The sequence below is a fragment of the Kordia sp. genome (assembly GCF_022447245.1).
Lineage (GTDB): Bacteria > Bacteroidota > Bacteroidia > Flavobacteriales > Flavobacteriaceae > Kordia.
In genome coordinates this window covers 1-57,671 of sequence record NZ_JAKVBC010000028.1, presented here as the reverse complement: position 1 = coordinate 57,671, position 57,671 = coordinate 1, and the positions used below count along the sequence as shown (strand labels likewise).

The 57,671-nt window shown below is 32.8% G+C and carries 59 protein-coding genes and 1 riboswitch (1 of these 60 running past the window's edge); of the genes, 27 read left to right on the top strand and 32 right to left on the bottom strand.

Annotated elements, in window-relative coordinates:
• Both MK119_RS17430 and MK119_RS17425 read left to right on the top strand, forming a co-directional pair.
• Positions 1 to 295, top strand: partial view of a hypothetical protein gene (locus MK119_RS17430; protein WP_290681353.1) — the final stretch only. 1,148 nt of this gene lie to the left of the window's left edge; the window shows 295 of its 1,443 coding nt (coding positions 1,149-1,443); its start codon lies beyond the left edge, outside the window; the stop codon is at positions 293 to 295.
• Positions 288 to 1,286, top strand: coding sequence for a hypothetical protein (locus MK119_RS17425; RefSeq protein ID WP_290681351.1), 999 nt, complete (start codon positions 288 to 290; stop codon positions 1,284 to 1,286). Before MK119_RS17430 ends, MK119_RS17425 begins: the two co-directional genes overlap by 8 nt.
• A gap of 304 nt (positions 1,287 to 1,590) precedes the next feature.
• On the opposite strand, the gene MK119_RS17420 is transcribed toward MK119_RS17425, so the two are convergent.
• Positions 1,591 to 2,157, bottom strand: a complete 567-nt coding sequence (locus MK119_RS17420) for a DUF2892 domain-containing protein (protein ID WP_290681348.1) — start codon at positions 2,155 to 2,157, stop codon at positions 1,591 to 1,593.
• A gap of 172 nt (positions 2,158 to 2,329) precedes the next feature.
• On the opposite strand from MK119_RS17420, the gene rpmH reads away from it, so the two are divergent.
• The 4 genes from rpmH (at position 2,330) to MK119_RS17400 (ending at position 8,410) form a co-directional block, all read left to right on the top strand.
• Positions 2,330 to 2,488, top strand: a complete 159-nt coding sequence (rpmH, locus tag MK119_RS17415) for a 50S ribosomal protein L34 (RefSeq protein ID WP_108113866.1) — start codon at positions 2,330 to 2,332, stop codon at positions 2,486 to 2,488.
• Between the two features lie 105 nt (positions 2,489 to 2,593).
• Positions 2,594 to 5,449, top strand: a complete 2,856-nt coding sequence (gene carB, locus MK119_RS17410) for a carbamoyl-phosphate synthase large subunit (RefSeq protein ID WP_290681343.1) — start codon at positions 2,594 to 2,596, stop codon at positions 5,447 to 5,449.
• Positions 5,450 to 5,715: 266 nt separating this feature from the next.
• Positions 5,716 to 6,867: a VWA domain-containing protein gene (locus tag MK119_RS17405; RefSeq protein ID WP_290681382.1), complete on the top strand. Its 1,152-nt coding sequence runs from the start codon at positions 5,716 to 5,718 to the stop codon at positions 6,865 to 6,867.
• A gap of 88 nt (positions 6,868 to 6,955) precedes the next feature.
• Positions 6,956 to 8,410, top strand: a complete 1,455-nt coding sequence (locus MK119_RS17400) for a sigma 54-interacting transcriptional regulator (RefSeq protein ID WP_290681340.1) — start codon at positions 6,956 to 6,958, stop codon at positions 8,408 to 8,410.
• Positions 8,411 to 8,675: 265 nt separating this feature from the next.
• On the opposite strand, the gene MK119_RS17395 is transcribed toward MK119_RS17400, so the two are convergent.
• Positions 8,676 to 8,879 (bottom strand): hypothetical protein, encoded by a 204-nt coding sequence (locus tag MK119_RS17395; protein ID WP_290681337.1) that lies wholly within the window; start codon positions 8,877 to 8,879, stop codon positions 8,676 to 8,678.
• 149 nt (positions 8,880 to 9,028) lie between these two features.
• Here MK119_RS17395 and MK119_RS24400 point away from each other — a divergent pair, with 149 nt between their 5' ends.
• Positions 9,029 to 9,118, top strand: a complete 90-nt coding sequence (locus MK119_RS24400) for a T9SS type A sorting domain-containing protein (protein WP_366512840.1) — start codon at positions 9,029 to 9,031, stop codon at positions 9,116 to 9,118.
• Between the two features lie 111 nt (positions 9,119 to 9,229).
• On the opposite strand, the gene MK119_RS17390 is transcribed toward MK119_RS24400, so the two are convergent.
• Positions 9,230 to 10,513 carry a hypothetical protein gene (locus MK119_RS17390; protein ID WP_290681333.1) on the bottom strand — a complete coding sequence of 428 codons (1,284 nt, stop codon included), beginning with the start codon at positions 10,511 to 10,513 and terminating at the stop codon, positions 9,230 to 9,232.
• A 200-nt stretch (positions 10,514 to 10,713) separates the two neighbouring features.
• Here MK119_RS17390 and MK119_RS17385 point away from each other — a divergent pair, with 200 nt between their 5' ends.
• Positions 10,714 to 11,043, top strand: a complete 330-nt coding sequence (locus MK119_RS17385) for a T9SS type A sorting domain-containing protein (protein ID WP_290681330.1) — start codon at positions 10,714 to 10,716, stop codon at positions 11,041 to 11,043.
• Between the two features lie 41 nt (positions 11,044 to 11,084).
• On the opposite strand, the gene MK119_RS17380 is transcribed toward MK119_RS17385, so the two are convergent.
• From MK119_RS17380 to MK119_RS17370, 3 genes are all read right to left on the bottom strand, one after another.
• Positions 11,085 to 11,633 (bottom strand): acyl-CoA thioesterase, encoded by a 549-nt coding sequence (locus MK119_RS17380; protein ID WP_290681326.1) that lies wholly within the window; start codon positions 11,631 to 11,633, stop codon positions 11,085 to 11,087.
• Positions 11,634 to 11,714: 81 nt separating this feature from the next.
• A complete protein-coding gene (locus MK119_RS17375; RefSeq protein ID WP_290681322.1) occupies positions 11,715 to 13,334 on the bottom strand; it encodes a CotH kinase family protein in 1,620 nt (539 codons plus the stop codon).
• Positions 13,335 to 13,838: 504 nt separating this feature from the next.
• Positions 13,839 to 14,006 (bottom strand): HEAT repeat domain-containing protein, encoded by a 168-nt coding sequence (locus MK119_RS17370; RefSeq protein ID WP_290681291.1) that lies wholly within the window; start codon positions 14,004 to 14,006, stop codon positions 13,839 to 13,841.
• A gap of 504 nt (positions 14,007 to 14,510) precedes the next feature.
• Here MK119_RS17370 and MK119_RS17365 point away from each other — a divergent pair.
• The 4 genes from MK119_RS17365 to MK119_RS17350 all read left to right on the top strand — a co-directional run bounded on the left by MK119_RS17365 (position 14,511) and on the right by MK119_RS17350 (position 18,441).
• Positions 14,511 to 14,732: a hypothetical protein gene (locus tag MK119_RS17365; protein WP_290681288.1), complete on the top strand. Its 222-nt coding sequence runs from the start codon at positions 14,511 to 14,513 to the stop codon at positions 14,730 to 14,732.
• A gap of 120 nt (positions 14,733 to 14,852) precedes the next feature.
• On the top strand, positions 14,853 to 15,098 hold the full coding sequence (locus MK119_RS17360) for a hypothetical protein (RefSeq protein ID WP_290681286.1): 246 nt from the start codon (positions 14,853 to 14,855) through the stop codon (positions 15,096 to 15,098).
• A 171-nt stretch (positions 15,099 to 15,269) separates the two neighbouring features.
• A complete protein-coding gene (locus MK119_RS17355; RefSeq protein WP_290681284.1) occupies positions 15,270 to 17,426 on the top strand; it encodes a VIT and VWA domain-containing protein in 2,157 nt (718 codons plus the stop codon).
• Positions 17,427 to 17,430: 4 nt separating this feature from the next.
• Positions 17,431 to 18,441: a hypothetical protein gene (locus tag MK119_RS17350; RefSeq protein WP_290681281.1), complete on the top strand. Its 1,011-nt coding sequence runs from the start codon at positions 17,431 to 17,433 to the stop codon at positions 18,439 to 18,441.
• A 133-nt stretch (positions 18,442 to 18,574) separates the two neighbouring features.
• Here MK119_RS17350 and MK119_RS17345 read toward each other — a convergent pair whose 3' ends face one another.
• On the bottom strand, positions 18,575 to 20,134 hold the full coding sequence (locus MK119_RS17345) for a T9SS type A sorting domain-containing protein (RefSeq protein ID WP_290681278.1): 1,560 nt from the start codon (positions 20,132 to 20,134) through the stop codon (positions 18,575 to 18,577).
• A 320-nt stretch (positions 20,135 to 20,454) separates the two neighbouring features.
• Between MK119_RS17345 and MK119_RS17340 the strand changes: the two genes are divergently transcribed.
• Positions 20,455 to 21,030 (top strand): hypothetical protein, encoded by a 576-nt coding sequence (locus MK119_RS17340; RefSeq protein WP_290681275.1) that lies wholly within the window; start codon positions 20,455 to 20,457, stop codon positions 21,028 to 21,030.
• A gap of 155 nt (positions 21,031 to 21,185) precedes the next feature.
• On the opposite strand, the gene MK119_RS17335 is transcribed toward MK119_RS17340, so the two are convergent.
• The 8 genes from MK119_RS17335 to MK119_RS17300 all read right to left on the bottom strand — a co-directional run bounded on the left by MK119_RS17335 (position 21,186) and on the right by MK119_RS17300 (position 27,302).
• Positions 21,186 to 22,022, bottom strand: a complete 837-nt coding sequence (locus MK119_RS17335; RefSeq protein ID WP_290681272.1) for an NmrA family NAD(P)-binding protein — start codon at positions 22,020 to 22,022, stop codon at positions 21,186 to 21,188.
• 11 nt (positions 22,023 to 22,033) lie between these two features.
• Positions 22,034 to 22,519, bottom strand: coding sequence for a DUF1772 domain-containing protein (locus MK119_RS17330; protein ID WP_290681269.1), 486 nt, complete (start codon positions 22,517 to 22,519; stop codon positions 22,034 to 22,036).
• Between the two features lie 4 nt (positions 22,520 to 22,523).
• The gene (locus MK119_RS17325; RefSeq protein ID WP_290681266.1) at positions 22,524 to 22,850 is read right to left on the bottom strand and encodes a DUF5367 family protein; all 327 of its coding nucleotides are present in this window, start codon (positions 22,848 to 22,850) and stop codon (positions 22,524 to 22,526) included.
• Positions 22,851 to 22,997: 147 nt separating this feature from the next.
• Positions 22,998 to 23,849 carry an AraC family transcriptional regulator gene (locus tag MK119_RS17320; RefSeq protein ID WP_290681263.1) on the bottom strand — a complete coding sequence of 284 codons (852 nt, stop codon included), beginning with the start codon at positions 23,847 to 23,849 and terminating at the stop codon, positions 22,998 to 23,000.
• Positions 23,850 to 23,974: 125 nt separating this feature from the next.
• On the bottom strand, positions 23,975 to 24,793 hold the full coding sequence (locus tag MK119_RS17315) for an SDR family oxidoreductase (RefSeq protein ID WP_290681260.1): 819 nt from the start codon (positions 24,791 to 24,793) through the stop codon (positions 23,975 to 23,977).
• 19 nt (positions 24,794 to 24,812) lie between these two features.
• Positions 24,813 to 26,243: a DNA recombination protein RmuC gene (gene rmuC / locus MK119_RS17310; RefSeq protein WP_290681258.1), complete on the bottom strand. Its 1,431-nt coding sequence runs from the start codon at positions 26,241 to 26,243 to the stop codon at positions 24,813 to 24,815.
• Between the two features lie 83 nt (positions 26,244 to 26,326).
• Complete coding sequence (locus tag MK119_RS17305; RefSeq protein WP_290681255.1) at positions 26,327 to 26,788, bottom strand: hypothetical protein; 462 nt, start codon at positions 26,786 to 26,788, stop codon at positions 26,327 to 26,329.
• 40 nt (positions 26,789 to 26,828) lie between these two features.
• The gene (locus tag MK119_RS17300) at positions 26,829 to 27,302 is read right to left on the bottom strand and encodes a GNAT family N-acetyltransferase (RefSeq protein WP_290681250.1); all 474 of its coding nucleotides are present in this window, start codon (positions 27,300 to 27,302) and stop codon (positions 26,829 to 26,831) included.
• 199 nt (positions 27,303 to 27,501) lie between these two features.
• Here MK119_RS17300 and MK119_RS17295 point away from each other — a divergent pair, with 199 nt between their 5' ends.
• The 5 genes from MK119_RS17295 (at position 27,502) to MK119_RS17275 (ending at position 31,824) form a co-directional block, all read left to right on the top strand.
• A complete protein-coding gene (locus MK119_RS17295) occupies positions 27,502 to 27,765 on the top strand; it encodes a LytTR family transcriptional regulator DNA-binding domain-containing protein (RefSeq protein WP_290681247.1) in 264 nt (87 codons plus the stop codon).
• A gap of 156 nt (positions 27,766 to 27,921) precedes the next feature.
• The gene (locus MK119_RS17290) at positions 27,922 to 28,119 is read left to right on the top strand and encodes a hypothetical protein (RefSeq protein WP_290681243.1); all 198 of its coding nucleotides are present in this window, start codon (positions 27,922 to 27,924) and stop codon (positions 28,117 to 28,119) included.
• A 22-nt stretch (positions 28,120 to 28,141) separates the two neighbouring features.
• The gene (locus MK119_RS17285) at positions 28,142 to 28,333 is read left to right on the top strand and encodes a hypothetical protein (protein WP_290681240.1); all 192 of its coding nucleotides are present in this window, start codon (positions 28,142 to 28,144) and stop codon (positions 28,331 to 28,333) included.
• A gap of 322 nt (positions 28,334 to 28,655) precedes the next feature.
• On the top strand, positions 28,656 to 31,244 hold the full coding sequence (locus MK119_RS17280) for a LytTR family transcriptional regulator DNA-binding domain-containing protein (RefSeq protein WP_290681237.1): 2,589 nt from the start codon (positions 28,656 to 28,658) through the stop codon (positions 31,242 to 31,244).
• Between the two features lie 406 nt (positions 31,245 to 31,650).
• A complete protein-coding gene (locus MK119_RS17275; RefSeq protein WP_290681235.1) occupies positions 31,651 to 31,824 on the top strand; it encodes a hypothetical protein in 174 nt (57 codons plus the stop codon).
• A gap of 1,114 nt (positions 31,825 to 32,938) precedes the next feature.
• Here the strand turns inward: MK119_RS17275 and MK119_RS17270 are convergent.
• The 3 genes from MK119_RS17270 to MK119_RS17260 form a co-directional block, all read right to left on the bottom strand.
• Complete coding sequence (locus MK119_RS17270; RefSeq protein WP_290681233.1) at positions 32,939 to 33,658, bottom strand: ABC transporter ATP-binding protein; 720 nt, start codon at positions 33,656 to 33,658, stop codon at positions 32,939 to 32,941.
• Positions 33,659 to 34,215: 557 nt separating this feature from the next.
• On the bottom strand, positions 34,216 to 35,247 hold the full coding sequence (locus MK119_RS17265; RefSeq protein WP_290681230.1) for an iron ABC transporter permease: 1,032 nt from the start codon (positions 35,245 to 35,247) through the stop codon (positions 34,216 to 34,218).
• Entirely contained in the window at positions 35,248 to 36,423 is a 1,176-nt protein-coding gene (locus MK119_RS17260) for an ABC transporter substrate-binding protein (RefSeq protein WP_290681227.1), read from the bottom strand.
• A gap of 73 nt (positions 36,424 to 36,496) precedes the next feature.
• Positions 36,497 to 36,735: riboswitch (cobalamin riboswitch) on the top strand.
• Positions 36,736 to 36,800: 65 nt separating this feature from the next.
• Here MK119_RS17260 and MK119_RS17255 point away from each other — a divergent pair.
• The gene (locus MK119_RS17255) at positions 36,801 to 38,663 is read left to right on the top strand and encodes a TonB-dependent receptor (protein WP_290681224.1); all 1,863 of its coding nucleotides are present in this window, start codon (positions 36,801 to 36,803) and stop codon (positions 38,661 to 38,663) included.
• A gap of 77 nt (positions 38,664 to 38,740) precedes the next feature.
• Here MK119_RS17255 and MK119_RS17250 read toward each other — a convergent pair whose 3' ends face one another.
• The 3 genes from MK119_RS17250 to MK119_RS17240 all read right to left on the bottom strand — a co-directional run bounded on the left by MK119_RS17250 (position 38,741) and on the right by MK119_RS17240 (position 41,812).
• Entirely contained in the window at positions 38,741 to 38,989 is a 249-nt protein-coding gene (locus MK119_RS17250; protein ID WP_290681221.1) for a hypothetical protein, read from the bottom strand.
• A 514-nt stretch (positions 38,990 to 39,503) separates the two neighbouring features.
• On the bottom strand, positions 39,504 to 40,058 hold the full coding sequence (locus MK119_RS17245) for a hypothetical protein (RefSeq protein ID WP_290681218.1): 555 nt from the start codon (positions 40,056 to 40,058) through the stop codon (positions 39,504 to 39,506).
• A gap of 257 nt (positions 40,059 to 40,315) precedes the next feature.
• Entirely contained in the window at positions 40,316 to 41,812 is a 1,497-nt protein-coding gene (locus MK119_RS17240) for a S41 family peptidase (RefSeq protein ID WP_290681215.1), read from the bottom strand.
• Positions 41,813 to 41,949: 137 nt separating this feature from the next.
• Here MK119_RS17240 and MK119_RS17235 point away from each other — a divergent pair, with 137 nt between their 5' ends.
• From MK119_RS17235 to MK119_RS17220, 4 genes are all read left to right on the top strand, one after another.
• On the top strand, positions 41,950 to 42,459 hold the full coding sequence (locus MK119_RS17235) for a sigma-70 family RNA polymerase sigma factor (RefSeq protein ID WP_290681213.1): 510 nt from the start codon (positions 41,950 to 41,952) through the stop codon (positions 42,457 to 42,459).
• Entirely contained in the window at positions 42,446 to 42,868 is a 423-nt protein-coding gene (locus MK119_RS17230) for a hypothetical protein (RefSeq protein WP_290681210.1), read from the top strand. The genes MK119_RS17235 and MK119_RS17230 overlap by 14 nt, the downstream gene beginning before the upstream one ends.
• A gap of 7 nt (positions 42,869 to 42,875) precedes the next feature.
• Positions 42,876 to 43,415, top strand: coding sequence for a DUF4252 domain-containing protein (locus MK119_RS17225; protein ID WP_290681207.1), 540 nt, complete (start codon positions 42,876 to 42,878; stop codon positions 43,413 to 43,415).
• A gap of 99 nt (positions 43,416 to 43,514) precedes the next feature.
• Positions 43,515 to 44,054, top strand: coding sequence for a DUF4252 domain-containing protein (locus tag MK119_RS17220; RefSeq protein WP_290681204.1), 540 nt, complete (start codon positions 43,515 to 43,517; stop codon positions 44,052 to 44,054).
• Positions 44,055 to 44,111: 57 nt separating this feature from the next.
• On the opposite strand, the gene MK119_RS17215 is transcribed toward MK119_RS17220, so the two are convergent.
• The 3 genes from MK119_RS17215 to MK119_RS17205 form a co-directional block, all read right to left on the bottom strand.
• Positions 44,112 to 44,609: a hypothetical protein gene (locus MK119_RS17215; RefSeq protein WP_290681201.1), complete on the bottom strand. Its 498-nt coding sequence runs from the start codon at positions 44,607 to 44,609 to the stop codon at positions 44,112 to 44,114.
• A 108-nt stretch (positions 44,610 to 44,717) separates the two neighbouring features.
• Positions 44,718 to 46,061, bottom strand: coding sequence for an adenylosuccinate lyase (gene purB, locus MK119_RS17210; RefSeq protein WP_290681198.1), 1,344 nt, complete (start codon positions 46,059 to 46,061; stop codon positions 44,718 to 44,720).
• Positions 46,062 to 46,136: 75 nt separating this feature from the next.
• Positions 46,137 to 46,703 carry an adenylosuccinate lyase gene (locus tag MK119_RS17205; protein ID WP_290681195.1) on the bottom strand — a complete coding sequence of 189 codons (567 nt, stop codon included), beginning with the start codon at positions 46,701 to 46,703 and terminating at the stop codon, positions 46,137 to 46,139.
• A gap of 35 nt (positions 46,704 to 46,738) precedes the next feature.
• Between MK119_RS17205 and MK119_RS17200 the strand changes: the two genes are divergently transcribed.
• The gene (locus MK119_RS17200) at positions 46,739 to 47,215 is read left to right on the top strand and encodes a heme-binding domain-containing protein (RefSeq protein ID WP_290681192.1); all 477 of its coding nucleotides are present in this window, start codon (positions 46,739 to 46,741) and stop codon (positions 47,213 to 47,215) included.
• 325 nt (positions 47,216 to 47,540) lie between these two features.
• Here the strand turns inward: MK119_RS17200 and MK119_RS17195 are convergent, their stop codons facing one another.
• The 3 genes from MK119_RS17195 to MK119_RS17185 all read right to left on the bottom strand — a co-directional run bounded on the left by MK119_RS17195 (position 47,541) and on the right by MK119_RS17185 (position 49,886).
• The gene (locus tag MK119_RS17195) at positions 47,541 to 47,882 is read right to left on the bottom strand and encodes a hypothetical protein (protein WP_290681189.1); all 342 of its coding nucleotides are present in this window, start codon (positions 47,880 to 47,882) and stop codon (positions 47,541 to 47,543) included.
• Positions 47,883 to 48,018: 136 nt separating this feature from the next.
• Positions 48,019 to 48,711 carry a Sir2 family NAD-dependent protein deacetylase gene (locus tag MK119_RS17190; protein WP_290681186.1) on the bottom strand — a complete coding sequence of 231 codons (693 nt, stop codon included), beginning with the start codon at positions 48,709 to 48,711 and terminating at the stop codon, positions 48,019 to 48,021.
• The gene (locus MK119_RS17185; protein ID WP_290681183.1) at positions 48,693 to 49,886 is read right to left on the bottom strand and encodes a hypothetical protein; all 1,194 of its coding nucleotides are present in this window, start codon (positions 49,884 to 49,886) and stop codon (positions 48,693 to 48,695) included. The genes MK119_RS17190 and MK119_RS17185 overlap by 19 nt, the downstream gene beginning before the upstream one ends.
• Positions 49,887 to 49,999: 113 nt before the next feature.
• Here MK119_RS17185 and MK119_RS17180 point away from each other — a divergent pair, with 113 nt between their 5' ends.
• The 3 genes from MK119_RS17180 to MK119_RS17170 all read left to right on the top strand — a co-directional run bounded on the left by MK119_RS17180 (position 50,000) and on the right by MK119_RS17170 (position 51,594).
• The gene (locus tag MK119_RS17180) at positions 50,000 to 50,656 is read left to right on the top strand and encodes an RNA methyltransferase (protein WP_290681379.1); all 657 of its coding nucleotides are present in this window, start codon (positions 50,000 to 50,002) and stop codon (positions 50,654 to 50,656) included.
• A gap of 225 nt (positions 50,657 to 50,881) precedes the next feature.
• Positions 50,882 to 51,220 carry an SRPBCC family protein gene (locus MK119_RS17175; protein ID WP_290681180.1) on the top strand — a complete coding sequence of 113 codons (339 nt, stop codon included), beginning with the start codon at positions 50,882 to 50,884 and terminating at the stop codon, positions 51,218 to 51,220.
• 122 nt (positions 51,221 to 51,342) lie between these two features.
• A complete protein-coding gene (locus tag MK119_RS17170) occupies positions 51,343 to 51,594 on the top strand; it encodes a hypothetical protein (RefSeq protein ID WP_290681177.1) in 252 nt (83 codons plus the stop codon).
• Between the two features lie 464 nt (positions 51,595 to 52,058).
• On the opposite strand, the gene MK119_RS24395 is transcribed toward MK119_RS17170, so the two are convergent.
• The 5 genes from MK119_RS24395 to MK119_RS17150 form a co-directional block, all read right to left on the bottom strand.
• Positions 52,059 to 52,280, bottom strand: coding sequence for a GNAT family N-acetyltransferase (locus tag MK119_RS24395; RefSeq protein ID WP_366512839.1), 222 nt, complete (start codon positions 52,278 to 52,280; stop codon positions 52,059 to 52,061).
• 82 nt (positions 52,281 to 52,362) lie between these two features.
• Positions 52,363 to 52,554, bottom strand: a complete 192-nt coding sequence (locus tag MK119_RS24390; protein WP_366512838.1) for a hypothetical protein — start codon at positions 52,552 to 52,554, stop codon at positions 52,363 to 52,365.
• Between the two features lie 9 nt (positions 52,555 to 52,563).
• Complete coding sequence (locus MK119_RS17160) at positions 52,564 to 54,204, bottom strand: alpha-amylase family glycosyl hydrolase (RefSeq protein WP_290681175.1); 1,641 nt, start codon at positions 54,202 to 54,204, stop codon at positions 52,564 to 52,566.
• Between the two features lie 626 nt (positions 54,205 to 54,830).
• Positions 54,831 to 55,604: a carboxypeptidase-like regulatory domain-containing protein gene (locus tag MK119_RS17155; protein WP_290681172.1), complete on the bottom strand. Its 774-nt coding sequence runs from the start codon at positions 55,602 to 55,604 to the stop codon at positions 54,831 to 54,833.
• Positions 55,605 to 55,719: 115 nt separating this feature from the next.
• Positions 55,720 to 57,516, bottom strand: a complete 1,797-nt coding sequence (locus MK119_RS17150) for a DEAD/DEAH box helicase (protein WP_290681169.1) — start codon at positions 57,514 to 57,516, stop codon at positions 55,720 to 55,722.
• Between the last annotated feature and the right edge of the window lie 155 nt (positions 57,517 to 57,671).

Sequence of the window (57,671 nt, the reverse complement as noted above, 5' to 3'; positions counted from 1 at the left end):
TAAAAGTGACAACAAACCAACCTCTTGGATGGATTTACCAGAAGAAAATGAATTGTTCTCATTTACAGAAGAAGTAGAAAATAAAGAAAGTGATTTTTATTTTGGAGGAAACGAATTGTCGATACAAAGTAAAATACTCCTTGTAATAATGTTGATATGTTTGTTAATCTATCTTTTCTATCCAATGCTTACAAAACCAGGTATAGGAACCATATTTTTCTTGATGACAATTGCGTTTGTAATCAGGCTTTTATATTTATTAACCAATAAAAACAAAACTATTATAGATGACTAACGAAGCTAAAAGTAAGTTTCACGCAAAGCTAATTTACTTTATTGTCTTTGTGTTATTCTTAAAGTTTATATATCTCATTATTACGTCTATCATTGCAGGCGATTTCCCCAGCTTTTTGGGTGGACTTTTCGTATTAGCCTTGGTTTTCTTTGCGTTGTCACATTTGATAAACAGTTTATTTAGCGGTAGACCTCCAAGAGGTAGTGTAATGGGAGGAACGTCTACTATCGGCGACAATCAATTCAATAGTTTGATGCAGCGTTATGAAAAACTAACCGAAGAATTCATTGCAAAAAAACAATATAAAAAAGCAGCATACATACAACTAAAGCTATTGCGAAATCCTTACAGAGCAGCCAATATTTTAAAAGATGGATATTTCTATAACGAAGCGGCACATATCTATCTAAAAAAATGCTATCGTAAGGAAGATGCCGCAGCATGTTATGAACTAGCACGTTCATATACGAAATCTATCAAGCTCTATGAAGAGTTGGAGATGAACGAAAAAGTAGGAGATATTTACACCAAAATAAAGGATGCAAAAAACGCACATCATCACTATCAAATTGTAGTAGATGACTATGTGAAAAACTATCAATACGTTAAAGCTTCCTTGATGTATCGTAAAAAAATGGACAACATTCCATCTGCGAATGAATTATTATTGAAAGGTTGGACAGACAACAAAGACGCGGTGAATTGTGCCAATAATTACTTTGCAAATTTCGAAGACAAAGCGTCACTGGAAAACGCACTTCATGAATTCAAACAAAAGCGAGTGGAAAAGGCAAATGAACAAAACTTTCTCAAAGCATTAACGTACGAGTATAACAAAGACATTGCTCCGAAAGAAGATGTGCAAAAAATGGCGTATGAATTAATCTCCAAAAACCATCAAAACGATGAAATGATGTCTTTATTAAAGCATTTTGTCAATGATGATACACAATTGACCAAAGATGTTTTGAGACACAGAATGAAACGATAGAAATGTATTTGAGTTCTATGTGAAAAAAGTTGTTTTAGCTGCAGTAATTTGAAAACCAAATACTCGTTAGTTTGGTTTTATAAGACAATCAAGCGGTTTTGATAAAAAACTATGATTCCTCATTGTGATAATTTCAAGAAAATTCGTGGCAATCTGTTCGTTTCAATTACTAATATGAGTTATGAATTAACAGATTCCTTTGTTGCTCCTACATTAGAATGACGTATGAAAGCACTAATCAAATCATTACATTTTAAAATCTTAATAAAAAAAAGCGACTCCTAAAAGTCGCTTTTCAAAAATCTTATCTTCTTCGCATATTCTGACGATTGCCATAATGCTGTTTTGGAGCACTTGCAGCACGTTTCATTTGCTGCTCCATCATTTTAATCTGTTCGGTAAGCATTCCACGTTTATCTAGGTCTTTAGCTTCTTTCATTAAGCTTTTCGCTTCATTCTTACGATTCTTTTGTGCAGCAATACCTGCTAAGGTCATTTTTACCATCGCCATATCGTGAGACATACTTAAGCCTAGCTTTTCAGCTTTGCGTAGATGTTTCTCAGCTTGTGTCAAATTGCTTTGCGAAGCCATAATTCCATGTAGGTAATAGTAATACCCTTGTTGTTTTCTCGTTAAAGCAGTTTCTGGATTCTTAATTCTTCCTAAAATACGTTTCGCACCATCAAAATCTTGTTTGCGTAACTTTAAGAATGACAATAAGATAAATTCATTTTTAAAGTAGAATAGCACAAAAATGGCAGCTAATAAAATTAAAAAGATTCCATTACCAATATAACTTTCGTAAAATTGGTAAATTGCGAAGGCAAAAATTCCTCCTGCTATAATGAGTTTGATATTTTTGTTGAACATAAAAACAGTATATATTTAAAGAGGTTGCAAATGTATAAAAAACAATCGAAAATATTTTTTAAAATCTGTTTGTTAAAGTGAAAACTCTTTGTATATTTGCGCCGCACTTTTAGAAAGGAATCTCGCGTGCAATTATAATTATTTTCAAGAGAAATTAAAGATATATTAAGTAATGAAAAGAACATTTCAACCATCGAAAAGAAAAAGAAGAAACAAGCACGGTTTCAGAGAAAGAATGGCTTCTGTAAACGGTAGAAAAGTGCTAGCTCGTAGAAGAGCAAAAGGAAGAAAAAAATTATCTGTGTCATCTGAATTAAGACACAAGAAATAATGATATTGTAGTAATATAAATTAGGTGTTGTTTTTTTAGAAGCGACACCTTTTTTTGTACCCAAATGTTTTTTTATTTTTACGCAACACAACACACAACAAACTAATGCCAAAAAGAGAAGACTTAAAATCCATTTTAATTATTGGATCAGGACCAATCGTAATTGGTCAAGCCTGTGAGTTTGATTACTCAGGATCACAATCATTACGCTCACTTAGAGAAGATGGAATCGAAACCATCTTAATCAATTCAAATCCAGCAACTATCATGACCGATCCATCTATGGCGGATCATGTATATCTAAAACCCCTAAACACACGTTCCATAATTGAAATATTGAAAGCGCATCCACAAATTGATGCAGTATTACCAACTATGGGAGGACAAACAGCTTTAAACTTATGTATTGAAGCTGACGAAAAAGGAATATGGGAAGATTTTGGAGTAAAACTAATCGGAGTAAATATTGATGCAATCAATATTACAGAAGATCGCGAAAAGTTTAGAGAATTGATGGGGAAAATAGGTGTTGCTATGGCACCACAAGCAACTGCGACTTCTTTCTTAAAAGGAAAAGAAATTGCACAAGAGTTTGGTTTCCCATTAGTAATTAGAGCATCCTACACATTAGGTGGAGCAGGAGCTTCTATCGTATACGATCCAGCAGATTTTGATGAGTTATTACGCCGTGGATTAGAAGTATCGCCAATTCATGAAGTAATGATTGATAAAGCGATGATGGGATGGAAAGAATACGAATTAGAATTATTACGTGACAAAAATGATAACGTAGTAATTATCTGTTCTATTGAAAATATGGACCCAATGGGAATCCATACAGGAGATTCTATCACGGTTGCACCAGCAATGACTTTATCTGATCGTACCTATCAAAAAATGCGTGATATGGCGATCAAAATGATGCGTAGTATCGGAGATTTTGAAGGTGGATGTAACGTACAGTTTGCGGTAAGTCCAGACGATCAAGAAGAAATCATTGCTATTGAAATCAATCCACGTGTATCGCGTTCTTCGGCTTTGGCAAGTAAAGCTACAGGATATCCAATTGCAAAAATTGCTTCAAAATTAGCCATCGGTTATACACTTGACGAATTAGACAACCAAATTACAAAATCAACTTCAGCGTTATTTGAGCCAACATTAGACTATGTAATTGTAAAAATACCACGTTGGAACTTTGATAAGTTTGAAGGTTCAGATCGCGAATTAGGACTTCAAATGAAAGCTGTAGGAGAAGTTATGGGAATTGGACGTTCGTTCCAAGAAGCCTTACACAAAGCCACACAATCATTAGAAATTAAACGTAATGGTTTAGGAGCTGATGGAAAAGGATATAAAAATTACGATCAAATCATTAGCAAACTAAGACATGCATCTTGGGATCGTGTTTTTGTGATTTATGACGCGATTCAGATGGGAATTCCATTAAGCAGAATCTACGAAATCACTAAGATTGACATGTGGTTCTTGAAGCAATACGAAGAATTATACAATCTTGAAAAAGAAATTTCTTCGCACAATAAGATTGATAGTATTTCAAAAGATTTATTATTAGAAGCAAAACAAAAAGGATTTGCTGACCGACAAATTGCACACATGTTAGGTTGTTGGGAAAGTGAAGTCTATAAAAAACGTGAAGAATTAGGAATCAAGCGTGTATACAAGCTAGTAGATACCTGTGCGGCAGAATTTACAGCAAAAACACCGTACTATTATTCTACGTTTGAAGCTGAGATTGAAACAGCAGATGGAAATCGTTATGTACACAATGAAAGTGTGGTTACAGATCGTAAAAAGATTGTAGTACTAGGTTCAGGACCAAACAGAATTGGACAAGGTATTGAGTTTGATTACTGTTGTGTACACGGAGTTTTAGCTGCGGCTGAATGTGGATACGAAACCATTATGATCAACTGTAATCCTGAAACAGTTTCTACAGACTTTGATACAGCTGATAAATTATACTTTGAACCAGTTTTCTGGGAACATATTTACGATATCATTCAGCACGAAAAGCCAGAAGGTGTTATTGTTCAGTTAGGAGGACAAACTGCCTTAAAGCTTGCTGAAAAACTAGATCGTTACGGCGTTAAAATTATAGGAACAACCTTCCAATCACTAGATTTAGCTGAAGACAGAGGAAGTTTCTCAACCTTGTTAAAAGAAAACAACATTCCATATCCAGAGTTTGGTGTAGCTGAAAATGCAGATGAAGCATTAGCTCTAGCGGACGAATTAAACTTCCCAATCTTAGTACGTCCGTCCTACGTTCTTGGAGGACAAGGAATGAAAATTGTGATCAACAAGCAAGAATTGGAAGAAACTGTAGTTGACTTACTTCGTAAAATTCCAAACAACAAACTTTTATTAGATCACTACTTAGATGGTGCGATAGAAGCAGAAGCAGATGCGATTTGTGATGGTGAAAATGTATACATCATTGGAATCATGGAGCATATTGAACCTTGCGGAATTCACTCAGGAGATTCAAATGCAACTTTGCCACCATTCAACTTAGGTGAATTTGTAATGCAACAAATCAAAGATCATACTAAAAAGATTGCCTTAGCATTAAATACTGTCGGATTGATCAATATTCAGTTTGCTATCAAAGATGATATGGTATACATCATTGAAGCCAATCCAAGAGCTTCTCGTACAGTACCTTTCATCGCAAAAGCATACAAAGAACCGTATGTAAACTATGCAACAAAAGTAATGTTAGGAGAGAAGAAAGTAACGGACTTTGATTTCAATCCACAATTAGAAGGATACGCTATCAAACAACCAGTATTCTCATTCAACAAGTTCCCGAATGTAAACAAGCGTTTAGGACCAGAAATGAAGAGTACAGGAGAAAGCATCCTATTTATTGATAGCTTAAAAGATGATGACTTCTACAACTTATACTCTCGTAGAAAAATGTATTTGAGTAAATAAATAATTTACTTGTACTTTATAACACAAAGCAAAAGCCTTCTAAATCTAATTAGAAGGCTTTTTTCATGTAATAAGAAAACATATATGAATGCTTTTTAGAGTGAATTTGAATTAGATATTGAGCAAGCTTTCCAATACCTAAAAAAATTATAAAACTTTTTGAATGAACTTTATCTCCAATCTTTTCCGTATTTTTATAGGAAAAAGAAAACTAGTTGGGTGACTTCTTATTTCAACTAGAAAACCCGAAAGAGAAAGGACAATTCATGAACAGTATGAACTTTAACTATGGAAAAGGCTTTACGTTTAGTAAGCATATTCCAGAAGAAGTATCGCATTTTGAGCGTGTGTTTGATATTTTTAAAGATATTCTAACGCATACATCTGGCGATATTGAAGAAGCTTTTGATTGGTTGGAAACCTTAGATACAGAATACGATATCTTTACAGACGATTATACGATTCAAGATTTTGAAGATGATCTTAAAAAACGAGGTTACATCAAAGAAGAAATTGATCCTGAACAAGGCACGGATGGAAATGGTCCGGGTCCAGGAAAAAAGATGCTGACAGCCAAACTAGAAGCTGCATTACGCTCGTATGCACTTGATCAAATATTTGGAAAACTTAAGAAAAGCGGTTTAGGAAACCATCGAACAACCAAACAAGGTGCTGGAGATGAACGCGTGGGAGATCATAGATCGTTTCAATTTGGAGACGATTTGGCTATGATTAATATGACGGAAAGTATCAAAAATGCACAAGTCAACAATGGAATTGGCGATTTACGCATCACAGAAAATGATCTTATCGTCGAAGAAACCAAACACAAATCACACATGAGCACGGTCTTAATGATCGATATCAGTCATTCCATGATTCTCTATGGAGAAGATCGTATCACACCTGCAAAAAAGGTTGCCATGGCATTGGTGGAATTAATTCACCGTAAATACCCAAAAGACTCTATTGATGTTATTGTCTTTGGAAATGAAGCATGGCCGATCAAAATCAAAGATTTACCGTATTTAAAAGTTGGACCGTATCACACAAATACTGTTGCTGGATTGGAATTAGCAATGGATATTCTACGCCGCAAGCGAAATACCAACAAACAAATCTTTATGATTACAGATGGAAAACCAAGTTGTTTGACTCTGCCCAATGGCGAATTTTACAAAAACAGTTTTGGACTAGATGAACGCATCGTTTCTAAATGCTTAACAAAAGCAGCACAAGCGCGAAAACTCAAAATTCCGATCACGACCTTTATGATTGCTCAAGATCCCTATTTGAGACGTTTTGTAGAAATCTTTACAGAACAAAATAGAGGAAAGGCATTCCTGACAGGTTTGTCAGGTTTGGGGCAAATGATTTTTGAAGATTACGAAAAAAATAGAAAACGAAGAATACAATAAATTGTCAAAACGACATTAATAAAATTATAAATACAGCATTTGTTACAGATTACATAAAAAATGCAAACTGAAAAAGGATAATACACTAATGAAACAAGATATCACATTTAAAGAATTAATAGATTTAGGATACACACATAAAACTATAAACGAAGAAATTCAAGCAAATCTAATTGCAAAAATCAAAGCCGATGAACCGGTTTTTGAAGGCTTGTTAGGCTATGAAGACACGGTAATTCCACAATTAAAAAAAGCCTTAATAGCAGGACATCATATTAACTTATTAGGATTGCGTGGGCAAGCCAAAACTCGCATTGCACGTAGTATGGTAGATTTATTGGATGAATACATGCCCATTGTAAAAGGTTCGGAAATTAACGACAGTCCGTTTGTGCCAATTTCGAAATATGCCAAAGATTTACTAGCAGAACATGAAGACGAAACACCAATTTCTTGGGTACATCGTTCGGAACGCTTCTTAGAAAAACTAGCAACTCCAGATGTAAATGTTTCAGATTTAATTGGTGATATCGATCCGATAAAAGCGGCAACATTAAAATTGCCTTATTCGGATGAACGTGTATTGCATTACGGAATGATTCCACGTGCCAATCGTTCGATATTTGTGATCAATGAATTGCCAGATTTGCAAGCGCGCATTCAAGTATCTTTATTCAATATTTTGCAAGAAGGCGATGTGCAAATACGTGGTTTTCAACTTAGAATGCCGCTTGATATCCAATTCGTATTTACGGCAAATCCAGAAGATTATACAAACAGAGGTAGCATTGTAACGCCATTAAAAGATAGAATTGGTTCGCAGATTTTTACGCATTATCCAAAGTCGATTGCCTTGTCACGTCAAATAACGGAGCAAGAAGCAAATGTTTCTAAAGAAGATAAATCAGCCATAAAAATTCCAAATTTGGCAAAAGACTTGCTAGAAGAAGTAGCATTTGCAGCAAGAAATAGTGAATATGTAGATGCAAAAAGTGGTGTCAGTGCGCGTTTAACGATCAGTGCGATGGAAAACCTAATGGCAGCCGCAAAATTACGTTTAATAGAAACTGGCGATGCAGCTACAACTATTCGTTTGGTAGATTTCATGTCGATCATTCCGTCAATTACAGGGAAAATAGAGTTGGTGTATGAAGGCGAACAAGAAGGAGCCGATGAGGTTGCAAAAATCTTGATTGACAATGCTGTTATGACACAATTTGAAGATATCTTTCCACGTGTGCCAAAACTTGAAAAAGAAGGTGTGAAAACCACTTATACGGACGTTGTAAGTTGGTTTGAAGATAACTTTATCGAATTGAATTATACAGATACAGACGATGAATTTTATACAAGTATCAATTCTGTAAAACCGTTGGATGTTGTTATCAAAGAATATGCTGCTGATTACAGCAAAGAAGATCAAGCTTTTTGTAAAGAATTAGTTTTGTGGGCATTGACCATCAATAACAAACTTGATCGTTCTGAAAACAGTACTGCATTTACCATTGATTCTGCTGGTTTTGGCAAACACTTTTTTAGCTAAACAACTGCTTCTTAAAATAGCATAACATGTTTCTGGGGATTCGTATGATTGCTTAGAAACTTTTTTTTATTGATAATTTTCTAAAAGCTGTTTTGTAATTCTGAGGGACTTAGAACCGTTTGCGCCTTAATAAACAAACTAAAATTTGAAAGCGAATCGAAATTGTATAAATACGCAATTTATTTGTGACTTAATTTTTTAAAAGTTAAGTCTCTTTTAATTTCTGTAAGCAGCTTTTGATGTATATATTTTAAAGGTGTTAGTTCTAATTGTTTTTGGTATACTGAGTTAGTTTTTTAGGAGTAACATTCAAAAAATCTGCATATTCTGTAATAGATATTTTATTTAAATGTATATCAATTAAATTAGAGAATTCACGAATAGTAGTATTTGAAATAGGAGTATTTTTTGAATGTAAATTAACGAATACTTCTTCTAAAGCAAATAAGAAAGTATAAAGTTTGTGCATGATGTGTTGTTCATAGTAGATTGTTTTTTCATCGATGATAGATTGGATATTTTTAAAGTAGTAAAAAAGTCTCATTAGCAAATGTTGAAGTATATAATATGTTAGGAAAACAAATTTTAACGAAGCAGTTAGAGGAATAAAGCACTAATATAGATACTTCACAATGGAATAGTGGAATATACTTAATGAAGGTTACTGCAGGTAATTTTACACAAACCAAGCGTTTTGTAAAAAGTTAAATAGTTGAATACAGTAGTAGTAAAAACCCTAAAATGAAAAAACACTCCCAAAAGGAGTGTTTTTTATGAACAATAAATAAAAATGGTTGGTTAGTCACTATCCTAAATAGTCTAGTGATTCTCTTGCGCGAGTTGCATGGCAGCTGCGTCAATTTTTTGTAAATCAATATTCGCAATTGATTTTACAGCTTGTTCGTATGGTTCTAATACTACTTGATTAGTAGGCTTGTTTTTCTTTAAAATTTCTTTGTAAGCATTAATAAATGCTTCAATATCTAGTAGTGAATAATATGCATTTACGTGCTGTGTGCCTGCTTGTGCTGCAAACCGAACTAAATTTCGTAAATACGCAGCATACTTTCCTAAAGCTAGCGGTAATACCAATCGGATATATCGTAATGTTTTGGATATTTTCTCATCAATTTTGGTATCAAAACTTCCTTCTAAAGTTGTTGAAGGAGAAATTTGTTTATAGCGATTTACAGGAATACCAGCAATATTTTTAGCAGATAATGCATTTAAAGCTGCAACTGTAGCTAACGTACCTGTTAATGTTTCAGCAGGATTAGCATCATTTGGTTGTTTGATGTATTCTTCATAAATCGTAGGAATCTTAGCTAAATCGCCTTTTTCCCATGCATGTGGAACAATATCCAAGGCATTGTGCTGACTTAAATAGTAAATATTTTTAGCTTTAATTTGTTTCTCGTAGTACGAAGCAAATCCTTCATCACCAGGAGTAGGTCCTGCGGTTGGAAATGCACCAACTGAAGCTTTGTTATTTGGATCCCAATCGTTTTTCTTATCTACTAAATATAATGCAAGTGTAGGAGATAAAGCACCACCTAGACTATGACCAGCTACAGCAACTTGTACATTTTGTAAGCTTGGATTGTTATTCAAAAAGTTATTCAAGGCGGTAACTACAGAAATCTCTTCTGAATTGGTCATGTTTAATAAAATGTTAAGCCCAATATGTGTTCCATTAGAAATATTTCCTGAGCTTGGTACACCTGTTACCAATTCCCAAGAAACAGTTTTGTTTACAGAAAAGTCTTCTACTAGCCAGCCATAAGGTGAATTTATATTTGTTCCAGCAATGGCGATTACAATTGTATTTTCAGTTTCGTTGTAGTACATTCCCATAGTATTATCAGCATGAACAGAGGTTGAGGTAGGATCGTTTGCGTATACAATCGGTCCCCAAATTGCCTGCCAATCACCAATAATAGCTGTTGTTTCTGTGAGCACATCATGAGCAACTTTGGTAATATATTTTTGCATTTCAAACATTCCGCTTTTACAATCATCTTGTGCCCAAGATAGGCCAGAAGCAGAATTGACAGAGAAAGACAAACTATATATTTGTTTGAGTAGTTGATTAGATGGATTCATTACTTTTATTCATTGTGTGAGTTAATACTTATTCTTACAAATTAACAGCTAAAAAAAAATTAGTAACAGAAGATTTTTACTCGAATATAGAACCACGTAGTTTTACTGATAAAAATTAAAAAAATGTATATTGAATGTTAAAAAAATGTCATTTATGTAAATAATTATTACATTTGTATAAAGCACCAAATTTTTAACGAGTGAAGCAAAAACTACTTTTATTTATTTTACTACTATCATTTAGCACAGCAACCTTTGCACAAAGCACTGCTAGTCCTCAATTTGCTTCAAATTCTGAAATAGTTTTTAATATATCTCCAAATCCAGGAGTGAATGAATTAAACATCCGACTTTCTCAAAAAACGAATGCAGCTGTAGAAGTGTATAATTTACTTGGTAGAAAAATTTACACAGGCAAATTAACTACAATTTACAATGCGATCGATATTTCTTCATGGAAATCTGGAATTTATTTGGTGAAAGTGATTACGGATAAAAAATCGATCACAAAGCGTTTCGTAAAGAAATAATTCCATTCTAATTAATTGTATATATCTTTCTCGTTCGTTAATTACGGAATCTCTATCTTTATTTTATACTTTTCTATATCAGATACATAGTCAGAAGGAACAAAATCATCTCGATCAAATTCTTCATGACGTTTGCGTTTCATTTCCATACGTTTTAAAGCTTTTAAAAAGCGTTTAATCTCTGTTGTATTTTGTAAAAGTAAACCATCTACTTCCACGCCGTTTCCATCGTCGTCACGTGCAACCATAGTGAAATAGGAAGAATTGCAATGTTTTAGAACACCAGTTTGAATATTTTCAGCTTCTACGCGAATACCAACAACCATTGAAGTACGTCCTACATAATTGATAGAAGCGCGCATCGTAACCAATTCGCCAACTTCAATCGGATTCAAAAAATCTACAGTATCTACCGAAGCCGTAACACAATACGCTCGCGAATGTTTGGAAGCACAAGCAAATGCAATCTGATCTAACAACGATAGAATATAACCACCATGAATTTTTCCACTAAAATTAGAATGTGATGGCAACATCAACTCAGAAATGACAACTCTGGAATCTTCGGCAGATTTATACTGTATGCTCATAGTAATACTTTAAATAGTTACTATAAAGTTACAGTATCTTTTTCTAAAATGACAGTATGTCTAAGTTAGATTTAATAAAAACTAACGCTGAACTTTTAAATCTTTTACCATTTGATCCATAAACTCCAAGCGTTCTTTTATTTTGTTGCGAATAGTTTCAGGAGAAAAACGTTTCTTTTGAAAATCAGGATATACTGACCAACGAATGCTATCTTTTTTATAAATCTCTCCAGATCGTAAAATTGCAATTAATTCATCGGTTCTTCTTAAAATATTGGCGTCAGACAAAACAGGTTTTTTTCCGTTTGTACCATTTCTCCAATCATAGTAACGGTTTTTATACATATTCACATTTTGAACAGATTTCATATAATCTTCCATCAATAAAAAGCGGTTATATCCTAGTTGATTTTTATATTTTGGATTTCCATACATGAGTTCCATATTAGCAGAGTACCCATTTCTGACCCAGAGAGAACAATACATTTCAGTACAGTATTGCGCTCCAATAGGAGAATAAATATAGCACCAAGGATTGTTACCATAACACACATAATACGGCGTACCAAAAGCCCAAATAAAGTCCCAAATCACAGGTTCTAACTTATTATCTAGATTCAAAAAATAAAACACATTTTTTCCATTAAAATAACTATCGGGATTTGCAAAAACATCTGCCATGATGAAATAATCTATTTCGGCTTCTTCAGCAACACTCTTTTCCCATTCCATTCCATTCAATACTTCGTTTTCGTAGGAATTAATAGTGTTTTGAATGTGAGTCTTTTGTTCAGGTATAGCGTCTTCATTGTCTGGATATTCATATTGAAATGTTCTTCCTGTAACCGTTGTAAAATCAGGTAAATTGTCCACCTCTTTTACAATAAATCCACCATCACTTTTCTTGTAAGTATTTACATGATTTTTTCCTTGTTGTATTTTTTCTCCGTACGTATATAATCCCCAATATTCCCCGTTTAAAAATACTTGTACATGTCTACTTTGTGGGCCGTAATTTCCCATTTCAGCATAGGTGTCGTAGGAAACCTTATTGCATAACTGAGACGTGTCAACCCAATTGGCAATCATTACCCATTTGTGACTTGATGGCATGCCCATAATAGACATTGCATTCTCTTTTCCAAAGTTGAGCGAAAAGCTTTTCTTTGGAAACGCCATACTTCCTTGTCCTCTGGCATGAATGGTTCCTGAAGTAGCTTGATATGATCCATTCAAACTATACCAGCCATCTTTCATGGGAACATCATAAAACGTAAAATCAGCTTCTAATCGATCTCTGTTTACAGGAAAAGCTCCAGTTTTCGTTTGTATTACTACATACGGAATTGGAGAAGTAGCATCAAATAGGTAATCAATATCACGTTTAATAGTTTTACGAATACCATCTCCAACAAGCGTTACATTCAGTTCAACATCTTGATTTGAATACTTTTTGAGTTTGGCTAATTTTTTTAAATCTATCGAAAACTTTTTGGAAAGTTGAAGTATATCGTTTGTATAAATTGTTCCATCTTCATTACTCAATGAATAGGTATATTTAGAGTATGCATGCGTATCATTCAAAGAAACTGTTAGCAGCGCATTTTCATCGTCGACAATCGTAATAGAATCTTGGACTGTACTATATGCAGTTTGAAAAAGTACAATAGGTTCAATATTGGTTTTGCAGGATATATGCAAACATAAACTTGTGATAAAAAGATATAAAAAGGAACGTTTCATGGCTATATAATTAAAGGTTAGTAGTTATTTTCTTTGAATTAAATATAGCAGAAAAATCAGTTGAAAAACAGAAAATAGATTGTAATTCACTGTAAATCAGGTATAATTACGTGTAGGAACATGTGGTTTAACGTGGTGTTTTTTTAACATAGACCAGTCTTTTTTATTTTTTACTTTCAAGATTAAACCGTGTAATGAGATAAATTATTGATTGGAACTTAATCTGTTTATTGTACCTTGAAGTAATTTTATGAGATCATTACTTCTGTTCTTGTGTTTCTCAATTTGGAGTTCTATATGCGGGATAAAACTTTTGACATTTAAATTTTCAATTGCATTTAAGATAAGGAGACCTTGTCCGTCGATCTTTTGAAGTTCTTTGAGTAGTATAGCTTTTATATTTTCTTTTTTTCATTCAGACAAAGCCAAAATCGCCGTATGTCTTACCTCTTTATTTTTGTCTTAGACGCTGTTCCAAAGTGCTTTGCTAATTTTTACATTCGTTGATTCTGTAAGATTTCCTAATTTAGATACTGCTGTTTCTCGTACTCCAGAATTTTTGTCTTTTGAAAATTCAATCAAGACATCAATAACTTTTTCATCGTCAATCCAAGAAAAGGCGTCTATCAAACTTAACTTTACGACATCTCTGTAGGTTTTAAACTTACACAGGAATTCAATTTGCTGCTTGCTAAAATTCTTATTTACATCATCTAAGGCATTTAGTATAAGGTATGTTCATAAGTATTAGGATCTTCATTTTTGTCTGAACAACTACAGAAAATAAAATAATCTTGGGTTTGGCACATATTTTACATTTGAATTAGAGTTCAGTAAAAATACAGTTATAACTTTTAAAATATAGAACAATTTAGGGAATTGTAGCTTATCATTTTATTATTTAGTTAATGTATTAACTTTGAATTCATCAAAAACAGCTATTATGAGAACATTTAATTTATTGATAGTATTTGGTGTATTTTTTTGTTGATGTGAGGGTAATTTGAAGAAGCAAAAGCCAAACAAATAGCTATTAAAAGTGAGCATATAACGGAGGATTATTTATTTAAAGATTTTGGAATAGTAGCCCATAAAGATGGTGAATTAATAGGAAGTTGAACTTATAATATAAAAATGACTCCAGCTGTTATTGGTAAAGATTCTCTATGGCTGATTACTGAAATAGACGATTTGATTAGTAAAGTAGGAGGCTATTATCTTTATGCAACTCCTTTTGTATTAAAATATACTAAAAATGACGATGGTTACGCCATTGAATTAGAGTTAGAAGCACAGTTAGCTGAAGTTGATAGTCAAGTGACTAAAATAGATGGAGATGTTATCAGTTTTTTGTGAGTATATGATGCTTTACGAAGTAATATTGAAAGTGTTCCTGTAGTTGAGTCGTTAACATTCAAAGATGATGGATTTACGTGTTTAGCAGGAAATCATATTCGTCTCAAAAAAAAGATATACATGACACAACAAGGGAATACAATAGATATTAAAAAAGAAGTATTACACATAATTCCATCAAAAGGATTTAAAGATGCGAAACGCTACGATTTTCTTACTTTCGATGAATTTCCTGAAGTACTGACATATGATAAATTTAGAGGAAGAAAACCTCTTTATGAATCTTTTAAAGGAGCTAATGGCAAGCAAATAAAAAGAGTATCTAAATATGATAATACTGGAGTATTTGATGGTGCAATACAATAATTCACGTTTAATAATGAGCATTCATAAAGTAAAATATTAGTATAACGAATCAGACAATACAAACGAATTCTAAATAATGCACAACGAATTCTAGAACGACTCAAATTTTACACAGTTTCCATAGGATATTTGATACATCAAACAAATAGAAACTATCAAAATCACAATCCTATGAAACATATTTGTATCTTCCTAATCGCACTGATGTCCAGTTTTGGATTTGCACAAAAAACAGAAAGTCCATATCTAGAAGTCCTTACGCCAAATGCAGTCATCCCTTTAAAATCTACGAAAGCAGATGTGAAAATTTCTGGAAATATTGCACATGTACATATTGCACAGACTTATCAAAACACAGGCAGTATTCCCATTGAAGCAAAATATGTATTTCCATTATCTACACAAGCAGCTGTACATAAAATGCAAATGACCATTGGCGATCGTACCATCAATGCAAAAATCTTTGAAAAACAAGAAGCACAGCGCGTATACGATAAAGCCTTAAAAGAAGGAAAAAGAGCTGCAAAACTCGATCAACATCGTCCAAATGTATTTCAAATGAACGTTGGAAATATAGTTCAAAACGATATCGTAACCATTGATATTTATTATACAGAAATGTTAGTGCCTTTAGCAGGAACGTATGAATTTGTATTTCCAGGCGTTGTCGGACCACGATTTACAGGAGAAAATGCGTCAGGAGAAACTGTGTTCAATCAACCATATACTAAAAAAGGTGTTCCAGATACATTTGAGTATGATTTAAATGTACAAATCAATGCTGGAATTCCTATTGCTGATGTTACATCAAATACACATAAAATCAAGGTAAATTACCCAAATACAAGGAAAGCAGAAGTTGCATTGACAAGCGAAAATAAAAATCCTTCCAATCGCGATTTTATCCTAAAATACGGAATGCGCGGAAATGAAATTCAATCTGGATTATTACTATATGAAGAAGATGGAGAAAAATTCTTCGCCTATATGATGGAGCCACCAAAAGCTTCTGTACAAATAAAACCGACTGCAAAAGAATACTTATTCGTAGTTGATGTTTCAGGTTCTATGAACGGTTATCCGATGGAAGTATCTAAAAAACTATTACGCAACTTATTGGTAAATCTTCCAGAAACAGATCGTTATAACATTTTATTATTTGCCGGAGGATCACGTGTATTATCACCAGAACCGTTAACATGTACTCCAGAAAACATTCAACAAGGATTCAACTTCTTAACTAATGTTCGTGGCGGTGGCGGAACAAATCTGCTTAATGCTTTAAAAACAGCGTATGCATTGCCAAGAAAGGACAAAACTAGTGCACGATCAATGGTCGTTATTACGGATGGTTATGTAAGTATAGAACGTCAGGCTTTTGAGATGATAGAGAAAAACTTAGGACAAGCCAATGTATTTACCTTCGGAATTGGTTCAGGTGTAAACAGATATTTATTAGAAGGAATGGCAAAAGTAAGCAGTAGCGAATCGTTTATAGCAACGGAAATGAATGAAGCAAATGAAGTTGCCGAAAAGTTCAGAAACTATATCAAATCACCTTTATTGACGCAAATTCGTATCAAAGCAGATGGTTTCGATGCGTACGATGTTACGCCAAGTAGCATTCCTGATGTATTTGCTTCGCGTCCTATTCTAGTATTCGGAAAGTACAGAGGCGATGCCACAGGAACATTAACCATTACTGGACAAACTGGAAATGGTGTTTTTCAAAAAGAATTTCGTGTAGCAGATGGTATGTTAAGCAAAGACAATGAAGCACTTCGTTACTTATGGGCACGTAAAAAAATAGAACGTTTAGACGATTATAGAAGACGTTTTGGAGATCATACAAAGCAAGAAGTCATAAAACTTGGAATCAAGTACAATTTAGTAACACAATACACCTCATTTGTTGCTATAGATAATGAAGTTGTAAACAAAAATGGTAATCGTAAAGAAGTAAAGCAACCATTGCCAATGCCAAAAAATGTAAACAATAGTGCGGTAGGAGCAGAAGCTTCTGTAAAAGGAAAAACATTCATTAAAAGAAAGAAGCGCACCAAAGTAGCTAAAGCATATACTAAAAGCTTAAATGAAAAAGCAATCACTTGGTTCCGTGAAAATTATGCAAAAATCGTAGAAAAGTATTTGAAAAAGTACGATGGAATTCGTGTGCAAGTAGCTAAAAATGGTACGATATTAAAAGTTGAAATTCTAATAAATGGCAGTTGGATTGTAAACGAAGTATTGCTTGAGCGAATCAACTTGTTGGATGTAAACGAAGTATTCAGCCTTGGACAAAAAGTAACCGTAACCATAAAGAATTAATAGCATGAAGAAGATATGTTTCCTATTGTTTTGGTGTTGTTCGGTTTCCGCTTTCGCAGGAACTGATACAGCGCTAGAAAAGAATAAACAGCCACAACCATTAGTGTTTATAGCAGGTTTTGATGAAGGTGATAATACCTATTATACCAATGCTAAAAACTATTTCATAAATCAGTATTATCAGGTAGTTGAAGAAACACAAAGTTTGGCAGAGATTTTAGTTTGGCTGCGTTTGCATTATGATGCCAATGTCTATGGAGATATTCATATTGTAAGTCATAGCAATCCTTGGAGAGGTTTAGCTATGAAAACCAATCGCAAAAGTGAGCGAATTACTTCGGCGACTTTAGAAGATGCTTTGAAACTAAAAGAAATCGTACCATTAGCTACTAATTTCCTACAAAAAGATACCAAAATCATTTTTCATTCTTGTGGATTGGGCGCGAATGCTGCACTTTTAAAAAGTCTTAAAAAGGCATTTACATTTGATGATAAAATTCAACTATATGCTTCCGAATTCTTTAATGTGTTTGGTGGAAAATATGCTGAACATTATTTGGCAAAAACCTATTACGGATATTATCCTACGGCGCATTCGCCTGGACCAAGAGCGTTGGCGATAGAATTCAAAAAGAAATATCCAAACGTACAGGCAGATTGGGAAACGGTATTAAAAACACGTGCCGAACAATTGCCAGGTGAACTGTATACCTATCGTTTCAATATTCCAGTAGAGTGGGAGTTTGAATTTGAAGCCAAAGAAGACATACCAAACTTTAATAACAAACAAGAAATCATCGATTGGATTTCCGAAGATGAAACCTTACTCAATACGATCAAAGAGTTCAACATTCCCATAGAAAAATTCAGATGGTTAACAAAAGTGCGTGGCAATACTTTATTCATCAAAGGGAAAACTACGGTTTTATGCGTCATGCAACCGATTATGAAAGCAGGTACTAAACTCGAATATTCGCCTGTTGTTGTGAATGGAATTAGTTATACGAAAGTGTAATGCTAACAGTTTTTTTGATGAAGTAATTAGTCAGAACCTTAAAAAAAGAGATAGTTTCTATATTAAAAATTGGAAGTTTAACGATCTAAACTTCCAATTTTTCATAGATAAAAAACAGAATACTGAGTTTGTTTTACTTTTTAATCAGTTTTAACACCTCATTAAAACTTTCAATTTTCAGAAAATATATTCCGTTACTTAACTGAGAAATGTTCATATTTGAAGCTTCTCTATCATTATAAAAAGTTCCTTGTTTTATAGTTTGTCCTGTAATATCAATAATAGCATATTGTTTTTGATGTAAACGAGTAGGATCTACAGCATTAATAGAAATAATATCTTTTGCTGGATTAGGAAATATGTGGATTGGAGTATTAGTAACCTGAACGTCTTCTACAGACAATAAGGACGGAATACTATATTTAAGAATAACAGTATTTTCTGCGTTTCTTCCACTCATGTAAATGGAGTTATAATCATCAGTTGCAAATAAGTTCGTAATACTATGACTTGTATTGTCAGTTGAAGTTCCAGAATAGGTAATGGCATGTAATACATATCCATTGCTTCCAAAGGTTGTATCTAAAGTCCCATCTGCTAAAAATCTAGCAATGATAAGATTTGGTTTTTTGAAACCTGTTAGATTTGTATTGAAAGTAGTTCCTGCCAAAATAAATTTTCCATCAGGTTGCACTAAAATACGTTGGAAATTGGCAAATTCATTTGGATTAACCTCTAAAGTAATAGTAAGTCTGTCTTCAGCACCAAAATCGATTAATGTTCCTGATGAATTCCACTTGTGAATTATATTTACAGGGTTAACAGTGAATGTATTATTAATTCCAGTTAGCATGTAAATAGTATCGTTTTGATCAATTGTAGTATTGGTTTTCACTACATGAGAAGGATTGCTATATGGAGCACTTTTTTTAATCGGATTTGTCACTCCGTTTTCAATGATGACTATGGAAGATTTGTAATGAGATACAGAGTTTACGTTATAGTAAGTTCCTCTGCCTGTTACTACTATTTTTGTATCAGACATAATGTCTACATCTACAGCTCTGTCATCTGAAGAATGTCCAACAGGAGTACTACCTAAGTTAATACCTATATTACTTGCCGTATAATGAAAAGAGGTATCTGCTATACCATCCGTATCATATTTTCTTAAAAACAAATTATCTACACCTGTTCCTGATCGGTCATCATTTCCACCTACAAAAATACTTCCGTTAGGTGATGATCTTACAATTAAGGGGCTTTTAATATCATCAACATCAAGATGAATATATCCTTGTCCATTAGTTCCAAAATTGGCATCATGAGTACCGTCTAAATTGTATTTGGTCATATAATATGTAGTATATAAATTCTTGGTAAATGTTACTATTTGATTGTCTGTATCTGTATGTAATATACCATATCTGTGAACTCCTGGATCAATGATACTAATGCTGCCAGAATTTCCAAAGGATGTATCTGAACTACCATTTTGATTAAGTCGTTGAATAGTATTGTCTTGTCTGTAGATAATTTTGCCATCAGGCTGAAGGCAATCGTTGTATATTCCTATGTCAGTGGTATTAAACGCTACATATCCATTTGTTCCAAAGTTTGTATCTAGGTTACCATCTTGAGCAAAGATTAGTGATGAGAGTAAAACAAAAGCTAAAAACGTATTTCTTTTCATGCTGATAAATTGATTTTAATTGTTTAAGATGTATTTTAAAAATCCTTTTCATAAGGATTTACATATACTATGTCTGTAAAAGAAAAGTGTAACCTTATTTTTTTATCTTTTTCTAAGTTTTATTTTCAGGCTCATAATGAATATTTCGTTTTATGAAAGAGCCAGTAAAGGCATTGTATTTCAAGGATAGTTAAATAGAGAATACTTTTTTTAACGAATTCTAGATAACTCTTAACGAATTCTAAAGCTACCCAAATTGTTCGGCAGTTTCGTGTGATATTTGAAGTGTAAATCAAGTATAACAATTAAATCAAACAATTATGAAACGTACAACATTCACAGTATTAGGAGTAGCAGCAATGACATTAATAGCATGCAACACAGAAACAAAAGAGGTAAAAGCAGAAAACGTACAAGATTTGAATAAAGTGGAAAATATAGCGGAAGAAACCACGATTCAATTTGAAGAAAAAGCCATGGAAGATTGCATCGCGTATTCAAAAATCTTAAACGACATCAAGTTATTGGAAGCTCAAGAGGCACAAAAAGTTGCAGACAGTATTGCAAAGGCAGAATTGGAAATGAAAGAAGCATTAGCAAAAGCAGAAGCTGCTAGAAAGAAAAGAGAAAACACACCAGAAGCATTGGCAAGAAGAGCGAAAGAAGCAGAGTTATGGTTCAAAACTAACTATGAAAGTGTTGTAAAAGCATACAACTCAAACTACGAAGGATTGAAAGTAAAACTAACGACAGAAGGAGATATCTATGAAGTTTCATTATTAGAAAATGGAGAGTGGAAAAAAGATCAAAAATTAATGAAGCAACTTGAGAAAGTAGAAGTAACCAAAGATTTAGCACCAGGAAAAGCAATTGCAATCACGGTAAAAAATGCATAATATGAATCGGTTATCCTACAAACGAGATCGTGACAAGAACACCTTATCTATAAAAAGATAAGGTGTTTTTTTGAACTCAGATTTAGAATTTGATACGGTTAACTGAATTCATTTGATTGGTCGTTTTTTGATTGATTTTATGGTAGTAATTATCGTTAACTGAGTGCAACTGGATTCCAAATTCCAGTTTTTGCAGTTTCTTTTGCGTATGCTAAGAAAGTTGTTGCTTTTCTACCCAAAACACGTTCCACATCATTAACGACCAACTGGTTTTTTGGATTAGTTAAAACGTGAGTAAATAAATATTCAATCAACCAAACAACATCATTAGGGAGTTGCATTTGTTTCATGCCTTCTACATATTGTTGTAAAGTGATATCGTGAAAATTTAACTTTTTGTTGCTCGTTTTTGAGATAATATTGACAATATCTTTAAACGTGATCAATTCTGGACCTGTAACCTCAATGATTTCACCGTTAAACGCATCATCAAGTAAGACTATAGCTGCAACTTCAGCAATGTCATTCGCATCTACAAATGGAATTAAAACATCAGACATTGGTAGCGCGACTTCTCCAGATAAAATAGGTTCTAAAAAGAAACTTTCGCTCCAATTTTGGTTAAACCAAGATGCTCTCACAATCGTATAATCTATTCCAGAATTCATGACAATTTTTTCACACGCTTCTGCTTCGATTTCTCCTTTTCCAGAAAGTAACACCATTTTTTGAACGCCTAATTCTTTGGCCAAATAAGTTAAGCTTTCTATAGCTTCTTTCGCTCCAGGAACGGCTAAATCAGGATAATAGGTGACATACATTTTTTCGATACCTTGTAAGGCATGCACCCAAGTTTCTCTATTGTACCAATCAAAACTTGGCGATGCTGTTCTGGAACCAATTCTAGGTTCAATTCCTTTATTTTTTAACTGTTGTACTACACGGCGACCAGTTTTTCCAGTTCCTCCGATGACTAAAATGTTCGTTTTCATGATGAATTATTTTAAAATGATTTTTGAATAAATGTTGCTATTAATAAAAGTGTGAATGAAATGATACTTGCTATGGTTCTTATAATATGATATTGATTCCAAGTACCTTCAAAATAAGTTCTAAATTTATTTAATTCAGTTAAGTTAAAACCGTGAATATTTAATGCATCTAATTCATTGTTTAAAGGAACATTTCCAAAGGCAGTAACTCCAAAAGTTCCAATGAGGTAAATGATGGTAGAAGCCAATACAAACCAAAATACAGTCTTATGATTCAATTGTAAATACGTCGTTAGAAACAATGTAACTAAGCTTCCAAAGAATACGATGAAAAATACAGGATTTAAGATTTCTCTATTGATGTTTTGCATGGTTTCCAAATATGTGAGATCAGTTACTTTTTTTGTTCCTACTATGACAGAAACAGACCAAGCAAAGAAAAAACCAGTAGCAAGTGCATTTAGTAACACCGTACAAAAAAGAACATACGTTTTCATGCCTTTATTTTTTGTTTAAATGATTCCCGAAATACAGTACAATGAAGTATAACTCAACTGCAATAGTGTAAAACATCGGATCTCCAAAAAACGTTGAATAATTACCGCCATTTGGAATGATAAATACAGGAACGGTTATAAGTGCATCTAATAATGTTACTACAATTACGAAGCTAAGCGCTAGTATAGCTGGTTTTGTATAGCTATTTTTAAAGAACAAATACGTTCCTAAACACGCACTAGGTATAATGCCCAAAGCCAGCGTAATATTTGATTGCAAATCTGAGTTTTCTATAATAGGGACATAAAATGAAAAGAGGTAAAAGCTCACACCTAAGATCCAAACTAATACGGCGCATATAATGCTAAATAGATTTTTACGTATTATAATTTTTGTTTTTGAATTATGATACAAATCTACAGCTGCTGTAGTTCAGCGACTTATTCAAAAAGAATTATGATTTATTCGAAAAGAATTTTATACTTGGCTAGGTCTGTAACCAAACTTTTTTTCAAAGGCGTTTGAGAAAGAACCTAAACTGTCATAACCTACTGCCCAAGCTGCTTCTTGAATGGTTTTTTGCTCATTCTTAATTAGATGATAAGCTTTCTTTAAGCGTTCATTTTGTAGATACTTAAAAACAGGAACACCAAACTGTGCTTTGAATTCTATTTTAAGTGTATTGGTATTGGTGCCAATTTTATATGCTAATTCTGTTAAAGAGGGTGGATTTTCTAAATTGGATATTAAAATTTCTTGCACGAGATTAATTTTTTTAATTTGTGCCGTATTGAGTTTTGTATTTTCTTGTTTTGCAAGTTGACCAAAATAGTGCGAAAGTAAAGCGGTCATGTGACTTTTATAAAACAGCATTTTAATTTCTCCTTCATACGTATTGCTGAAGAATTGCTCTACAAGTAGAAATATTTCTGGACTCATATTAAATACTGGACCTTCAACATAATGATCTTTCGGATGTACTAATTGATGCAAAAACTTTTCTAAAAATTGACCTTCGCCATTGGGTAATTTATATATGTTTTTAACCGTTGTTGCGATGACTAAACACTGTAGTGATTTTTGTTTAGAAACATGATGTTCAAATTCCACTTTATTATCTGCATAAAATGATAATACCATTCCTTTGGTGTGCTGAAATTCTTTGGTCTTTCCGTCAAACTTAACGTTAAGGCCAACATTTCCTGCACCATAAAAGGCGATAGCAATTACAGGTTCGTCAAAAAAACACGAATCAATTACATTGTCATCAGAAGAAGCTTCTTCTAATAAAATGGTGTAATCAGTTATGTCTAATATTTCACGATTCATTTTTTGCGATTTACTACGGTGTACTTATTATTTACTGTTGTACAACAAGAGTTTTATAACTACAATTTTCTCATGCAACGTCAAAATGTCCCAAAACCTAAAACCCAAATTCCAAGTTTCAAAACTTACACCACAAACACCAACGGATCAGGATGTATATACGAATATTGAAGTAATTCTTTACTCTTTGTATTTGAAATTATTTTAAAGGAAGTAGAATCAGAAACTTTGAATTCTGGTGGCATCAAACCAATCTTCTTAGCTGCTAATGTATAAAACTCTTCTCGTAATGGATGTTCATCTGAGCAACCATTGATAATTTCTCCCCAAGTTTGTTTTTCAATAATTGCGTTGATCAATCCAATACAATCATCTTGGTGAATCATATTTACAGGCGCTTTTCCATTGGGAAGTTCTTTTTTATTTGCTAAAAATCGTCCTGGAAACCTGTCATATCCAAAAAGTCCAGCAAAACGTAGAATCGTCAATCGCTCTTGTAAATGTGCTTTTAATATATTTTCGACAGCTAAGACTGCTTTTCCCGATTCTTTTTCAGGCTGATTTTCTAGAGTTTCCGTAACCCAATCATTCGTATTTTGATACACAGATGTAGAACTTACAAAAATCACTTTTTGTGTTTTCTTAATGAATGGTAAAATTGCTTGTATTTGCTCTTGATAAAAGGAAACAATAGTAGGAATTCTTCTCGGAGGAAAATTAATCACAATCACATCGCTATTCGCTAAAAAGTCAATGAATAATTCGTTGTTTCGTGTAGTTCCTAAAGAGAAAACATACGGTTGAATGTTAGCTTCTTTCAATAAAGCTACTTTTTCTGGCGAAGTGGTAGAACCTTTTACAATATAATCTTGTGTAATAAAGTATTTTGCTAATGGTAACCCTAACCATCCACAACCTAAGATGCTAATTTGTCTATTTTTCACAATGTTTGTTATCTTTCAATTAAAACAACTGTCTTGGTTCTTCATTTCCAGTAAAGGCGTCATTTTCAGGTTCACTGTCTGCACGTTTCAAAATAGACTCAGGAAGTGATTTCTTAGCTTTTGCGCCCATTTTCTTAATTTTTTCAATACTTTTGATGATATTTCCACGCCCTTCAAACAGTTTGTTCATCGCAGCTGAATAATCAGATTTTGTCGCGTCAATCTTTTTTCCAATTCCGATTAAATCGTTCATAAAACCTTCAAACTTATCATACAAAGCACCAGCTTGTCGCGCAATTTCAATCGCATTTCGTTGCTGTTTTTCATTATTCCACATGGTGTCAATCGTACGCAAAGTTGCTAATAGAGTAGTAGGTGTTACAATGACAATATTCTTCTCAAATGCTTTGCTGTACAGGGTTGTATCTTCATTTACGGCAATGGCAAATGCAGGTTCTATCGGAATAAACATCAAGACAAAATCAGGACTTTCAATCTCGTATAAATCTTCGTATTTCTTGGCAGATAATTGCTCTATATGACGTTTTATGGACGTTAAATGTTCTTTTAAACTTATTGCTCGTTCTTCATCTTCTGTATTTACATAACGTTCGTAAGCAGTTAAAGAAACCTTAGAATCAAATACCATCTTTTTGTTGTTTGGCAAATTGATAATTACATCTGGCAATACTCTGGAACCATCTTCACGTGTAAAATTTTGTTGTACAACATATTCACGATCTTTTTCCAATCCGCTTTTTTCTAACACGCGCTCTAGCACCAATTCTCCCCAATTTCCTTGCATTTTACTATCACCTTTTAAGGCTTTCGTTAAATTTACAGCTTCTTGACTGATTTGTAAATTGGCTTTACTCAGTTCCGATAATTTTTCGCGCAAGGCAGAATGAATGCTAATATTTTCCTTCTGAGAATCTTCTACTTTCTTTTCAAAATGCTGAATTTTCTCTTGAAGTGGCGTCAAAATGTTTTTAATATTTTCTTTATTCTGCTCTGTAAATTTATTCGATTTTTCTTCCAAAATTTTATTCGCGAGCAATTCAAAATCTTTGCGCAACTGTTCTTGCTGCTTTTTTAGCGATTCGTCACGTTCTATATTTTGTTTTTGTAGATTTACAAATTCTGAATTTTTTCGCGCCAATTCAACATTCAAAAAATCTTTTTCACGTCTAATTTCCTCACGTTCTTGTTCTGTTTTTGCTAAATTTTCTTTGAAACTTTCCAATTGCTGTTGAAACGACTTGTTCTGTTTTTCATTTTCAGCATGTAACTGTGTTTTTAAATCGTCAAATTGTGATTTTAATTGGCGATTACGTTCGTGTAAACCTTCTTGTTGTGCTTTCGTTTTTAGGTTTCCGATGTACATTCCCAAGAAAATACCAACGGCTAAAAAGATGACAATAAGGACAATATAAATAACGATTTCTGACATGAAGTAAATTTTGTGTAAAGATACTATTTTGTATGAATTTTGGATTCAGCCTACACCAGAAAGTTTATGACAAAGTTGAGCAATCATCTTCGTTCTCGTAATCGGAAGAATGTATATATTTCAAAAATAAAAGCAATTAGAGTGCTTCCCATAAAAAGATATAAAAGCGGTTTAAAATTTATACTTTTATTCAGTATTTCCCGGTTAAGATCTGTGGTAACAGTATCTGGAATTTCAATAAAAAAAACAGCTACAATATTTAAAATGGCAGCTACAATAAATAATCCATTAAAAATTAGATAAAGATAACTTGCAAAACGGTTTTGGAATTTTGTAGATAGAACCCTCAAAAAGTACATGAATGCGAATACGAAAACAAATACATGTATTACATAATCAAACGTTGAAATCACAAAATAAGTGTCATGAACATTAATATCTAATGTTGCATCTGCCGCCAATAGTGTTTTTATATCCAGAGGAAACCAAAGCAGCGCAAAGAATATAACGAAGCATAAACACAAATAAGGAAGTTCTTTTTTCATAAATGAAAGGGCTTAGGAAAATAAAAGTACAGTATCATTTTTAGAAAGTTTTAATTTTTTTTTCAAACTGTAAGCCAATTTTGTTCAATAATCCGATAGAAGCCATGTTGTTTTGATCGGTAATGGCAACAATTTTTGAAATTTGTAATTCTTCTTTTGCATATTGCAAAGTAGCTTTGGCAGCTTCATAAGTATATCCTTTGCGTCCGTAAGCAGGCAATAATGCAAACCCAATATCAATATCTTCCAGAGAATCTCTATTCACCAAGCCACACATATCAATGGGAGTTTTAGTTTTTTTGAGTTCCATGAGCCACAAGCCAAAACCATTTTTAGTATAACTCTTTCGCAAATTCTCTCTAATATATTCCTCAGCAACGCCTGGCGTACGAATATTACGATCACCAATATATTGAATCCACGATGGTGTATTTACTAATTCTAAGACGAAATCGACATCATCCAATGAAAATTCGCGTAAGTATAAACGTTTCGTTTCTAGTATTCTTTTCAAAACTCGTTTCTTAGAATGTAAAGCTATAGAATAAAAAAAGAAATAAAAAAAACTTGTAGTCAAGTTTTGGCACAGTACTTGGTACTTAAAAATTGTGACACGGTGAAGACGTTACATAGAGCTGGTTACTCGAAGTAAAAGAGTCGTGATTACATTTGGTTGGTTAGTTTAGTTTAAAAAAACACTTCACGCTTGTGAGGTGTTTTTTTTATATTTAAAATCTTCTCGAAATTTTATGGAGTTAGTTCCAGAAAACAAAAACTATATCATACGAACTCCGATAATATCCTTTATAAAAAATACACCAGATCCACTTGAGTATGTTGGAATTCATCGTTCTTATGTGGTCCATATCGATAAAGTCACTGCTAAGCACAATAGAGAAGTTATTGTAAACAAAAAAAAGCTACCAGTGAATAGTTTGTATCAGGAGGAATTGGACAGATTAATTTTTCAGCCATAAAATTTCACAACAAAAAGCTACAAATTCACACCATAGCATTTTTGAACCACCACTTTTTTGTACTAAGTCAACACTTAGTATTTCCGTTTTGATTTTTTGTTTTTTGAGATAAATACATTTGAGACATCAAATTATTAGTAATTTAAATTTAAAATTATGAAGAAATCAAAGATCAAATCATTAAAGTTGAACAAGCAACAAGTATCTAAATTAGGAGTTGACGTATCATCCATAAAAGGAGGCGCTTCAGGAGGTCATGATAATTGTATTCCTACCTACTTAAGAACAAATAAAACATGTGTATATGTATGCAACAATAATTTAACAATATCTCTTTGTAATACTAGAGGATAAATAATTCTTAAAAAATAATAAGATGAAACAAAGAAATAAAAAGTTTAATTCATTACAATTAAACAAAGTAAAAGTAAGCCAGATACTAGGAGGAATTACAGATCCAGATCTAGATGGAGATGGAGAAAAAGAAACACCAAAAACTGGGCAAGAGTGTAGTGACTCAAATGCAGATTGTCAAGCTACTGACGTAAGAGCCTGTAATCCTAGATAGATTTTAAAATAAAACGAATCAACCAAAAAATATTTTTTTAACGCTAAACAAATTTGGCACAGTACTTGGTATGTATAAAATGTAATACGATGTAGACATTACACAGAGCTGGTTACTTGAGGTAAAATAGTCGTACTTACATTTTGGTTGGTTAGTTTAGTTTAAAAAGACACTTCACGCTTGTGAGGTGTTTTTTTCATTATAGACTGATTAGTTTTTAAAATATACTGAGAGAAATCGTGAAGAAAACCGATTTAACCCATGTATTTTTTTAATATATTAGCTACAATTCTCCTTGAAAATTTAGAACTGTTCCTATTATATGAATTACAAATGTGCCTACCTGTTTTTGTTGTGTTGCAGTCAATTTTTGTGTGCTCAAAATTATATATACAAAGAATTCGGAATTATTGATGGACTACCAAGTTTAGAAACCTACGAATTACACCAAGACAAAAATGGAGTCATTTGGATTGCTACAGATAGAGGAATTTCAAGCAATAACGGATACGAAATCAAAACCTATGGCGTTACTGATGGGTTATCAGATATGGTTGTGTTAGATCTTTTCCCGCAAAAAGACGGAACTATTTATTTTGCAACGTTTAAAAATCAGCTATTTTATTTCAACGAAAATTTTAACGGATTTAAACCCTATCCTCACAATAAGCTTTTAAAACAATTAAGGTCTACTGAACATATTAATAGCTTGTATCTTGACGATCAGGGAAATATGCATATTTCTTGCGAAGCCATGTATGGAAAGTTTATCATTTCAAAAGATGGTAAATTGTTAGAGAAGCCCTTACAAGAAACCCCAATGGCTACTAATGAACATTGGCTTGAATTTGAAATGAAAAATGATGCTCCCTATTTTTTTTCCTTGACATTAGATAGTTCTGCAATCAAAAAGAACACATTGTACCTAAAAGTAAAGGGAAGTTTTTATTCCAGCGCATTCTCGCTTTTAAGTAACAAGCATAAAATATATACCGATGGTACAGAAGTACATATATTGAACGAGAAAGGAACAGTATTACGCACTATCACAAGAAAAAATAGAGTAATTTCTTTAAAAGCAATTGATGCAACTACGTTTTTTGTAGGCTATGAATTTGGTGGCGGTACTATTTTTGATATTGAAGGAACTGTTAAAGATCATTTTTTAGATAACAAATCTGTTACCGATTTTTTAATAGATCATGCAGGAAGTTATTGGTTTTCTACATTGCATTCGGGTGTTTTTTACATAAAAGAACCAGCCATAAAATTTATGCCTACAGGTATTTCTTCTCCTGTAAAATCATTAACAAAGAATGAACGTAATGAATTGTACATAGGGTACAGAATAGGCGATGTACTCAAGTTAGATGCAAAACGTCATATTTCAAAAGTACATACATCAAATAATGATGTAAGAGCTCATGTAGAGTATGATACAATACACAAACAATTATATGTGCATTCGCAAACTATATTTTTTAGGGAAGATGAAAATGGTAAAAAAGAACATTTTAAAAATTCATTTGCTAAAGATTACGTTTTTAAACTATCAGAACCTACTCCAAGAGGAGTTTTTATGTCAAGTAACCAAAGTATTACACGTATTCATCAAACAGGGTATGAACAAAAAAAAATGTCTTATAGAATTCATGATGTAGCAGAATGGGGAGAAGAATTATACTTTGGAACACCAAATGGCGCTTACTTACTTAAAGAAGAGAAAGTATCGTCCTTAACGAAAAAAAATCGATTGTTTCAAAATAGAGTAGATGATATTGATGTAAATACCAAGAGAGAAGAAGTTTATTTTGGCACGTTAGGCGCAGGAATTATTATTGATGATAAAAAAACAAATGAAATTCGCAACATAACCAAACAAAGTGGGTTGTTGAGCAATATTATAAATGAGCTTCATATTGAAAGTAAAGATGAACTTTGGGTATGTACAAACTTCGGGTTAAATAGAATAAAATTTACAAAAAATGATACATATCAAATCACAGGATTAAAAAGTTCAAATGGCTTATTGAATGGGGGAATTAGTGATGTTGAAATCATTGAAGATACAGTTTGGATTGCTTCTAAGAAAGGGTTAGTGTATGCGCCAAAACGATTGTTTGACGCAAAAACTACGTCCAACACATATCACTTGAAAGTAAAAGAATTTTATGTAAACGATTCGTCAGTAGTTCAAGAAAAATTAAAAAACCTATCTCATGAAGAAAACAGAATAGAATTTTTAGTAGAAGGAATTCATTTTAAAGCCCCCAACGAGCTAACTTACACATATAAAATGGAAGGTTTAGATACAAAATGGTATCAAACTAAAAATAGACGCATATCGTATCCGGCACTGCCTTATGGAGATTATATATTTAAAGTAGCAGCTTCTACAATATCAAAAGATAAAAATCTTACTTTCTTAGAAATTCCTATTCATATACATGCTCCATTTTGGAAACAAATTTGGTTTGTGGTTTCAGTAATTTTATTTGTAATTGTGTTAATCTATTTATTTTTTAAATATAGAATACTCTCTTATAACAGACATATTATCCGTGAGTTATTACGTTTGTTAGTCAAAAAAATAAAGCGCAAAGATTTATACTTCTCATTCAAAGAAGCAGGACAAGAAATTAGAATAAAAACAGATACAATATTATATATAAAGTCTGCAGGAAACTATGTAGAAGTTATCACCGAACAAAAAAACTACACTATACGTACTAAAATTGGCGAATTCATTAATCTCATGCCAGATCCGTTAGAATATTTACGAATTCATCGTTCGTATATTGTTCGGATTGATAAAGTAGCAGCAAAAAATAATAAAGAAGTTACGGTAAACGGTGAAAAAATTCCTGTTAGTAATTCGTATGTAACTGAATTGAATAATTTGATTTTTTAATCAGAAAAAATTCATCCCAAATACAGTTTATTTCATCCCATTTCACTTTTTATTCATCACTATTTTTGTGGCAAACTGTCACAAATTATTTAAAATTAGACGCTTAAGGTTTTCATGTGCATACTTTTGAATTATTAACTAAAACCTTTCAAAAATGAAAACACAACGCATTGCCTTATTAAATGCTCGAATTCTTGGGAATAAAACCGCTTTTAAATTATAGGAGGAATTACTGATCCTAATAATGATGAAGATGAGGATGATTATGAACACACGGCGGCTGACGTAGCTGCACAAGAAAATCCTACAGGAACTACAAGTAGCTCAACAACTACAAATCCCACACCAAGAAGAACTGGATCATAGTATTCTAACGAATAAAAATCAATTAAAGAACATTTTAATCATGAAGAAGCAACATCTTAAATCATTAAAACTAAGCAAGAAAATAATTGTAAATGATTATTCATTAAAAGGAGGAATTAGAGATATCACCGATCCGTCTTTAGATCCAGACGCCGATTGTGGATCAAATGACCATCCTTTAGGAAAAAATCCAGATCCAAGAAGCCCAAAATAATAACACTAGAAATAATTAATCATTAACCTAAAATTTTTATAAAATGAAAAAACAACATCTTAAATCACTAAAACTAAACAAGAAATCAATCTCTAATTTTAATGCAAATACCTTAAAAGGAGGAATAATAACATGGCTCAATGCTGAATGTAGAACAGAAACTTGTCCACGATCTTTAAATTGTGAGCCAGCTAGCCAAAATACGTGTGCTTATAAATCTTGCGTAGTTTGTGATGCTTAATCCAAACATGAAATCCAGTTCAAAATAAATAATCAAGCAACTCTTGATGAACAATCAACTATTAAAAACGCATAATTCTTAAAAAACAAAACCTTACATCATTATCACTAAAAAAAACACAATTTCTAATTTTAATTAAGTAGAAATCAAAGTAGGAATTAGTGGAGGCGCATGTGGACCTTCTAGGAACTGCCATTATACATTTGTTTTCTCTTGTAATAATTCAGATCTTAGAACATGTACAGATTCAGTTATACACTGTGCTGGCTAATTTAAACAACACTTAAAGTGCTTCATTAAAAAATAGTTACCATAGTATTGCTGTTTTAATGAAGCCTTTTTCTAATCATCTACAGAAGCTTTCAAATGCTAAAATTTTGTTAGAATTTAAAGGACTGTACAATAATTTGGTATGAAAGTTGGTTCATAGTATATAGTATTATGATGATGACAGTACAAAGAGCTGGTTACTTGCGTAAAGAGAGTCATAGTACATTGGTTGGTTAGTTTAGTTAAAAAAACACTTCACGCTTGTGAGGTGTTTTTTTCGTTTTTAGTGAAACTCAATTTTGGGAAGTCTGAAAGACGCGTACAAAATTGCAAGTTGAACTAATTTTGACTTCTTTAGCACTTAGCAGTATTTCTAATATTCTGCATTAGTATTAATACTATTTTGTGACTATTTAACAGAAAATATAATCTTTTTAAGAAATAGTGTAACGTTTTGGCACAGATGTTGACTTATGTAATGTGTATTACGATGACGACAGTACAAAGAGCTGGTTACTTGAGTAAAGAGAGTCGTATTACATTTTTTGGTTGGTTAGTTTTAGAAAACGTCTTATCGCTTGATAAGGCGTTTTTTTGTACAACCTATTTGTTTTGGACTTTAAAACTTCCTGATTTTGAGTTGAATACAATTAAATCATTTGGGAATAATTTTTCAAAAGCACCTTGTTCAATTAGCTCACATGGTGTTCCTGAAAATACCTTACCATCATTCATTACAATCATTTCATCACATAATTGAATCGCCAAATCAATTTCATGCGTAGAAAACAACATGGTTTTTTGTGTATCGTGAGCTAATTTTTTTAGCAGATTCAAAACATACGCTTTATGATACATATCTAAATGTGTGGTGGGTTCATCAAGAATAATCATAGAAGTATCTTGTGCCAACGCACGTGCAATCATTACTTTTTGCAATTGTCCATCACTCAGCGTATAACATTTACGATACTTCAATTCGAGCAAATTCGTTTTTTGCAAGGCACTTTCTACAATTGCATGATCGTTTTTAGAAAGATTTCCAATCCAATTGGTATATGGTTGACGACCTAAAGCAATTAATTCCACAACAGTTAAATTTTTGGAAGGAATTTGTTCTGTCAATACCAAACTAATCTCTTTCGCCAATTCCGCATTTGAATAGGAGTGAAGCGACTTATTTTGCAATAGAATCTCTCCCGAAAGTGGTTGCTGAATTTTAGCAAGCGTACGTAACAAAGTAGATTTCCCAATACCGTTTGCGCCAACCAATGCCACTAATTTCCCTTTCGAAATTTTAAAATCAATCGCTTCCGCAATCACCTTGCGATTTGCTTTCTCTTGATAGCCAATGCTAAGTGAAGCTGCTTGTAGTACTGGATATGTAATTGTTTTAGAGATATGTTTTTTTATTTGAGATGATAAAAGTACGTTTTTTTACAGTAGATTTTAAAAAGTGAAATTGTATTTTTGATTTTGAGTTATAAAAAGAATAGTTATGAAATATATAAAGTATAGAAATGAAAAAAATCAAAGTAAAGGTGTATTCGTTTAATAGTGAACGTATTAAAGTTTTCTTTAGCGTTTTGTAATTCATGTACCTCTCAGATAGATAATAAAACTAAATTGCAACTTAAGGAGATCAAGAATGAAATTATTAATTATTTAGATTCATCTGATTATTATTTTGATAAGATCATTTCTGATCATAAAAATGGAGTTGACAATATTACAATTAATAAAAAATACAACAGAAAACTTGAAATTTCTAGAACTTTTTAAATTAGATAAATCATTGAGTAGTTAAAGAAAGATTAGATATAAATACAATTGATTTATAATTCAAAAACTTTTAAATCCTTGAAAAAAGCTTTATGCATCTAAAAAATCATTTTGCGTTTGCGTACCAACAACCAAATAACCACAGGCGCGCCAATCATAGAAGTAATGGCATTAATAGGTAAGGTAATATCACTAAACGGAACCTGCGCAATACTATCGCAAACCAACAATAAAATTCCGCCAATTAAGCAAACACTTGGGACTAAGATTTTGTGATTGGTAGTATTAAAAAACAATCGTGTAATGTGCGGAATAGCCAAGCCGATAAACGCAATCGGACCTACAAAAGCAGTACAACTTCCAGCCATTAAACTGGTTGCAATAATGACAGTATAGCGTGCTCTTTTGATATCAATTCCTAAACTACGAGCGTAGTTTTCACCTAATAAGAAAGCATTCAATGATTTAATGGAAAGAATACTTAGCAAAATTCCACCAACAATCAAACCGCTTAAAATCCCTAGTTCTTGCCAACTTAAATTTCCCAACGAACCTAAAGTCCACATCATAAATTGTTTCAATTCTTCGGCATCACTAAAATATGTCAACACACTTACTATTGCAGAAGTAATACTTCCAAACATCAATCCGATGATCAAAATAGACATAGTGTCTTTTACACGTGTAGACACAATCATTACAGTTAACAAAACTAAGAAACTTCCCAAACTGGCCGCAATAACTAAGCTGTAACTAGATAATAAAAGTGTTCCAAAAAATCCACCAAACGCAGAAGCGCCCATAATAAGTAGCGCAACTCCTAAACTTGCTCCAGAACTCAAGCCTAACACAAAAGGTCCAGAAAGCGGATTTCTAAATAATGTTTGCATCAACAATCCGCTTAACGACAATCCAAAACCAACCAAAACGGCTGCAATAGCTTTGGGCAAGCGAATCGATAAAATGGTAGTTCGCCAAGTTTCTTTCTCAATTTCGCCACCTGTAAAGGCTGCAAAAATTCCTTCCATAGAAATAGATACCGAACCTAAGCTGATATTCATTAAGAAACAACCGATCAATACTATAATCAGGACAATAAAGGTAAAACGATATGATTTTTGATCAGGCAACTATAACAAAGGTTTAAAAAAGAAAGGTTGATAATTTGGCAAAATTTCTGGATGAATCGCTTTAATAATGTCTTTCAACACAATATCTGGTCGCGTTGGTGCCAATTCATAATACATCGTACCGCCTGTTTTTCCAATGGTATTTGCCGTAGTATATATTTTTTTGTTTTTAAAAGGAGCAAATTCAGCATACAATCGATTCGCTTCTTTCATATCTTCATACGTTTTAAAGCGTCCAGGACCAATCCAAATATCAGCATCAGCAGCTTTATCCAGTACACTTTCGGCACTCAAAGATAAACTTCCAGTTCCTTTAGAATCTGCCCAAATATAGGCTGCGTTTGCATCAATTAAATATTGCGCTTGAAAACTTTCGCCAGCAGGTAAATACCAAATGTCTTTAAACATTGCACCAGCCAAAACGGTAGGTTTTGTAGTTGCTTTTGTAGCTAATTTTTTAGCTTCTAGATAATTATCTGCGATATCTTTAAATACTTCTTTTGCTTTGGCTTCTTTTTGAAAGAAAGGTGCAAAAAAGTGAATCCATTCTGCCCTTCCTAAAGGTGTTCCTTCGGTCCAATCACCATTATATACTACAGGAATATTTGCTTTTTGTATAGTTTCATACGTTGGATTTGAATTATTGATAGAAAACCCAATCACAAGTTCAGGTTGTAAATCGATTAAAAGTTCAATATTAATTTGTTCGTTTTGTCCAATATCTTTCACTTTTCCAGCATCAATCAACGCACGTGTTTTTTCAGAAGAAATATAATTAGTTTGCGGAAAACCTACCAATGTATGTTCTACACCTAGCATTTCTAAAGTAGGAATATGAGTTGTTGAGGTTACAACCACGCGTTCTATTGGTGTTAAAACAATAGCATCATACGCATTGCGATCTAAAGTAATGCTAGCAGCTTTTTCTCTCGGAAGTAAGGCATACTTAAAATCTTTTTCGGCATCTGGCCAAGGAGAAAATACAGTAATAATAGTAATATCATTTGATTTTTCAATAGAAAATTTCTTGGCATGTGCTAAATTTTCAGTAGTAGTTTTAACTTTTTCTATACCGGGAAGTGTCTCTTTTGAAGTTTCTTTTTTCTCTGTTTTACATGAAAAACAAAGGATACACAAAAAAAATAATACACAAAAAATAGATTTGAATGCTTGCATGAATATGGTTGCTTATTTTTTCAAAAGTAATATTATTTCATGTTTTATATAGATAGATTCTAAAAGAATGTTTATTTTTGCGGCGAATTTTGGTTTCGAGCATGCATTAGTAGTCTCGGATTAAAAGGGAATCAAGTGAAAAGGCAACGCACCTTCATTCTTGAACTGTTCCCGCAACTGTAAGCATGTGCTGAATGATATTCAGTACTTCATTTCAAAAATGAATTGCTATAACTACATGACCACTGAATTTTCGGGAAGGTATATAGCAAATTGTAAGTCAGGAGACCTGCCAATTTTCATAATTAATGTCAAACTTTCGGGATAAAAGTTTGCGTATGGAAACCCATACTTTATTCCCATAAAAACAAAACTAAATGAAAAGAACAGTACTATCTCTTAGTGCCTTGTTTTTAGCATGTACAGCTGTATTTGCACAACAACAAGACGAAACTGAACAATTAGATGAGGTTGTTATCTCTGATTCACGTCATGCATTAAAACGTGAAAACTCTGGTAAAACAGTGATCACTATTTCTAGTGAAGAAATTAAAAGAAATCAAGGAAAAACAGTTGCTGAGGTTATCAATACCAAAAGTGGAATTGAAATTTTAGGAAGTAGAAGTAATGCTGGACAAAACCTAAGTTATTTTGTTCGTGGAGGAAACAACCGCCAAGTATTAATCATGGTTGATGGTATTCAGGTAAATGATCCCTCTTCTATTGCAAATGACTTTGATTTACGTTTGATTGCTCTAGATCAAATTGAATCTATCGAAATTATTAAAGGAGCTTCAAGTACTCTATACGGAAGTGGTGCAGCTACAGCTGTAATTAGCATCACAACTAAAAAAGCCTCTGATGATACTATCGCTTTACGAGTAAATAGTTCTTTTGGAACGAATCAATCACAAGACGATTCTGATTATAACATAAACGATTTTTCAAACAGTGCTCGTGTTGACGGAACTGTAGACGATTTAACATATGCGGTAAGTTTTGGTCACCAAAGCACTGATGGTTTATCTGCAGTAATTGGTGAAGAAAGTGATCGTTTTTCTCGCATAAATGCAAACGTAAAAATAGGATATACATTTTCGGATGCATTTAATGTCAGTATTTTTGGTTCCCAAGATAAATTTAGAAATGGATTTGATAATTCTTCTCCAATAGCGGATGCAGAATTTGAAGGAGTATCTGATCAATATCGTTTTGGAATTGCTCCAAAATATACATACAAAAACGGTAGTGTTACTATGAATGCTGCATATACAACCATTGATCGTGAGTTTTTCTCAAACTTCCCGTCAACATTTGAAGGAGAAACAATTGCTGTAGATATTTACAACAAATACAACTTTAACAACCAGTTTTATACGGTTGTTGGATTAAACTATATTGATAACCAAACGGTTTTTGCAGAAGAGCAATCTTCTTCTATTGTTGATCCTTACGTAAATGTAGTATATGTTTCTGATTTCGGATTAAACGTAAATGCTGGTGGACGTTTAAACAACCACAGTGAGTACGGAACACACTTTACATACAACTTAAATCCATCATATCGTATGGCTTTAGGACAAGGATATGCTAAGGTATTTGGATCGTATAGTACATCATTTATTGCACCAACATTATCGCAGTTGTTTGGAAACTTTGGACCAAATCCAAATTTAGAGCCAGAAGAAAATACAACTATAGAAGGTGGAGTAGAAGTACAGTTATCTGATAAATTACGTGCAAGCGCATTATACTTCAACAGAAAAGAAGAAAACTTTATTCAATATACAGTAACAGATTTCACAACATTTGCAGGTGAATACCAAAATGTAAATGAAGAGTTTACTGTAAATGGTGCAGAAGTAGAGGTATCTGCAACGCCAATTGAAAACTTAACTATTGATGCAAACTATACATTTACAGAGAAAAAAGATGTAGAAGTATTGCGTATACCAAAGCATAAAGCAAACTTAAACGTAGGATATGCATTTTCTCCAAAGACAAATGCAGGATTATCATACCAATTCACGTCTGAGCGTTTAGACAGAGATTTTACAACATTCCAAACTGTGGAGTTGGAAGCCTTCAATTTAATTGGAGCAAATGTAAATCACCAGTTTAACCAACGTTGGACAGGATTTATTACCGTATCAAATATATTCAATGAAGAATATACAGAGATTACAGGATTTACAACGAGAGGTACTAACGTACGTGTAGGATTTTCGTTAAGCCTGTAAAGTTTATTTAATACCACAACAATAAGTTTTAAAAGCCATCCAAACGGGATGGCTTTTTTGTATAACTCTTTAGGTACTTAATCGAGCAAAAATACAACGTCAAATATTTGTTCTACAGGCTGACTTGTTACTGGAACAACAACACGTTTAGTAAGCGTTTCTTGTGTGGCAGTTCTAATAATTCTGTAACGTAAACCTCTTTCTTTCACTATTAATTTGTTTGGTGCTGAAGAATTGTCAAATGCGCTTTGAAGTTTGCTTATAATATTAGAGTCTAATAAATTTTCCAATAATTCAGAAAATACAAAAACTGTTTTTTGAGGCATGCGAATGGAAAGTTCTCCTGTGCATACTAATGCTTCGGTCTAAAAAAGGCAGTCATAATACTTTCTATAGCGTTATTAATACAAGTACCAAACCAACCGCTTGTTAAAATTACTTCTGGTCCATGTAGTTTATAAGATAAATTTACTTCTGAAGGAGCTTCAAAACGACTGACACGTTCACTTTATGCAGGAATTGGAATTACAGATGTGGTATTTGAAGTATTTAAATCTTCCCAAAAACTTACATGAATATCTATTTTTTGTGCTGCGTCTACTAAGGGTTGTAAATTGTTTTTTACGGTTTTTTTAACAGCTTGATTTGTGTCATTAAAAAAAACTTCTTGAAAATGAATAATGATTAAATCTTTTTTTTAATTCCATGATATATATTTCTTATGACATTACTATTTTTAGGTAGTAATGTTATGATTATTGAATACCTCAAAATTAGAAGCTACAATACCGTTTAAAAACACATGAATTGGGCATTTATACTAACCTATTTAGGTGATATTTATGTTTGATTTACTTTGTAGAAAATTTCTACAATACCATTCTTTGAAATTTGTTCAAATCCATTAATGACTTGTGGTTCCTCGTATTTTTGAATAAAATCAATATGTCCAACTTTCAAAGTTTGCAATATTTGAAAAGCTGTATGTGTAGTTAATGGTTTTGTATTGACAATAATTAGCGGTTTATCATGTATGGTATATTGTCTATTAAAATAGCATTCTTTAATCCAAGCTATGCTCTCTTTTTTTACTTTTCGTTTTTGTCTAATTTTATTAGTTAGAATAAAAGGAAGTAGATCATATTTTGGTCTTGTACATCTAATAGGATTCTTATTGGTGTTGATAAAATAGATACCTCTGATGTCTTTTTTATCAATAGTGTTAAGATCTTCTTCACTGCAAGGAACGCCATCGACAATAAAAAAATCATTTCCAATTTTTACACTATCGCTTGCATGAAGAAATCGTTTTTGAATGTATTGTTCAATGTCAGTAGCAGTATGAGAATTGGTAACTTTTTGAGTAGCTTTTGTAGTTACTTTACATGAAAACAAAGAAGAAAGACTTAAGAACAGAATAATATAGGAGAAGCTATTTTTTATCTAAATAAGTATTGATATACTCAAAACTATTGCAGATGATTGATATTGGAAAGTACCATTGAGTTATCTTACCATTTGAATTCGTGAACAGTAATTTCAAAAGAAAATCATAAGGAAACACAAAAAAAGCCACTCAATTAAGAGTGACTTTACTAGTATAGTTTTACGAATTAGTAGTACTACCTATTTAGTGTGAAGTACTAATATTTTTACTCGTTGATGATTAGTTTATGGTTTTGTAAAGCATCATCGTTATCACCAACTCTTAAATCAATATACATACGATTTCCTGTAATTCTGCGTAATTTGGTTTCTGTAACTCCTTCAATTGGAATTATTTTTGTTGGATCTTGTAAAGCAGGTCTTCCAGCGGCAGCAATATTTGCTAAAGCAGCAGCTAATAAAGGTTCTGTTTCATCTCCTAATACTCCAAGATTTGTTAAATCTTCTGCAATTTCAATATCAGGATTCAATCCGTCAGTATAATTTGAGAAACCAGCGCTATTTTCCAAACGAGAAATTAACGGCTGCATTGCCCATTTGTGATTTGGATTCAATTGAGAATCACCAAATGTCCATGACGGCGAATCATATAAAGAAACCGAAGCTTCATTTTTACCTGTAGTGGTTGTTCCTACTTGTACTACATCTATATATGGTTCTAATGAATTAATTACAAGCTCACTTGCCGAAGCTGTACTTCCTGTAGTAATTACATATACTTTAGATAAGCCAAGACTATTAATAGCAGCACCAGTACTTAGCGTATTTGTAAAATATCGATTCTCTTGTTCGTCAGTAAGCAGTGGCTGAATTTTATCATTATATCTAAACTTCGTAAACAATTGACCTTCAAATTGCCCTGTTACCATGCTCCCTATTCTAATAGCACTACTTACAAATCCTCCTGGATTATAACGGAAATCTAATACTAAATCAGTTACACCTTGTGCTTGAAAATCTCCAAAAGCACCATTTAATTGTGTATCAAAATTTGAAATGAACTGATTGTACATAATATATCCAACCTTTTTAGAACCTACATCAATAGTAGAAGCAATTAAAATTGGATTCTCAGTAATGTTTGTTTTAGTTAAATCAATATTTCTCCCATTTGGAGTAATAGAACGAACACCACCTGTCACAGATAAATCTGCTAAATTAAAGGTGTATGAAGTAGGATTTAATAAGTTTAAATTATTATCAGTTTCAGAGTTGTAAAATAAACTTTGTCCATCCACAGCATATACAATATCTCCACGGCGAATATCTTTTCCATCAGCATCAGAACCAGGTATGATATAACGTACATATCCAATAACTTCAGAACTTCCACTATTTAAAAAGATATAGCGAATATCAACACCATTAGTAGCTGAAGTTCCTTGTTGAGAATTTTGTAAATCATCATAATTCTCTACAATCACACTGAAGCGATCATCAGGATGAAGTAAATGATTAAATAAATTTGCTGGATTTGGGAAACCTTGTAAAAATGAAACATATCCTGCACTATCATCAAGCTTGCTGTCGGCTAAATCAGTAACTTCACCTTGCCAGAAATACCAGAGGTTTAATCCTTTCCAAACAAAGTCTTGAACTTCCAAACTGGAATCCACACTAAACAGATTGTCATCTTGATCAGTACAGCTTGTTGAAACAACTGAAACAGCGACAAATAGAAATAGCAACTTTTTTATATTCATAATTTTCTTTATCATAGTTTGTTTTACTTTTATAAACATTAAAAATAGCCACATTATTGTAAAATAAAAATTATTTGTAACAAATTCGTAACTCGTTCGTCTTCCTTATAACTAACCGAAAACAATAGATCATAAAAATGAAGCAGGCAGAATTTTTACGTACAGTATTGCCTTTCAAAGACAAATTATACCGATTAGCAAAGCGCCTACTAGTTTCAAACGAAGAAGCAGAAGACGCTACGCAAGAAGTATTGATGAAGTTATGGTCTAAGAAATCGAAGATTGAAGCGTATAATAACGTGGAAGCTTTTGCAATGACAATGACTAAAAACTATTGCTTGGATAAACTGAAATCGAAACAAGCCGGCAATTTAAAATTAGTTCATAGTAATTATAGAGACGAAAATACATCATTACAACGCGAGGTAGAATTAAAAGATAGTGTGAGTTTTGTTCATGAAATTATGGAACAACTGCCAGAGCAACAAAAAATTATCATACAACTGAGAGATGTGGAACAGTATGATTTTGATGAAATTGCCAAAGTTGTGAACATGAATCCAACAGCAATACGTGTAGCATTATCGAGAGCAAGAAAATATATAAGACAAGAACTTGTAAAAAAACACAACTATGGAGTTAGCTAACATAGAAAAATTACTAGAGAAGTATTTTGAAGCAACAACAACGGTTCAAGAAGAACAAGAGTTACAAGCATATTTTTCGCAAGACAATGTGGCGCCGCATTTGCAAGAATATCAATCAATGTTTCAATATTTTACCGATCTAAAAACCGAGAAGTCTACTCGTAACGTTCCATTACAACCTAGAAAAAATTATTTAAAATGGATTTCTGTTGCCGCCGTATTTATTCTCACAACAAGTTTGTTCATCAATGAATGGAACAAGCAGCGAAAAGCCGAAGAAACTTTAGCAGATTTTAAAATGGCCATGTCTCTTGTGTCAGAAAATTTTAATACAGGAGCTAGTCATATCAACTATTTAACACAATTTGAAGAAACAAAGAACAAGATTTTTATAACAAAAAACAATTAATTAAAAAATGAAGAAGATTTTAATACTAGTAATGTTATTGGCTGTGCCAGTACTTACGTTTGGACAAAATATATTTGAGAAATATGCTGACAACGACAATGTAATGTTTGTATCAATTTCTCCTAAAATGTTTAAAATGTTAGCAACAGTAGGAGCTGATGCTGACGATCCAGAAACTAAAGATTATTTAGAAATGGTGAAAAACATGAAAAGTTTACGATTTTTAGCAACCGAAAATAAAGCGATTGCTTCAGATTTTACTTCATGGGTAAACAAGCGTTCTTCTAAGTTGGATGAGTTAATGGAAGTAAGAGATGGTGATACTCGTGTTAAGTTTTACGTAAAAGAAGGAAAAGATGAAACGCATGTGAAAGAACTTTTAATGTATATCACTGGTATTGAAGATAAAGTGAAATTGAAAGATAGAAGTATCAACACAGTAGTGGTTTCTTTACTTGGAGACATCGATTTGACTAAAATATCGAAATTAACAAGCCAGATGAACATTCCAGGAGGAGAGCACTTAAAACAAGTTCAAAAAAATTAATGCACATATCTCTGTTTTGCGTCAATGGGCACTAGTTGTTCGTTGACGCATTTTTATTTATATTCATCACATCAAAAAACAATCAACAATCAAAAAATTATGAAAACTTTTAAATCAATTTTAATACTGCTGTTAGTCGTCATGGGAACAACAAGTTGTTCCGACAAAAATAGTTTACGAAATTATTTTCTAGATCACGCTGAAAAAGCAGGGTTTTCTTCAAGTACAATTCCTGTAAGTCTTCTAAAGCAAGAAGGAATGCAGTTTACTAAAAAACAAGAAGAAGCTCTTGAAGCTGTGGATCGAGTAAACTTACTATTTTATAGACCTGAAAATATGAAGCAGGAAGAGTTTACCACAGAAAAAAATAATGTCAAGGCAATTTTGAACCAAGAAAAATACGAAGAATTGATCAACTTAGGTCGTAATGGAGTTATCAAATACATAGGTAATGACGATACGATCGATGAAATCATTGCATTTGTTTCAGAAAAAGAAATGCGCTTTGCAGTCATGCGTATCATTGGAAATGATATGACGTTGGAGAAATTTATGGAATTATATAAAATGTCAGAACAACGGAGTACACCTTTCAACTTTGACTTGGGAAACTTATCAAACTTGATGTCCTCAAACTAAAAAAAAATGGATAAATGTTACATGACATTTATCCATTTTTTATTTGTATTGATTTTATTATCCATTAGAGTAAAAATAAATCAATATCAATGAAATAATTGATAATAAAGTAAAAAAGACGATTTCTTTAACTTCTCTTTTTTTTGCTTGTATGCGATTTTTATTTTCTATCTCTGTAATTTCTTCATGAATCTTTTGATTGTATGTGTCTAAAAAATTAGTCTGTAAGACTTCAATACCTTTCATGAAATTATCTGAGCTTACACCTTCTTTAGCTAAAAAGGTGCATTCAAAGTTTTCATATAAATCAAAATCGGAAAACTCATTTCTATTATCCTTTACGACTGATAATGTATTAACATCAATCCTAGGGAGTTTTACTTTGCTCTCCATTAAATGGTCTAAAGACAAGTTTTTTAGGATTTCTTCAAGATTACTATTCATATTTCCAAAATGAACTCCTGAACCATAATTGTCCATAATAAAAGATTTAAACGCTTTATTATAAACACCTTTTTTGATTTGTAGTCTTCCTGTGTTTTGTAATGCATTCAAACTTTTACCTTCTTTCGAATTTGTGAGTTTGATATTCACAATAATTATTTTTGTTAGTTCTTGGCATTACAAAATTAACAAAAAAACAATGCGAAAGGACATTAAAGACTATATTCCTGTATAATTTGTAGGATTTATTTGCTTTAATTCCAATTTTACAGTATCAGAAATCGTTAAAGTGTCAATAAATTCGCTAATTAACGTCTGGGTTATCTTTTCGTTGGTTCTAGTAAGTCCTTTTAATGCTTCATAAGGATTTTGGTAATTCTCTCTCCTAAGGATAGTTTGAATGGCTTCAGCAACAACTGCCCAGTTATTTTCCAAGTCTTCTTCAAACTTAGCTTGGTTTAATAATAATTTGTTTAAACCTTTTAGAGTAGACTGAAACCCAATTAATGTATGACCGAATGGGACACCTACATTTCTAAGTACAGTTGAATCTGTTAAATCACGTTGTAGTCTTGAAATAGGTAATTTAGCAGCTAAATGGGTGAAAATTGCATTGGCAATACCTAAGTTTCCTTCACTATTTTCAAAATCAATTGGATTTACTTTGTGTGGCATTGCAGAAGATCCAACTTCTCCTTTTTTGATTTTTTGCTTAAAGTAGTCCATAGAAATATAGGTCCAGAAATCGCGATCTAAATCAATTAAAATAGTATTGATGCGTTTCATTCCATCAAAAATTCCTGCTACATGATCATAATGTTCTATTTGTGTAGTTGGAAACGAGTGGTGCAACCCTAAAATTCGTTCTACAAAATCATTTCCAAAAGCTTTCCAATCTATAGCAGGATACGCGACTTTATGTGCATTAAAGTTTCCTGTAGCACCACCAAATTTGGCAGCATGTGGAATAACAGACAGTGTTTTTACTTGTGCTTCAATACGTGTAATAAAAACTTCAATTTCTTTTCCTAAACGTGTAGGAGAAGCAGGTTGCCCATGTGTTCTAGCGAGCATGGAAACCGCTGCCCATTCATTGGCAAGTTCTTTTAGCTTTTCTAATACTTTTACCAGTTCAGGAAGATATACTTGTTGAATAGCTTCTTTGATAGAAAGCGGAATGGCTGTATTGTTAATGTCTTGTGACGTTAATCCAAAATGAATAAATTCTTTATATGCTGAAATTTCTAGTTGATCAAACTTCTCTTTGATAAAGTACTCAACTGCTTTTACATCATGATTGGTTACTTTTTCAATTTCTTTAATTGCTTGTGCATCTTCAGCTGAAAAGTCTTCATGAATAGCACGTAAATCATCAAAAAGCGAAACATCAAAGCCTTCTAACTGTGGTAACGGCAGATTGCATAAAGCGATAAAATATTCAATCTCAACAAAAACACGGTATTTAATAAGAGATTCTTCACTAAAATAATTAGCTAAAGCGATAGTTTTGTTACGATATCTTCCATCAATTGGAGAAATTGCATTAAGTGGAGTAAGCATCATTGTAATTGTGTTGTTATTTTAAGGACACAAATATACTTGTTACGATGCTTGTAATAAAATTTTAGCACTTCATTTTCAAGCTTTTTTCATTCGTTTGATAAGGTCTCTGGCTCTGGCTTTAAATCCTGCACTTTGTGAAGCATAATCACGTTCTAAGATTAGGATTAATTCTCCATGAATCCAATCAAATTCTTTTCCTAATAAAAATAAGGAACGCATAGAATACGCTTTTGCAGCTACTTTTTGATCACTAATCATCCAATCAAAGCAAGCTTCTGTGATTTTTTCACGATGTTTTTGGGTAAGGTGCTTTTTAGTAGCGTTGTCATTTTTATGATAAAAAGCTTCAATCAAATATTCGGCAACTTTTGCCATAGGTCGCACTGCTGGATCTAGATGTACCGTATGCATTTTTTCAATATACGTATCTAAATGTGGTAAAATGGCATCTAAGTTTTCTCTAGCCACAAACTCAAACAACCAAGCAGCTCTTGCGGAAATTTTATCATCAACCGTAAATACAACTTCTAATAATGTTGGAAGCAATTGAGGATTGTTCAAAACAATATTGGCATAGTAATTTCGCTTTTCGCGAGAATGGTTTACATAATTTAGCTCCGAATAGAGTTGTTCAAATGTCATACTTTTTATATTTTATGGACATCAAAAATCGCAACATGAAGATACTTAAAAAGATAGCAGTTTTAGCATTAATTGCATTAGTAATTTTACAATTTTTTGGACCAGAAAAAAATGAAGGCGATATCGCTGATTTAAAACCATTTATAGAAGAAACGAATTTACCTAGTTCTGTAGCAGCGACATTAAAAGTTGCATGCTATGATTGTCATTCAAGCAATACGCGTTATCCTTGGTATAGCAATATTGAGCCAATTTCGTATTGGATGGCAGAACATATTGAACATGGAAAAGAAGAATTGAATTTTTCTGAATGGAATACGTACACTGCAAAACGCAAAGATCATAAGCTAGAAGAAGTTATAGAAGAAATAGAGGAAGGACACATGCCAATTCCTTCTTATTTATGGACACATGCGGATGCTAAACTATCGGAACAACAAATCAAAGAAATAGAAGCTTGGGTAAAAGAAGCTAGAGGTTTCTTAGCTTTGGAAATTGAGAAAGGGAAATAGATTTTTTGGGTCTTGGGTGTTAGTATGTTTTTTACTAAATACTTGTTTTGTTAGGTTGCTTTTTGATCACAACTTCAATAATTTCATTGGGTAATTGTTGCGTGAATAAGTTTATGAATTTTGATTCGCCTGCAATACTATAAAAAGCAAGGTAAACATCAGTGCTTATCATTCAATTTTTAGAGATAGGATATATAAGACAAGGTGTGGCTACAACATCTTGTTCTACAGTATTTAGGAAGTCGAGTAACTCGCTTATTTTTCCTCTGTACAATAAATTGTCTTCAAGTTGTATGGTTGCCAAGAATACATAAAACACCTCAATTTATTGATATCCATATAAATACATTGCAATAAAGACTATAGCCTTTAAATGCTCTTCATCCATACATCCTATGTCTGAATACAACTCATTGCCTATTTGTGGAAAAGGGTAATTAAATTCGCAGAAATGTAAAATACTGGCATTAAGGTGAAAAGGAAGTTGTTTTCGTTGATAAAATTCATTCCAATTTATACCCGTGTATACTTCTTTGAGAAAATCTTCGTCATGATTGTGTATTATTTTGATTTTACGCTCATCAAACTTTTCATCAATCCAAAAAGAATGCAATGCTAAAGCAAAACGTTCAAAGTGACTAGGTAATGTAAGTCTTACGGAAAACACACTAGGGTTTTATTTCTTTCATGCAGACCAAAAGGAACATCAGGCTCTCCAATAATTGGCGCATAAGGTTTAATCCATGCAGCAATTTCTTTTTCAATGCGTTTCATGACATTTTGTATTGATTACTCGAAAGATTCTATGAATTCATCAATTCTTCTACAACTTTGGAAACACCAGTAGAGGCTTTCTCCGCAATAACAGTAAGATTTTGATACAAACTTTGGTTCACTGCAGGATTAGGATCAATGAAATAGATAGGAATATTTTGCGGTACAAAGTTTATAAGACTAGCGGCAGGATACACTTGCATAGAAGTGCCAATAATCAATAAAATAGCGGCTTGTTCACATTCGGTTACAGCAGTTTCAATCATTGGAACATCTTCACCAAACCAAACGATGTGTGGACGTAATTGCGAACCACGTTCACAGACGTCACCAACAACTATATCGCCTGGACAATCATAAATTTTGTACGGATACTGTACACCTCTCATTTTAGTCAGTTCGCCATGTAAATGCATGATCTTAGAACTTCCTGCACGCTCGTGTAAGTTGTCCACGTTTTGCGTTACAATAATAACATCGTATTTTTCTTCAAGTGTGACCAAAGCTTTATGCCCTTCATTAGGAGCAACTTCTTTCAATTGTCGTCTTCGTTGATTGTAAAAGTCTAATACAAGCGCAGGATTCTTATCAAAACCAATAGGCGAAGCTACTTCCATAATATCGTGTCCTTCCCATAATCCATCTGCATCACGAAACGTTTTGATGCCACTTTCAGCGCTAATCCCTGCACCACTAAGTACTACTATTTTTTCTTTTTCCATCTATTATAAATGCGGGCGTTTGGTAAGTTGACAAATTCATTAGATTTATCATCAATGAAATCGATTAAATCTTTTTTATCATATTCTTCATTTTCTATCATACGATTCAACAACACAATATTATCTTCATGCTTTTCTAAAAAATCGTATAAGTACATCAAGTTGATTTTGGCTTCGGCAAAACTAGGATATTCAATAATGGTATTTGCATAGGCTTTTTCTGCCAATTCATAATCTTTGAATTGCCAAGCAGCATTTCCGCGCACATATTCAATAAAAGTGTCTTCGGTATTTTGTTGAATTTCATCCAAAAGTTGCATGGTAGCGTTATAATCTTTCAACATCACATAATAATCAATCTCCATGAGTTTGGTATATGGATCGTTTGGGAATTTTTTTAATAATTCATCAATAGCTTCTAAGTGATAGACATTATTGATTTTTGATGCAATTTTAATTTTAGTCGTATAGTATATTTTTTTCTCAGTAAAATCACCTGTAAGATTATGTGTGAGTTCTAAGGCTTCTTTATATTTTTTTGTGTTTAATAAAATTTTCAAACGTGCAAAATACACCATGCCTTTTAAACGTTCCTTATTGGTTTCTGTATCTTTGGTGTCTTTACCAGGAATGGTTAGCTCGTATAAATCTTGATAGGTATCGCTTAAGTATTCACCCATTGTAAAAATAAAAACATCGTTCAGGTGAAACTTCTCATCTTCATATCCTAATTGATAGTCATGATAATTTAAACCACCATTATCAGAATACATGCGAAATAGCAAATGATATTTGCGTTCATCTAAATGATAATAGAAATTTACCAGACTATAAGAAGCGCCTCTTGCTAAAGCAGCACGAATATCTTCTGGAAACTTATGAAACTTTTCAAGAAATATCCCATTTTTAAAAACAGCATTGAATTTTTTAATCGCATTTTCCTTTGTTGCTTTTTCGTTAATTGAAACTACTTTTTCAGCAAAGCTTTGCAAGTTAAAATTGTCCATAAAAAAAGAAGTATCTTCTTCATAAAAAGAATCTGCGAAGCGTTGCCCAAATTCAACTACTTTTTCATCATTTGAAAACTCATTTTTAGCATATATCTCGGTTGTTTCTTGAGAGAAAACCATCATACAACAAAAAAAAGAGAGAAAATAGGAGAAAATATACTTCATTCGTCGGATTTTAATGATGTACTAAAATAATGAATTTATTTATGTATTAAAGTGTTTTACCAAACATCTTGGTATTTTGCTCGCTTGAGTTTTTATGATAGTTTTGTAGGATGATTAATGAAGATTTATTAGAACATTTAGAAAGTTACCTTACAGAACGTAGAAAAATGCTGTTTTCCAAAGTGTTAGCTCAACGCACACGTCATTTCACTGTTGCAGTGGAAGATGTGTATCAACTTCATAATACAAGCGCTGTATTACGTAGTTGTGATGTTTTTGGTTTGCAAGATGTGCATGTTATCGAGGAGCGACTCGGGAAAAAGATGGATAGAGAGATTGCGATGGGCGCACAAAAATGGGTAGATATTCATCGATACAACGATACCAAAAGTTGCATAGCACGTTTGCGTTCCGAGGGATATCGTATCATAGCCACTACACCACATAAAGATTCTCAATATTTACAAGATTTTGATGTAACGGAAAAGGCAGCCTTCTTTTTTGGAAAAGAACGAGAAGGATTGAGTGAAGAAGTGCTTTCTGAAGCAGATGAATTTTTAAAAATTCCGATGGTTGGATTTACGGAAAGTTTGAATATTTCAGTTTCTGCCGCGATTACCATTCAGCATGCGACTACAAAGTTGCGAAACTCTAATTTAGCTTGGGAATTAACAGCTGAGGAAATATTAGAAAAACGATTTGATTGGTGCAAAAAATCTATTCGTAGTATTGATGATATTTTACAACGTTATCAAAAAACACATTCTTAATGATTTGTGTACTTGGAATACTTTTAGAGTTTTTATTTACGATGTCTTCTTTTGTTAAATTTGTTGTTCAACAACAGTTAACTACAAAAATTCTTGTGAACGGCTAAAAACTTTAGTGTATCTAGAAGTATTATTGTAAAACGATCCTTAGAGGATACATTTGTATTTGTAAAATCTATTAAAAATCAAGATTTATGGTCACCTTGAAAAAAGAAAGATCCTAATATGACGCAATCCTATGTAGGAAGCGATGGAGAAGTTGGTTTTGTGGCACGTTTGCAAGGAAATAAAGATGTTGGAGAAGGAGAGCAGGAAATTTTAAAAATTATAGAAAATGAAAAAGTAATTTCAAAACTTCGCTTTTTCAAACCTTGTAAATCGGAAGCTGATGCTTTTTTACAAACAGAAAATTTAGGCGATAACGAAACCGGAGTCACTTGGGGATTTTCAGGAAAAAATAAAGTTCCATTCAATATTTTTATGTTGTTTATGAATATGGATAAAGCTGTTGGAAAAAATTTTGAAGAAGGATTGGCAGATTTAAAAGCACATTTAGAAAAATAAATAAAAGTTATGGTAAACTGGTTTTAAATTCCTGTTACAGACATGATTCGTACACAAACGTTTTATGAAACAGTATTTAAAGTTTTTATAAAAGTGCAAGATTTAGGAGGATTACTATATGGTTGGTTTCTTCCAAAACCAGCGGAGAAAGCTGTACAGGAGCATTGATACAATATGAATCGTATGTGCCGAGTAAAACAGATGGTATATTGATCTATTTTTCTTCCGTAGATGTAGCGAATGAACGAGCTATCATTGAGGAAGCTGGCGGAACTATTGTTAAAGAAAAAACGATGATTTCACCCGATACAGGCTATATGGCGGTATTTATTGATTCGGAAGGAAACAAAAATGCGTTGTTTTCAAGAGCGTAAAGACTATTTAGAATTTTTTTTGTGGATGTATTCGATTGAAAAAATTAAATACAGAGCCACAAAAATCAAGGAAAACCATTGGTAGTTATAATCCCAACCCAAAGGTGTTCTTTTTTGATCTAAATAATGTAGATACCGCATGATAAGCCCAAATGTCGTAATCCCTAAAATAAAAGATAGAATAGCGGTCATAAAAGTATATAACAACACTTTAAACCGCTGTTTTTTGTATTGGAAAATATGAAAAAAAACGAAATATATCATCAACAAAAAGATACCATATATTGGGGTAAATCCTTCGTCAAAACTAAACAAAAAGTGAGATAATTTATTTAATTGTACTGTTTAAAATAGAACAAAAACTATTACACAGGTAATAACAAAAAAATGGTGTTATGTCTTTTTATATTCACGATTGAGTAAAAATACAATAAAAAAATAAACGAGCTAGCATGTTTCTGTTCTTAAGTTGTAAAAACAATACCAGCCTTTTCGTCAAAGTGAAAATCTTGTAGATAGTGTAACCCAATTTTTTCAAGCACTTTGATAGAAGCAATATTAGCTTTCATGGCTCTACCGATGATTTGTTTGATGTGTAATTTATTCAAAACATCTGAAATACAAGCTTTCGCGGTTTCTGTGGCATATCCTTGATTCCAATATTTTTTAAAGAAACGGAAACCAATATCGTATTCGTTAGATGCAGGTGAATATTTTAATCCACATCAACCCTAAAAGTCGTTAGTTTCTTTGTGAATTACTGCCCATCTACCAACTCCATACTTTTTTATATTGATCGTATGTTTCTAGAAACTTCTTTGCGTGAAGAATACTTTCAAAAGGAACATCTCTTGTATACTGTAATACTTCTTCATCAAGATTTAAGTTATAGAAAAATACTGCATCAGTAATAGTTAGTTCTCGAAAATAGGTGCGTTCTGTTTCTAAAATTATTTTCATGTATGCGTTTTACTCATGTAAAAGTACAATCGAAAATTCAGAATCAATAGTAACCTTTCCATTTTCAACAGTGGCAGTTTTTCCTGAGTAGTGATCTGTAATTGTTGTGCCATCAGTGAATTGTTTTCCAACCGAAATCTGTTTTTTACCTTTTGCAACATCTAAAGCAACGACTACAGTATCGTTATTATACGTTCTTGAAAATGTATATGGGCTTTTAGATAACATCGTATGTCGTCCTGCGCCAATTGCTGGATGTGCTTTACGGAATTGTCCAAGCTTTTGCCAGTGTAGGAGCAAGGCTTTTGTATCTGTATCGTTCATCTTGTCCCAATTCATAAAAGAACGTAAGGTAGCATCGCCGTTTGTTCCTTCAATGATTAGTGGACGCTTCGTTTCGTCTCCATAGTAAATTTGAGAAATTCCAGGCGTCAATAATAGTTTTGTTGCAGATTCGTATGGTTTTGTTCTAGCTTTATCAAAAGGGTTACCATCATCATGTGAACTGATATAGTTCATGACACTTTTTCCTTTTAAATCGTTGTGAAGAATGTTGTCGTATTTTGAAAAGATACTTTCGTAGTCTTTTTTTGCGTCGTACTTAAATTGAAAATTGATCAAATTGTCAAAACCGTTGGCAAAATAGTCTACTTTTTGATCGCCAAAATTATAAAAACGCTTGTGATCAATGGAATATCCATACAATTCTCCTAACATAAAGAAATCTTTATCATCTAATACAGTTTCAGGGTTTGCTTTTTTCCAATCTGCAAATGCAATTTGTGCATATTTATTGAGCTCATCCCAAACACTTTCTTCTACATGTTTTACGGTGTCAACTCGATATCCATCTACACCATATTCACGTACATAATCTGTTAGCCATTTGATGATATAATTCTTTGGATTCTTTGTTAAACCAGTTTTTTGAAAGAAGTTGTCTAACTCTTTCATTTCTTCTTCGTAGCGACCTTCTGCTTTCCATTTTTCAACTAGCGGAGCAGGCAATGCAACTGATTCATTGCTATTGGTCAATACATCGGGAAGGTTTTTTACCAGTGTACAGTTTACCGAAGAATCGTAGCTTTTGAATTTGCAACTAGGTTCCGTACGAACCCAAGTGTTGTCCCAAACAGGATCTTTTTCAGTTACTGGACCTGTATGATTCAAAACAACGTCCATTAAAATTCGGATTCCGTGCTTGTGTGCAGTTTCTATCAATTCCTTAAAGTCAGCTTCTGTACCAAAATTTGCATCAAACTGTGTCCAATCTTTGGTCCAATATCCGTGAAAAGCATAGGTGTTTCCTGTACCTTCGTCTGTACTATCGTGAATCTGCTCTAATACAGGGGAAAACCAAATCGCATTCACGCCTAAATCATCAAAATATCCTTCTTTTATTTTTTTGGTAATTCCAGCCATATCACCACCCATAAAACCTCTTAGTTTTGCTGGTTCTTTGGTGCGATCATAGTTGAGGTCATTTTTTGTATTTCCATTATAAAAACGATCTGTCAACATAAAATACACATTTGCAGCTTCCCATACAAAAGGTTGTGCTTCTGTAGTTTTTTTTATGACTTCAGATGATTTAGAATTACATCCAAAAACAAGAAAAGAAAGTAAAAATATGACGAATAATTGCTTCATATTGAAGGGATATTTTTTGTTAGTATTACTGCAATATAAAGTTTACACAACTTTTTTCATACTCTAAAATCTGGATCGAATAAAAAAAGTGCTACTACAACGATTGAGTTGTTAATTTTCTTAATAACTTATTTTCTTTTTGATGGAGAAAATTTAAAAAAGAGAGGTTTTGATTATATAATTGAAAAATGTAAAGTGAATTTCAAGCTGTTTTTTGTACAGTAAAATTGTAATTGACTATAAAGTGAATAGTTGGTAGTTTTGCATTATTTATCTTATAAATTATTAATTTATTTCGTACAGTAGAAAGTAAAAAAAGAGGTTGATTTTGTACATTGAAATCATTATTAACTTTTAAATTTTACCAAATGAAAAAAAGAAATCTTAATTCTTTAAAACTTAACAAAAAAAGTGTCTCAAGTTTTCAATCTAATTTTGCATTATTTGGTGGAAGAGCCATAATAAGTTGTTGTGATAACTGGACAAAATGTCCTAACAAGGGATATCTTGAAAAGACTAAGAAGGAAGAAAATAGTTAAATCTACATCTGAATAAATTAGGATATTAATATTGAAAGCGGACTTTGGTTAGCTTTTTTATGGATATAATAGTAAAATTCGTGAGATTTATTTCTTCTTTTGTCTACTCAAAACTTTGTATTCCTCATAACAATCATTAATTGCATCCAATACTTGAAGGTCATTAGCATTGGTAATAAATGTTTTTGAATAATTACACAAAGATAGAATTTCGTCGATATCCACACGTTCTACTTGAAGCAATTCGCGCAACATTTGACGATCAAATTTAGAAGCCAATAAGTCTCTAATTTTATCATCCTCTTTCATACGACGCAGCTTTCGCATTTGTCTTGGTTTTTTACCAAAGAGATTTTTTAAAAAGTCAGCTGGATTAAAAATAGCTCCTAAGACAGACGAGATAGCACCTGGTGATTTGTCTCCTGCTTCATATCCAGTAGAAAGTCCAGCAATACGATAGCGATAGTTTGGACGTATTGGAACGTTTTTAGCATCAATATCTAAATATCCTGTCAATTGATATGGAGTTAAAACTACTTTCTCCAATGCATACGCCAATTCTGTCATTCTAATGGTAGAAGAACCTTTGTATTTTAACATGTCATTGGTAACACGTACTTTGATGGATTTGAATCCCAAGAAAGAAAAGAATAGGACATCATCAGCTTTGGCATCAATTTCAAATTCTCCTTTTTCATTGGTAATTACACCTTTAATAGTAGTCAAGTTAACAACGTGCACCGTTTTCATCGGTTTATCGTCTGCATCATTGACAACTTTCGCATACAATTTTTTCATTTCCTGAGCGGAAAGTGTAGTAATTGTTAATAATAAAAGTAGAAATGTATATACTTTTTTCATGTATGCAATTTTTGTAAAATTTAGTCTTCCGACTAATAGTCGTATAAAAGTACTAAACAAAACAGTAAAAAGTGCGCCAAAGCACACTTTTTACTAAATATTAACAATATTGTGGTTATTTTCTTCTAGATCTTCCTCTAAAACGTTCATTTCCTCCACCGTTATCACTTCTACGGCGTCTTCCTCCGTTTGAAGAGGATTTGTTTTCGCTTCTGCGGCTTCTTCTACGATCGCCACCATTTCCGCCGCCATCTCTACGTCTTCTTCCTCCGCCATCTCTATCTCTACGACGGCGTCCGCCACCGCCACCAGAGTTGGTAGATTCTTCTACATTTACAAAGCGTCCATCTACTTTAAAGTCCGTAAAGTGAGCTAAAACTTGTTCTTTTTTGTCATTATCAGTATTAAAGAAAGAGAAACTTTCCTTTACATCCACTTTGTATACGTCATCACGACCTAAGCTCAAGGTTTCTTTTAAGAAATCCTTCAGGCGCATCCAATCGTAACCATCTTTTGATCCAACATTGATAAAGTAACGTGTGCTATGTTCATTACTTTTTCCACGTGACCCACGATCTTCATTGTTCCCTTTTGGTTGATTTAGATCGCGCTTGTTCTTGTAATAGTTATAGAATCTGTTAAATTCTACAGAAACCATTCGTTTGATCAATTCTTCTTTAGAAGTATCATCAAAGATTTCCATGATTTTTGGCAAGTATTCATTTACCTGTTCGTTTGCTTCTGTATTGTGAATTTTATTGGCTAAGTGAAACAATTGAATTTGGCAGATTTCAATTCCTGTAGGGATATTTTTTTGCTCAAATTTCTTTTGAATTTTACGCTCAACCGATTTGATTTTACGCATTTCACTTTTGGTAACAATCACCATAGAAACTCCCTTTTTTCCAGCTCTACCTGTACGACCACTACGGTGTGTATAGGTTTCTACTTCATCAGGAAGTTGGTAGTTAATTACATGTGTAATATCATCAACATCAATTCCACGAGCAGCGACATCGGTTGCTACTAACATTTGAATTTGACGTGTGCGGAACGATTTCATCACTAAATCACGTTGATTCTGACTTAAATCTCCATGTAATGCTCCAGCGCTATAACCATCTTCGATTAATTTTTCAGCAACACTTTGCGTATCACGTTTTGTTCTACAGAAAACTACTGAGAAAATATCTGGATTTGCATCTGCTAAACGTTTGAGTGCTAAATAACGATCACGTCCACTTACTGCATAAAATTCGTGACGTACCGAATCAGATCCTGAGTTACGTGAACCTACTGTGATTTCTTTTGGCTCAAACATGAATTCTTGAGCAATTACAGAAACTTCTCTTGGCATAGTAGCAGAGAATAACCAAGTGCTTTTGTCTTCTGGTGTGTGTGATAGGATAGAAGTAATATCTTCGTAGAATCCCATATTCAACATTTCATCGGCTTCATCCAATACGCAATATTCTATCTTTGTAATATCAACCATACGACGGTTGATCATATCTTGCATACGTCCAGGCGTTGCCACCACGATTTGTGCCCCTTTCTTTACTTGTTTTGCTTGATCTGTGATGCTTGCGCCACCATAAATAGCAACTACATTGATGTTTTCGTATTTAGAATAGCTCTTTAATTCATTGGTAATTTGCAAACACAATTCTCGCGTAGGCGATAAAATCAGACCTTGCGTTGTGCGACTGTCTGCATTTATTTTTTGGATTAATGGGAAGCCAAAAGCGGCTGTTTTACCAGTTCCTGTTTGGGCAAGTGCCACAATATCAGTTTCCTCACTTAGTAATAATGGAATTGCTTTTTCTTGAACTTCACTAGGCGTTTCAAAGCCCATGTCTTGAATAGCGCGCAATAGCGAATCTTGAAGACCTAATTCTTCAAATTTTGTCATACTGTAATTTTAAAAGGTTCGCACAGCTTCTTGCTGTGTTTGGAAGTTACATAGAGCGCTACGACCTAATAAAATACCCTGACGCTGCGTAACTTCATCTCGCTCTGAGATTTTAAGGCGCAAAGGTAGTGTTTTATTTTGAATTAATGGTTTTT

Excerpts from the sequence above, each read along its gene's own strand:
- MK119_RS17425 (WP_290681351.1), top strand. The coding sequence starts at position 288 with ATGACTAACGAAGCTAAAAGTAAGTTTCACGCAAAGCTAATTTACTTT.
- MK119_RS17420 (WP_290681348.1), bottom strand. The coding sequence starts at position 2,157 with ATGTTCAACAAAAATATCAAACTCATTATAGCAGGAGGAATTTTTGCC.
- rpmH (WP_108113866.1), top strand. The coding sequence starts at position 2,330 with ATGAAAAGAACATTTCAACCATCGAAAAGAAAAAGAAGAAACAAGCAC.
- carB (WP_290681343.1), top strand. The coding sequence starts at position 2,594 with ATGCCAAAAAGAGAAGACTTAAAATCCATTTTAATTATTGGATCAGGA.
- MK119_RS17405 (WP_290681382.1), top strand. The coding sequence starts at position 5,716 with ATGAACAGTATGAACTTTAACTATGGAAAAGGCTTTACGTTTAGTAAG.
- MK119_RS17400 (WP_290681340.1), top strand. The coding sequence starts at position 6,956 with ATGAAACAAGATATCACATTTAAAGAATTAATAGATTTAGGATACACA.
- MK119_RS17395 (WP_290681337.1), bottom strand. The coding sequence starts at position 8,879 with ATGCACAAACTTTATACTTTCTTATTTGCTTTAGAAGAAGTATTCGTT.
- MK119_RS17390 (WP_290681333.1), bottom strand. The coding sequence starts at position 10,513 with ATGAATCCATCTAATCAACTACTCAAACAAATATATAGTTTGTCTTTC.
- MK119_RS17380 (WP_290681326.1), bottom strand. The coding sequence starts at position 11,633 with ATGAGCATACAGTATAAATCTGCCGAAGATTCCAGAGTTGTCATTTCT.
- MK119_RS17365 (WP_290681288.1), top strand. The coding sequence starts at position 14,511 with ATGACTCCAGCTGTTATTGGTAAAGATTCTCTATGGCTGATTACTGAA.
- MK119_RS17360 (WP_290681286.1), top strand. The coding sequence starts at position 14,853 with ATGACACAACAAGGGAATACAATAGATATTAAAAAAGAAGTATTACAC.
- MK119_RS17355 (WP_290681284.1), top strand. The coding sequence starts at position 15,270 with ATGAAACATATTTGTATCTTCCTAATCGCACTGATGTCCAGTTTTGGA.
- MK119_RS17350 (WP_290681281.1), top strand. The coding sequence starts at position 17,431 with ATGAAGAAGATATGTTTCCTATTGTTTTGGTGTTGTTCGGTTTCCGCT.
- MK119_RS17345 (WP_290681278.1), bottom strand. The coding sequence starts at position 20,134 with ATGAAAAGAAATACGTTTTTAGCTTTTGTTTTACTCTCATCACTAATC.
- MK119_RS17340 (WP_290681275.1), top strand. The coding sequence starts at position 20,455 with ATGAAACGTACAACATTCACAGTATTAGGAGTAGCAGCAATGACATTA.
- MK119_RS17335 (WP_290681272.1), bottom strand. The coding sequence starts at position 22,022 with ATGAAAACGAACATTTTAGTCATCGGAGGAACTGGAAAAACTGGTCGC.
- MK119_RS17330 (WP_290681269.1), bottom strand. The coding sequence starts at position 22,519 with ATGAAAACGTATGTTCTTTTTTGTACGGTGTTACTAAATGCACTTGCT.
- MK119_RS17320 (WP_290681263.1), bottom strand. The coding sequence starts at position 23,849 with ATGAATCGTGAAATATTAGACATAACTGATTACACCATTTTATTAGAA.
- rmuC (WP_290681258.1), bottom strand. The coding sequence starts at position 26,243 with ATGTCAGAAATCGTTATTTATATTGTCCTTATTGTCATCTTTTTAGCC.
- MK119_RS17305 (WP_290681255.1), bottom strand. The coding sequence starts at position 26,788 with ATGAAAAAAGAACTTCCTTATTTGTGTTTATGCTTCGTTATATTCTTT.
- MK119_RS17290 (WP_290681243.1), top strand. The coding sequence starts at position 27,922 with ATGAAGAAATCAAAGATCAAATCATTAAAGTTGAACAAGCAACAAGTA.
- MK119_RS17285 (WP_290681240.1), top strand. The coding sequence starts at position 28,142 with ATGAAACAAAGAAATAAAAAGTTTAATTCATTACAATTAAACAAAGTA.
- MK119_RS17280 (WP_290681237.1), top strand. The coding sequence starts at position 28,656 with ATGAATTACAAATGTGCCTACCTGTTTTTGTTGTGTTGCAGTCAATTT.
- MK119_RS17275 (WP_290681235.1), top strand. The coding sequence starts at position 31,651 with ATGAAGAAGCAACATCTTAAATCATTAAAACTAAGCAAGAAAATAATT.
- MK119_RS17260 (WP_290681227.1), bottom strand. The coding sequence starts at position 36,423 with ATGCAAGCATTCAAATCTATTTTTTGTGTATTATTTTTTTTGTGTATC.
- MK119_RS17255 (WP_290681224.1), top strand. The coding sequence starts at position 36,801 with ATGAAAAGAACAGTACTATCTCTTAGTGCCTTGTTTTTAGCATGTACA.
- MK119_RS17250 (WP_290681221.1), bottom strand. The coding sequence starts at position 38,989 with ATGCCTCAAAAAACAGTTTTTGTATTTTCTGAATTATTGGAAAATTTA.
- MK119_RS17240 (WP_290681215.1), bottom strand. The coding sequence starts at position 41,812 with ATGAATATAAAAAAGTTGCTATTTCTATTTGTCGCTGTTTCAGTTGTT.
- MK119_RS17235 (WP_290681213.1), top strand. The coding sequence starts at position 41,950 with ATGAAGCAGGCAGAATTTTTACGTACAGTATTGCCTTTCAAAGACAAA.
- MK119_RS17230 (WP_290681210.1), top strand. The coding sequence starts at position 42,446 with ATGGAGTTAGCTAACATAGAAAAATTACTAGAGAAGTATTTTGAAGCA.
- MK119_RS17225 (WP_290681207.1), top strand. The coding sequence starts at position 42,876 with ATGAAGAAGATTTTAATACTAGTAATGTTATTGGCTGTGCCAGTACTT.
- MK119_RS17220 (WP_290681204.1), top strand. The coding sequence starts at position 43,515 with ATGAAAACTTTTAAATCAATTTTAATACTGCTGTTAGTCGTCATGGGA.
- purB (WP_290681198.1), bottom strand. The coding sequence starts at position 46,061 with ATGATGCTTACTCCACTTAATGCAATTTCTCCAATTGATGGAAGATAT.
- MK119_RS17205 (WP_290681195.1), bottom strand. The coding sequence starts at position 46,703 with ATGACATTTGAACAACTCTATTCGGAGCTAAATTATGTAAACCATTCT.
- MK119_RS17200 (WP_290681192.1), top strand. The coding sequence starts at position 46,739 with ATGAAGATACTTAAAAAGATAGCAGTTTTAGCATTAATTGCATTAGTA.
- MK119_RS17190 (WP_290681186.1), bottom strand. The coding sequence starts at position 48,711 with ATGGAAAAAGAAAAAATAGTAGTACTTAGTGGTGCAGGGATTAGCGCT.
- MK119_RS17185 (WP_290681183.1), bottom strand. The coding sequence starts at position 49,886 with ATGAAGTATATTTTCTCCTATTTTCTCTCTTTTTTTTGTTGTATGATG.
- MK119_RS17175 (WP_290681180.1), top strand. The coding sequence starts at position 50,882 with ATGACGCAATCCTATGTAGGAAGCGATGGAGAAGTTGGTTTTGTGGCA.
- MK119_RS24390 (WP_366512838.1), bottom strand. The coding sequence starts at position 52,554 with ATGAAAATAATTTTAGAAACAGAACGCACCTATTTTCGAGAACTAACT.
- MK119_RS17160 (WP_290681175.1), bottom strand. The coding sequence starts at position 54,204 with ATGAAGCAATTATTCGTCATATTTTTACTTTCTTTTCTTGTTTTTGGA.
- MK119_RS17155 (WP_290681172.1), bottom strand. The coding sequence starts at position 55,604 with ATGAAAAAAGTATATACATTTCTACTTTTATTATTAACAATTACTACA.
- MK119_RS17150 (WP_290681169.1), bottom strand. The coding sequence starts at position 57,516 with ATGACAAAATTTGAAGAATTAGGTCTTCAAGATTCGCTATTGCGCGCT.